Here is a 46,320-nt window from a genome sequence, read left to right on the forward strand (position 1 = left end):
TAAATACTTCTCGCAGTTATCGCGCTGTGCTGGATGCGATTATTGCTGAGCAGCACCCCTTTGATCTTATTGTTGCAACAGGTGATTTGGCTCAGGATCATTCCGTTGCCGCTTATCAAAATTTTGCAAAGGGTATCTCCCGTTTGCCAGCGCCCTGTGTCTGGCTTCCCGGTAATCATGATTTCCAACCTGCTATGGTGGATGCCTTAGCCAGTGCGGGTATTGCCCCTTCAAAGCATGTTCTGGTGGGTGATAACTGGCAGATTCTATTATTGGACAGCCAGGTCTTTGGTGTTCCTTATGGTGAATTGAGTGAGTATCAGTTGGAGTGGATGGAGCGCTGCCTGGCGGCACATCCAGCACGCTATACATTGGTATTATTACACCATCACCCAATGCCTTCGGGGTGCACCTGGCTTGATCAACACAGCCTGCGCAATGCGCATATGCTGGCGGCAGTGCTGACCCGCTATCCGCGCGTTACTACATTATTATGTGGGCATATCCATCAGGATTTGGATCTCGATTGGTATGGCAAGCGCCTGTTGGCTAGCCCTTCTACCTGTGTGCAGTTCAAACCGCACTGCACTAATTTCACACTTGATACCGTGGCACCGGGATGGCGCTACCTCGACTTACTGCCTGATGGAAGACTTGAAACTGAAGTTCGTCGGTTAGCCAGTGATGAGTTCTGCCCGGACATGGACGCGGATGGTTATTGATGAGTACGCTTCTATATATTCACGGCTTTAATAGCTCACCCAGCTCAGCCAAAGCAACGACATTCAAAAGTTGGTTGCAGCAACACCATCCTCATATTGAGATGCTGGTACCCCAATTACCGCCTTATCCGGCACAGGCCGCAGAAATGCTGGAAAGCATCGTAATGGATAAAGCCGGTCAATCCATGGGTATTGTTGGCTCTTCCCTCGGGGGGTATTTCGCGACCTGGCTTTCCCAACGCTTTAGTATTCCCGCCGTAGTGGTTAACCCAGCAGTGCGCCCATTCGAACTGCTCAGCGATTATCTGGGTGAAAATGAGAACCCCTACACCGGGCAACAATATGTGTTAGAGTCTCGACATATTTACGATTTGAAAGCCATGCAGATTGAAAAGTTGGGATCACCGGATTTACTCTGGTTATTGCAACAAACCGGGGATGAAGTCCTCGATTACCGTCAAGCGGTTGCCTATTACACCCCTTGTCGGCAAACAGTAGAATCAGGTGGGAATCATGCCTTTGTCGGCTTTGATCATTATTTCTCCCCGATTGTGACTTTTTTAGGGCTAGCGACCGTTTGATATCTGCGGTTTAAGCATCATCCGATACAGTAGGTTTTGTTACTGCCGTGGGTATCGCACCGCAGGCCGTTATGGCCTGCCGGGCATGTCACCGCTAGCCTTCCAACCATTAGCCGAATATTAATCAAACCATGACTGAATCCAGCTATAACGCTGATGCCATTGAAGTACTCAGCGGTTTAGAACCAGTGCGTCGTCGTCCGGGAATGTACACGGACACCACGCGGCCAAACCACCTTGGTCAAGAGGTGATTGATAACAGCGTTGATGAAGCACTGGCAGGCCATGCCCGTCGCATTGATGTCATTTTGCATGCCGATCAATCACTGGAAGTAATTGATGATGGCCGTGGGATGCCGGTTGATATCCATCCTGAAGAAGGCGTTCCTGCGGTTGAACTGATTTTGTGTCGTTTACATGCCGGCGGCAAATTCTCGAATAAAAACTATCAGTTTTCAGGTGGTTTGCATGGTGTAGGTATTTCAGTTGTGAATGCCTTATCGAAACGTGTTGAAGTAACAGTGCGTCGCGATAGCCAAATCTACAGCATTGCCTTTGAAAATGGCGATAAAGTGCAGGATTTACAGGTTATCGGTACATGCGGCAAGCGCAATACCGGTACCAGCGTACATTTCTGGCCAGATGTTTCTTTCTTCGATAGCCCGCGTTTCTCAGTATCTCGCTTATCTCATTTGCTTAAAGCGAAAGCGGTACTGTGCCCGGGTGTGGAAATCGTCTTTAAAGATCAGGTCAATAATACCGAGCAGCGCTGGTGTTATGCTGATGGTCTGACTGATTACCTGATGGAAGCGGTTAACGGCTTGATTACCTTGCCAGAAGTGCCGTTTGTCGGCTCTTTTGCCGGAGATACCGAAGCTATCGACTGGGCACTGTTATGGCTACCGGAGGGCGGCGAATTACTGACTGAAAGCTACGTCAACTTGATCCCGACCATGCAGGGCGGCACTCACGTTAACGGCTTGCGTCAGGGCTTGCTTGATGCGATGCGCGAATTTTGTGAATACCGCAATATTTTGCCACGTGGCGTCAAACTCTCGGCAGATGATATCTGGGAACGCTGCGCCTATGTGTTGTCAGTTAAAATGCAAGATCCACAATTTGCCGGCCAGACGAAAGAGCGACTTTCCTCACGTCAGTGCGCGGCCTTTGTTTCCGGCGTGGTAAAAGATGCATTCAGCTTATGGCTGAATCAGAACGTACAAGCAGCTGAACAGTTAGCGGAGTTGGCTATTTCCAGCGCTCAGCGCCGTATGCGTGCGGCCAAGAAAGTGGTGCGTAAGAAACTGACCAGCGGCCCGGCACTGCCCGGTAAACTGGCCGACTGTACTTCGCAAGATTTGAGCATGACTGAACTGTTTCTGGTGGAAGGGGATTCCGCGGGCGGTTCTGCCAAGCAAGCGCGTGACCGCGAATATCAGGCGATCATGCCGCTGAAAGGGAAGATCCTGAATACTTGGGAAGTGTCCTCAGATGAAGTCCTTGCCTCGCAGGAAGTTCATGATATCTCAGTGGCGATTGGTATTGATCCCGACAGCGAAGATCTGAGCCAACTGCGCTACGGTAAAGTCTGTATCCTCGCGGATGCGGATTCTGATGGTTTGCATATCGCCACCTTGCTGTGCGCACTGTTTGTACGTCACTTCCGTGCCTTGGTTCGCAATGGTCATGTGTATGTGGCAATGCCGCCGTTGTATCGCATTGATTTAGGTAAAGAAGTGTTCTATGCACTGGACGAAGAAGAGAAAGCTGGTGTGCTGGAGCAACTGAAACGCAAACGCGGCAAGCCGAATGTGCAGCGTTTTAAAGGGTTGGGTGAAATGAACCCGCTGCAGTTACGTGAAACCACTCTTGATCCCAACACCCGTCGCTTGGTGCAATTGACCATTGGTGATGACGATATTGATAAAACAATGGCGATGATGGATATGTTATTGGCGAAGAAGCGCTCCGAAGATCGCCGCAATTGGCTACAAGAGAAAGGGGATACCGCCGAGATCGAGGTTTGATCGATGACAGGGGTTAATCGATGAAAATAACCTTAGAAGAGTTGCAGGCGTTTACCTCGGTAGTCGACTGCGGCTCTATTACGGCGGCTGCGGAGCAACGCAGCCAGACCACATCAGGCATCAGTCGGGCATTAAGTCGGCTGGAGCAGAAGCTGGCGACTACTTTGCTGCGCCGCACCACTCGGCGGTTGGAATTGACGGAAGAGGGGGCGCTGTTCCTCACTCATGCGCGGCAGATCCTCGGTGCGGTTGATGATGCTGAAGAGCAGATTGCGCTGCGGCGGCTAAAACCGGCTGGGCGGTTGCGGGTGAATGCGGCAGCGCCTTTTATGCAACATGTGATTGTGCCGATGATCACCGGTTTTCGCGCACTATATCCGCAAATCATTCTTGAACTGAATACCGATGACCTGAATATCGATTTGCTGGAACAACGGACTGATATCGCGATCCGCATTGGCGCGTTGCGAGATTCGACAATTCATGCGCGTCTGCTGGGGGCTAGCAGGGTGCGCATCCTCGCCAGCCCAGAGTATCTACAACGTCACGGCACTCCCCATACAATTGATGACCTGGCAAATCACAGTCTGCTCGGCTTCACTCAGCCCGAATTCCTTAATCAGTGGTCATTACCTCATTTGCCGGGCGGGCGTTTGTCAATCATTCCCAATCTGGCTGCATCCAGTGGTGAAACATTGCGTTTGCTGGCTTTGCAGGGGGAAGGGATCGTCGAGCTCTCAGATTTTATGACTCGAGAAGATCAGCTGACGGGGCGTTTAGTTGAGGTAATGGCAGATCAAATTCTGGAAACCTGGCAGCCGATTAACGCGGTTTATTATCGCAATACTCAGCTTGCGGCACGGATTACCTGTTTTCTGGATTATGTGAGTGAGCAGATCAAGTTGCAGGGCATTAACTGGCTCAGGGATTAGTCGCTGACGCTACTGCAACATCAAGTCAGAAGGGTATTAGCCAAAGTAATTGGAGTTGCAGCAAGGCAGCAAACGAATGACTAATCGGTTGAAAACCGATTTGAACAGCATTTATGCTAGCCCGCAGGGTGAGCCTCTTTGAGGCTCATTAATCCCGATGAGCTTACTTAAGTAAGTGATTCGGGTGAGTGAGAGCCGCTAACACCGCTGCAACTTCAAGTAAGAAGGCTAAGTTAAAATATGAATATTCACATCCAGTACATCATCTTTAATCACTTCACGATGTTGATGCATGTGTTCCATCTGTAAATGTAACTCCAGATGATGAACACTTTGCCACTTTTCCAGCATGAAAATTGAGTCCGGCGAATTCTTTTGCCAATCAAGCTGGGTTGGTACGTCAATCATCGGCACGTAGCCGCCACAACCTTCTTCTGCCAGCACGGCAGGTATGAGTTTATCAATGGCGTTCAACACCGCCTGGCGACGGCCCGGTTTGACCTTTATTTCTGCAAAAACGGTAATCATAGCGACTCCAACTTAGGTGTGATGCTGTGATATCAAATAGCCTGACACTTAAAGTTTTCGGCCAAATGCTGACGATAACGGCTAATGTCACCTTCAATATCGGGTTGTTTAATCACATCGTTACATATAAATGTCGGCAATGGCTTCATGCCAAGGAACTGGTTTGCTTTATGGAAATGCAAGTAAACGCCATCAACACCCACCCCTTCGAAGAACTGATTTGGATCAGTAAACGCTTCAAGTGGTGCATTCCAGGTCACTGAAAGCATATAGGTTTTACCTTGAATTAAGCCACCAGAACCATAGCCCTTAGTGGCATCGGAGCGTGTACGGCCATCACTTTGGTACAGTTTGCCATGACCATAGGTAAAGACTTCATCAATGTATTTTTTCAAAATCCAAGGCTCGCCCATCCACCAACCCGGCATTTGATAAATGACAGTATCGGCCCACAGATAGTTTTCAATTTCACTTTCAATATCATAGCCTTGGTCAACCGTCGTGATTTTAACCTGATGACCATTTTCCTGAAGAAACTCGGCAGCGACATTAGTGAGAGTCAGATTGAGCGCCCCTTTGGAGTGCGCAAACTCTTTCATTGCGTTAATAATTAGTACGTTACTCATTGATATACCTTTTTAAAGCTATACCCGTCATACTTCAAACTGCATGTGCGTTAGCTGTACTCAATCACCCGAATCACTTACTTGAGTAAGCTCATCGGGATTCACTCGCTTGCCGCCTTCCTGCAATTCGAATTATTTTGGGTATATAACTCATTTAAATAATAGAGGCTTGATACTGCCTAACTCGTAATACTGAGTATGCTAATGGTTTCATTTCCAGAGAAAAATACACAATGATGCATAACACTATTGCTGAATAAGCAACAAAACCACCCAATGAAACTGTTTAGGCACGAACTTGCGAAGCCCCCCGCATTGAATTCTATTGCACCGAAACAACAGAACAACAGTTTTGAGGCAGCTCTCAGAACGCAGTTAATCCCTCGTCGCATATAGCTGCACACCCAGTTATAGCGGTACACTGCTTGCCTGTCAGCAGCGCTCGTTTACTCAGGTCAGCGCCATTATGTCCCCTCATACTTTGCTCGTAATTGATGATGACGAAGAGATCCGCAGCCTGTTGACGGAATACTTCACCAAAGCGAATTTTCGTGTGCTTTCGCTGCCAGATGGCGAACACTTGCTGGCAACATTGAAGCAGGAATCCGTGGATTTAGTCATTTTGGATGTCATGTTGCCCGGCGACGATGGCTTCACCCTTTGTCGTAAAGCACGGCAAGTCTCGGCGGTGCCGATCATTATGCTGACAGCTGCATCTGATGAAAGTGATAAAGTCATTGGGTTGGAGTTGGGTGCGGATGATTATCTGGCTAAGCCCTTCAGTGCCCGTGAGTTACTGGCGCGGGTTAAGGCGCTCTTGCGTCGTAACCAAATCGTACAAAGTCCCGGTACGGAGGCGCGTTTTTTGTGTTTTAACGGCTGGAAACTGGATTTAGTCCGGCGGGAGCTTATTGACCCACAAAAGCAGAGTGAACCACTATCGGGGATTGAGTTTACTTTGCTCTCACTATTTTTGCGCCATCCGAACCAGATCCTCGACCGAGACCAGATTTCTGAAATAACCCGCCGACGGGAAAATAACCCTCTGGAACGGGGGATTGATGTGCAAATTAGCCGTTTACGCCAACGCCTGCAAGATAGCCAGCGCCTGTTGTTGCGCACCCTACGTAATCAGGGCTACATGCTATGTTGCGATGTGACTCGTGAATATTGATTCGGGGCGTTACTTCCGCTGGTTACAGGATATGTTCCGGCCATTGTGGCCCCGCTCACTTCTGAGCCGCATGCTATGTATGCTGGTGATTGCACTGCTGCTGGCTGAAAGTATCTCGGGATCAATCTGGTATCGTCAATTCAGCTTGCGGAATCAGGCGAGCCTGGAAAGTACGATTAAAGGGCTGGTGCAGGGCATGCTGACCAGTTACAACTTTATGTCCTCTCTCCCTCATAATTATCGCCACTTGGTGTTGCAACAACAGCTTGCATTAGGGGGATCGCAGTTTTTTATTTCGATCAATAATCATGTATTGGACGAAGTGCAATTACTGAGCAGCCAAGCCGCCAAAACGGTTGTTTCACAAGCAAAACAGGAGTTGCGAACACAACTAGGGGAACGGCAGGCGGCAATCATTTCTTTGACTCCCGCGGATCAACTAAAGGTCTTTAATGCTGGAGTGCTGGTGGAGAATCTGCCCCCTGCATGGGCACGTTTTGGTATCACGACATCTCACAAAGATGCGCCAGTATTAGTCATCCAGTTACAACTCAATACCCATGAATGGCTGTTTCTCGCCGCACCACTGCCTCCCCCTTACGATCAGTTAGAAAGCCCACTGTTTAGTTTGCGCCAGGTCGGTTTTACCCTGTGTAGTTTGCTTTTGGTGCTGCTTTTTACCTGGTGGCTGATTCGCCGTGAACTGAAACCATTAGCGCGGTTAGCTCATGGTGCGCTTGAACTCAATAGCTCATTGGACAGTGAACCTTTACCGGAAGAAGGCAGCGCAGAACTGGTGACGGCGACTCGCTCCTTTAATCAAATGCAAAGCCGCCTGAGAGCTTACCTGCATAACCGGGAAATGCTCTTTACTGCTATCAGCCATGACTTGAAAACCCCGCTTACTCGCCTGCGATTACGGGTCGAAATGCTGGAAGATGAAAGATTGGGGAAAAAGTTTGAGCGGGATGTTGCGGACTTGGAAATGATGGTCAAAGGCGCACTGCAAAGCATGAAAGATACTGATTTACATGAAAATATGGAATCCATTGATATTATGAATTTACTAAGGAAAACAATGGATGCCTATCTTAATGTCAATGTTTCCGGCAAAGCCAACCCTATTTTTGGTCGCCCGTTGGCGATTAAACGTCTACTGAACAATATCGTGGAGAATGGGCTGAATTATGGTCAACGGGTAGAGATAACCCTGTCAGATCATCGGGATTATATCATGCTGTTTATCCGTGACTTTGGTCCTGGCATCCCAGAGGATCAGTGGGAGAAAGTGTTTAAACCTTACTACCGTTTGCAGCAGGATAATCGTGGCAGCGGATTAGGGCTCGCCATTGCGCGCAGTATTGCCAGAGCACACGGCGGTGAAGTGACATTACGTAATCACCCTGCCAACGGCCTGATAGTGGAAATCCGCTTACAACGCTATAACTGAGTCTATTGTCCATGCTGAAAACGCTATTTGCTATCCCTTTGCTGCTGGTTGCAGCCCATGCTTCAGCAGTAAATGTTGAAGTTTTACATTATTGGACCTCGTCTAGCGAGCAGGCGGCACTGCTGTCGGTAAAACAGGCGCTGGCTGAAAAAGGCGATAACTGGCAGGATTTTGCCGTTGCGGGTGGGGCGGGAGAGAGTGCTTACAGTGTCTTACAAACCCGTGCTATTGCCGGTAATCCACCGGGGGCGGCCCTGCTTGAAGGGAAAGCAATTGAAGAGTGGGCCAGGCTAGGATTTCTCTCTAGTCCTTATACGCCGGAACAAACTGTTGAATGGGATCAGGTTTTGCCTCCCGCCATCAAGGCTAATATTAAATACCGCGGTGAATATGTTGCAGTACCAGTAAATATACATCGTATCAATTGGATGTGGATTAACCCTAAACCTTTCACCCAATTGAAATTAGCCGTTCCCACCACCTGGGATGAGTTTTTTGCTGTAGCAGATAAGCTGCAAGCTGCAGGCTATATACCACTAGCACATGGCGGGCAGGCGTGGCAGGACGCCACCGTGTTTGAGAATCTGCTATTAGGTATGGAAGGGGGGGAGTTCTACCGTCAGGTGTTTATGGAACAGCGTAGCAGCGCAATCACCAGTGCGAAGATGGTGCAGGTGTTGGAAAAATTTCGCAAAATTAAAGGATACATCGATCCAGATGCTGCTAACCGTCCGTGGCATGAGTCGGTAGAAATGCTACGCAGTGGCAAAGCCGCGATGATGATTATGGGTGACTGGGCCAAAGGCGAAATGATGCAAGATGGTGATCGTCCCGGCAAAGAGTTTCTGTGTGTTTTGGCACCAGGAACTCAGGATTATTTTATTTATAACACTGACAGCTTTGCTATTTTGCAGCAAAATGGTAACCCGGTCATGGTCTCTGGTCAGCGTCATTTAGCTGATGTACTGATGGATAAGCAGTTTCAGGTAACTTTTAATCAATTAAAAGGCTCAATTCCCGCCCGAATGGATGTCTCTTTGCAGAATTTTGATTCTTGTGCTCAGCAGTCGAGTAAAGCATTCCGTCAGGCGGAAGTATCGGGGAAATTGCTGCCAAGTATGGCGCATTCGATGGCGACAGATGCGCAAACTAAAGAGATCTTTTTCCACGTCCTGAACTACTTTTTCACTCATCCAGAGCAGACCCCCCAGCAGGCTGTGCAACAGTTGAATACGGCATTAATCGCAGTGAGATCTTAACAGTGGTGAATCAAATCATCGGGTAGGGCCGACAGGGATATCTATTTTAGATTCCATTGAATAGAAGGGCGAGTGTGCCCTTCCATAACAGAGGGGAGCCGTATCAGAGCGTGCTAGATACCTTCGGACTCATCGTTTCCATGATGATTTGGGATATCACTTTCGAGTACAAAACGAACGATTCCCCGATTTCCAGCGGCCAGTGCCTGTTGGACAAATTCGCTGGCAGTAGGGATTTCATCTCTATCTAACACTGTCTCTGCCAGCATCTGCATATTGGTGCCAGCAATAACTTCAAATTGAGATTGTTGCACACTCAATTGGACCGCACTGCGAAAGGGGGAGCCCCCCAGCAAATCGGTGAAGAACACCACTCCCTGCTCCACAGGTAATGTATCCAGTGCCTGTTGTAATGACTGATCTAACTGCTGAGTGCTCATGCCGACCGGAAAATCGACAGCAACAATCTGTTGTTGTGGGCCAATGATTTGCTCCAGGGCGTTATGCAATCCACTGGCAAAACGCCCGTGGCCAGTGATGATAATGCTTACCATAAAAGGTCCTTGGGCGCTGGCAATGAGCCAGCGCAGTAAAAATTGAAACGAATCGTGGAGTTACAACACACCCAGCCATGACAGCGCGATAGACAAGACGAACGTCACCAGAATGAGAGTCACGGGGCTGACTTTCTTAGCGCGCAGCAAATAATACATCAGCAAGGTGTAGACCATCGGCAGCAGATTAGGGAAGACTTTGTCAAAGAAGGCCTCCTGAATGGAGACCTCATGTCCCGCTGTCACCGCTACTTTTGCCGCTACGGTAATATGGACATATGAAGCAATCAGCCCACCGACAACAGTCACACCGAGGATGGTCGCTGCTCTGGAAATAGCCCCCGAACTGGCCCGCAGTTTATCGATGGCTTTTACCCCTAAGGTGTAACCCAGGTGAGTCCACACCACACGCAGTAAAAATAACGCCAGATAAACCACAAAGAAAATGATTGGCCCTAATATGCTGCCCTGACTGGCGAAAGAGGCGCAAACCCCAGCAACAATCGGCAGTAAGGTGAACCAGAAAATTGCATCACCAATACCTGCAAGTGGCCCGAATAATGCCACTTTCAGCCCTTTTATCAGATCACGGCTTTCATGACGTTCCTCCAGTGAAATCAATAACCCCATCAAGAAACCAACGGCGTTGGTGTTGGTATTGATAAATTCCAGATTGTCTTTCATGGCCGCTGACAGCGCCGCTTTGTCATTACCATAAATCTTTTTCAATAATGGGGCTTGAGCGCTGGCAAAGCCGGTGGCCTGCATGCGCTCGTAGTTAAAACCTGACTGTAGCAGTGCCGAACGGAAACCTAACTTGGTGATATCTCGGCGCGTCAACTTGGTGGTTGGCTCTGCGCTGATATCAGTTGTTGTTGGCAAGGTATTAGATTCCATCATTCATCTCCTCAGGTGCGGCAGCGGCTTGGGCGGCTTTTTTCTGTTGGTTGTAATATTCGTAGATAGCGAAAGCCGTCCCCAGTAGCGCGACAGGCAACAGATTTTGTACCGGTATAAAAGTGACAAACAGGAAACCAATAATGAAGAAGGGGGTGAATGGCGTTTTCATCATAACCTTCAATAGCAAGCCAAAACCAACCGCAGGCAAGATACCGCCGGCCACTTCAAACCCGTGGGTTAGCCAGGCTGGCATCGAGCGCACCAGGCTTTGCATTGCACCTTGAGACACATACGCACACAGGAAAGTGACGGCGGCGTAAGTTATAGCAACAATAGCGGTTAACAATAGATTTAAGCGCCCGAGAGCTGCACCATCAGCTTCTTCGGCATAACGGTCCGCTTTCTGCATGAAGAACGAGAAAGCGGAGTAATAGAACAGAATGATGTACTGCATTAAGAAGCTAAAAGGCAAGCCGAGTCCGATGGCTGTTTTCGCATCAACCCCCGTGCTGTGAGCAATCACGGTGGTCATAATACCCGCGAGTACCGGATTGGGTGGCTGGGTACCGCCAATCGGGGTCAGGCCGGTAAAAGCCAGTTCAGTCAGTGCGCCGGTAATCAAACCGGTTTGGATATCACCGAGGATGGCACCGGTTAAGGTACACACGATAAGTGGGCGGAAGATATACAGTGCTTCCAACCAAAAATCGATCCCGACAATCAGGGCCATAATTGCCAGCCCAATACCTTGCATCATTGTTATTTCATGCATAAATAATTCCGTCACCAAAGGTGTTGTAGGGCAGAGTATTCTCGGTTTCCGCATTCTCGAATTAAGCTCTGGCGGATTGATATACCCTGATGCGGCGGCTATTTACTGGACTTTATCTTTGCCGTCACTCGGAGTGTCCTGAATAAAGACATTGACGTTATGCTGTTGAATTGCATGCAGGTTTGCCAGATCGTTATCATCGACATACACTTTTTTGGTCAGCGGATGTTTGCCTTCCGAAAAATGCATATTGCCAACATTCACATCACGAATAAGAACCCCTCCTTCTACCAAGCGGCGGGCCTCATCTGGAGTGCGGCACACGATGAAAATTTTCTGTTCAGCAGAGGCTTTGCCAATGACATCAATGGTTTTTTGGATGGAGAAAAAACGGATCCCCAACCCCATGGATTCAGCTGTCATCGACATGATTTGCTGTTGGAGTTTGTCCTGCGCGACGCCGTCGTCAGCAACCAATAACAGGTTTGCCCCAAGAGATGAGGACCATGCCACGCCAACCTGGCCGTGAACCAGCCGGTTGTCGATGCGTAACAGCAGAATGTTGGGTGATGCCATGGGTATTCTCCTACTTTTATTGCAAGCGAAACGACATTGACTCTGTGTATTGATTTGCACGCCGTCATCCCGGCAGCTGTTAGGGGAGTGAATAACAGCGGGAGGAATACCAGCGCATAGCCAGTATATGAAGGGAAGAGAAGCGGTAGGCTACATGATGATATCGTTTTGTTACCCCGCTGATAGAAAGTGCGGCCAATGTTGCAAAGCTGAAAGATTGAGATTATCTGTGGGTTGTGACAGTCACCCCGCAGATGAGGTACTATCGCGGGCAGAAATTGACAATGAACTTGCGGTGCCGATCTGCTGACTGACAGTGATCGCCTCCAGAGTCTGAGGATAATTGAGTAATGAGTGATTTGACTCATGACGGTGCAGAACGCTTACCGCTGCACACTTTTACTGAAAACGCCTATTTGAACTATTCCATGTACGTCATCATGGATCGGGCGTTGCCGTTTATCGGCGATGGTTTAAAGCCGGTGCAACGGCGCATCGTCTACGCAATGTCCGAACTGGGGCTGAACAATAGCGCTAAATTCAAAAAATCAGCCCGTACCGTGGGTGACGTGCTGGGTAAATACCACCCGCATGGTGACAGCGCGTGTTATGAAGCAATGGTGCTGATGGCACAGCCATTCTCTTACCGCTATCCATTAGTTGATGGTCAAGGGAACTGGGGGGCACCGGATGACCCTAAATCCTTTGCGGCAATGCGTTATACCGAATCTCGCTTATCCAAATATGCAGAAGTGTTGCTGGGTGAGTTGGGGCAGGGAACTGTTGATTGGGTGCCGAACTTTGACGGCACCATGCAGGAGCCGAAAATGCTACCTGCGCGCCTGCCCAATATTCTGCTGAATGGCACCACCGGTATTGCTGTGGGCATGGCAACGGATATCCCTCCGCACAATGTGCGAGAAATTGCACAGGCGGTGCTTGCGCTGATTGATAAGCCAACGTCTTCCCTGGAAGAGTTGTTGGAGTTTGTGCAAGGGCCCGATTTCCCGACGGAAGCAGAAATCATCACTCCGCGTGATGAAATTCGTAAAATTTACCAGAATGGCCGTGGTTCAGTGCGGATGCGGGCCTTATGGAAGAAAGAAGATGGTAGTGCAGTGATTACCGCACTGCCACATCAGGTTTCGGGTGCTAAAGTGCTGGAACAGATTGCCAGCCAGATGCGCGCCAAGAAATTGCCGATGGTTGAAGATTTGCGTGATGAATCTGACCATGAAAACCCTACTCGTTTGGTGATAGTTCCGCGTACCAATCGTGTCGATCTGGATCAAGTGATGAACCACTTGTTCGCCACTACGGATCTGGAAAGAAGCTATCGTATCAATATGAATATGATCGGCTTGGATCATCGTCCGACAGTGAAAGGGTTGTTGGAGATCCTGACCGAGTGGTTGGTATTCCGTCGTCAAACCGTGCGTAACCGACTGAATTATCGTCTGGAAAAGGTACTGAAGCGGCTGCATATTTTAGAAGGCTTATTGATTGCCTTCCTGAATATTGACGAAGTTATTCATATCATCCGTACTGAAGATGAGCCAAAACCGCTGTTGATGCAGCACTTCGCGATTTCTGAAACTCAGGCTGAAGCGATCCTCGAACTGAAACTCCGCCATTTAGCCAAATTGGAAGAGATGAAGATCCGGGGTGAGCAAGATGAATTAGCCAAAGAGCGCGATCAATTACAGGCATTGCTGGCATCCGAACGCAAACTTAATACCCTGATTAAGAAAGAAATTCAGGCTGATGCCGCCGCTTATGGCGATGATCGCCGTTCGCCGCTGACTGAACGTGGTGAAGCCAAAGCCATGAGTGAGCATGACATTGTGCCGTCTGAGCCGGTGACCATCGTACTGTCTGAAATGGGTTGGGTGCGCAGTGCCAAAGGCCATGATATTGATCCGAGTGGGCTAAGTTATAAAGCGGGGGATAGTTTCCGAGCTGCGGCCCGCGGTAAGAGTAACCAACCGGTCGTCTTTATGGATTCTACCGGCCGTAGCTACGCATTAGATCCACTGACACTGCCCTCTGCGCGTGGGCAAGGGGAGCCGTTGACCGGCAAGTTGACTCTACCGCCGGGTGCCAATATTGAACACGTATTGATGGCGTCAGATGACCAGAAGTTATTGATGGCGTCAGATGCTGGTTATGGGTTTGTTTGTACTTTCAATGACTTAGTCGCCAGAAACCGTGCGGGCAAGACCATGATCACCTTGCCGGAAAATGCCAAAGCACTGCCGCCATTAGAGATTTATGGGCCGGATGATATGTTGTTATCCATCACTGCGGCTGGCCGTATGTTGATGTTCCCGGTAGCAGATTTGCCTGAATTATCAAAAGGTAAGGGCAACAAGATAGTCTCTATCCCCGTTGCGGATGCGGCGGCGGGTAAAGATCGCCTGGTATGGCTATTCGTCTTACCGCCTCAAACATCCATTACCCTTCACTTCGGTAAACGTAAGCTAACCTTACGGCCAGAAGATTTACAGAAATTCCGTGCCGAACGTGGTCGGAAAGGCTCACCATTGCCTCGTGGATTGCAACGCATTGATCGCGTTGATGTTGATGCTCCTGAGCGGGCGATACCCATAGAGAATGAAGAGTCATAAGTCTGCAGCCAGTCAATGTAACAGGGAGCGCGCGATTTGCGCGCGCTGTCGCGTAACATCATTAGGGTAAGGAATCTGCGCGGTGTTTTGCCCGGAAGCCGTTATACTAGCGCCGATTACAAATCTAAGAGTGAGTGTTTAAGAGGTTGTTATGCTATTAATTTTGCGCACGGTATTGGCAGTTTTATATTGTTTTCTAGTGTGTGTGTTTGGTTCGATTTATTGCCTGTTTCGCCCAAGAAATCCGCGTAACCTTGCCACGTTCGCCCATCTATTTGGCCGAATGTCAGTGTTATTTGGGATTACCGTCGAACAGCGAATTCCTTCGGAAGCGGCGAACTACGGCACCTGCATTTATATCGCTAACCATCAAAATAACTACGATATGGTCACGATGTCTAATGTGGTTCAATCCGGCACTGTGACTGTAGGTAAAAAGAGCTTGCTGTGGGTGCCTTTGTTTGGACCATTATATTGGCTGACTGGCAACCTGCTAATTGACCGCGATAATCGCGCCAAAGCGCATGGCACTATTGCTCAAGTCGTTGAGCAAGTGAAAAAAAAGGACGTTTCTATCTGGATGTTCCCTGAAGGGACCCGTAGCCGTGGCCGGGGTTTATTGCCCTTTAAAACTGGTGCTTTCCATGCCGCTATCGCTGCTGGGGTGCCTATCGTGCCAATTTGTGTGTCCAGCACTAACAATATCAAGTTGAACCGTTGGTCAAATGGCAAAGTTATTGTAGAAATAATGCCACCGGTTGATACCACTGGTTATGGTAAAGAACGTGTGCGCGAGTTATCAGAACATTGCCGCAATTTGATGCTGGCTAAAATTGAGCAACTTGATGCAGAAATTGCCCAACAGGTAGCCACTGAAAAATAATCGATATAAAGAATACCCTAAATAATTCGAGTTGCAGGAACGCTGTTTGCAGCGGCCTCGCAGAGGCGAGGCCCATGGACGGGCCGAGTAACGAGCGTAGCTAACGCTCGTGCAGCCTGAAGTATGACGGGTATGATTGTTTTATTTAAACGACTCTGGTCGTGAGCGTTTTGCCGTCCTTCAGCGTTATTCGCAGTCAGGCAAAATTTTGCAGTAGGTTTGATTGTGGTTTTCACGGAGAAGATATGTCACTCAGTCGTCGCCAGTTCATTCAGGCTACGGGCTTAGCGCTTGGCGCGGGTTCGTTGCCATTGAGGGCACAGGCTAATAGTACCCAGCAACCCTCGTTACCCGTTCCACCTTTACTGGAATCACGCCGCGGCCAACCGCTGTTTTTGACTCTACAGCGGGCGCATTGGGCATTCAGTGGTAGGCAGAAAGCGGCGGTATGGGGTATCAACGGGATGTATCTGGGGCCGACGGTTCGGGTGTACAACGGTGATGATGTTAAGCTCATTTACAGCAACCGTTTGACTGAGCCGGTGTCTATGACTATCAGTGGGTTGCAAGTTCCTGGCACGTTAATGGGGGGGGCGGCACGCATGATTTCCCCTGGCGTCGACTGGTCACCGGTTTTGCCTGTACGCCAACCCGCTGCAACTTGTTGGTATCATGCCAATACGCCTAACCGCATGGCACCCCATGTTTATAATGGGCTCGCGGGTATGTGGTTGGTAGAAGATGAAGTCAGCAAAGCGATGCCGTTGCCAAGCCATTACGGCGTTGATGATTTTCCGATTATTATTCAGGATAAGCGGCTTGATAACTTTGGTGTGCCGGAATATGACCCGCCAGCCAAAGGCGGCTTTATCGGCGATACCTTGCTGGTTAATGGGGTGCAAAGCCCGTTTGTTGAAGTTTCCCGTGGTTGGGTACGCTTACGTTTACTCAATGCGTCCAATGCCCGCCGCTATATCTTGCAGTTGAGTGACGGCCGCCCACTGCATGTGGTGGCCAGTGATCAAGGTTTTCTGCCTGCGCCAGTTGCGGTACAACAGCTTTCACTGGCTCCTGGTGAGCGGCGTGAAGTGGTTATTGATATGTCGCAGGGGAGCGAAGTGTCCATTACGGCGGGGGAGTCTGCCGGGATTATGGACAGGCTGCGCGGGTTATTTGAGCCATCGAGTATTTTAATTTCTACTTTGGTGCTGACATTAAAACCGACTGGCTTGCTGCCGTTGGTCACTGATAACCTGCCAATGCGTTTGCTCTCTGATCAGATTCTGGATGGCAGTGTGGTGCGTACCCGCGACTTCCGCTTAGGGGATGACTTACCGGGAATCAATGGCGCTATCTGGGATATGAATCGGGTCGATGCTCAAGCACAGCAAGGGACTTGGGAGCGCTGGACCATACACGCCGACATGCCGCAAGCATTCCATATTCAGGGTGTGTCATTCTTGGTGAAAAATGTGAATGGCGCGCCAGCGATGGCTGAAGATCGCGGCTGGAAAGATACTGTTTGGGTCGATGGTGATGTGGAGTTGCTGGTGTATTTCAATCAGGTTTCTTCCGAACATTTCCCATTCCTGTTCTACAGCCAGAGCCTTGAGATGGCAGATCGTGGCTCCGCAGGTCAGTTGGTGACACAAGCGGCACCGACGCTCGGTTAAGAAGAATGGGATCATTGTTTCGGTGAATAATCGTCCGGTGATCCTGTTTTAACTGATTGCGTAAATCTCGTTATCAAAAGATATATCCTTCCTCTTTTCATGGATAAATGCGTATAATCGCCGCCCGGTGATGATTTCTTAACCCGAACCACCTCCATTTCCCCAATTCAAAGAGTGTTGCCATGAGTACCAGCCTGATCCAGCCAGAGCGTGACCTGTTTTCTTATCAGCCCTATTGGGCGGAATGCTATGGCACTGCGCCATTTTTACCGATGTCTCGCGCAGAAATGGACATCTTGGGCTGGGACAGCTGTGACATCATAGTCATCACCGGTGATGCTTATGTCGATCACCCCAGTTTCGGGATGGCTATCATTGGCCGCATGCTGGAGGCTCAGGGCTTCCGTGTAGGGATCATTGCTCAGCCAGATTGGACGAATAAAAATGATTTCATGCGCTTGGGGGAACCGAATCTGTTCTTCGGCGTCACCGCGGGCAATATGGACTCGATGATCAACCGCTATACCGCTGATCGTAAGTTGCGCCATGACGATGCCTATACACCGGATAATCAAAGTGGTAAACGGCCAGACCGCGCCACTTTGGTGTATAGCCAGCGCTGCAAAGAGGCCTATAGTCACGTGCCGGTATTGCTGGGCGGAATTGAAGCCAGCTTACGCCGTATCGCCCATTATGATTATTGGTCTGATACTGTGCGCCGCTCGGTGATTGTCGATGCCAAAGCCGATATGCTGGTGTACGGCAATGGTGAGCGGCCACTGGTTGAAGTGGCACACCGCTTGGCTGCCGGCGAGAAAATTGCTGATATACAGGATGTGCGTAACACCGTGGTGATGCGCAAAACCCCGTTACCAGGGTGGAGTGGCGTAGATTCTACCCGGCTGGATAAACCGGGCCGTATTGAAGCTATTCCGAACCCTTATGGCGAAGATTTGCCGTGTGCGACAGACAGTGTTCCTGAGCCGGAAGCCAAACCTATTACCGTGCGGGCCGCTAAACCCAAACCATGGGAGAAGACTTATGTCTTGCTGCCCTCCTATGACAAAGTGAAAGCAGACAAAGTCTTGTATGCCCACACTTCGCGGATTTTACATCATGAAACTAACCCCGGTTGTGCGCGGGCTTTGATGCAAAAACACGGTGACCGCTATATTTGGATTAACCCGCCGGCTATCCCACTCAGCACTGAAGAAATGGACAGCGTTTTTGCTCTGCCTTATCAGCGTGTGCCGCACCCGTCTTATGGGAAATCGCCTATTCCGGCTTACGATATGATTCGTTTCTCGATCAATATCATGCGCGGTTGCTATGGCGGTTGCTCGTTCTGTTCAATTACCGAACATGAAGGGCGCATTATCCAGAGCCGCTCTGAAGATTCCATTATTCGTGAAATAGAAGAAATTCGCGATAAAGTTCCTGGTTTTACTGGCATTATCTCTGATCTGGGTGGCCCGACAGCCAACATGTATATGCTGCGTTGCCAATCGCCGCGAGCGGAACAAACTTGCCGCCGCGCATCTTGTGTTTATCCTGAAATCTGCCAGCACATGGACACTAACCATGAGCCGACCATTTCTCTGTATCGGCGAGCGCGTGATTTGAAAGGGATTAAAAAAATCCTGATTGCCTCCGGTGTTCGTTATGACTTGGCAGTAGAAGATCCTCGTTATATCAAAGAATTAGCCAGCCACCATGTGGGCGGTTACTTGAAAATAGCCCCGGAGCACACTGAAGAAGGGCCTCTTTCAAAAATGATGAAACCGGGAATGGGCAGCTATCAGCGCTTTAAAGAGCTGTTTGATACCTATTCTAAGCAGGCCGGTAAAGAGCAATATTTGATTCCGTATTTCATCTCCGCCCATCCGGGAACGGAAGATAAAGATATGGTGAATTTGGCTCTTTGGCTGAAGAAAAACCGCTTCCGTTTGGATCAGGTGCAGAACTTCTACCCATCACCGCTGGCTAACTCAACCACCATGTATTACACCGGCAAGAACCCGCTGAGCAAAGTCGATTATAAGAGCGAGGATGTCGTTGTTCCGAAAGGAGATCGTCAGCGGCGGTTACATAAAGCATTGCTGCGTTATCATGATCCCGTTAACTGGCCGATGATTCGTTCGGCATTAGAAGAAATGGGGCTGCAACATTTAATTGGTAGCCGCCGTGAATGTTTGGTTCCGGCCCCCACTCTGGAAGAACAACGTGAAGCACGTCGGGCGTTTCGTCATCATACACCGGCGCTGACCAAGCACACGGCTATCACTCGTCAGCGTCAACCGGGTAACCGCACAAATGCTGCTTCAGCAGGTAAAGCTCCTAACAGTAAAGCGCCTTCGGGCAAAGTGGCGCTGACACCAACAGGCAGTTCCGCACCCAAGACGACAGGCAACAAAACCGGCGCAAACAGAGCGCCGGTGAATAAACCCTCCGGTGGTGCAGCCAGAGGGAAAGCCAGGCATTAAACTAGCGGTCAGATCCGAAGACATCCGGGTCTGGCCCCAGTCGTTTGCCGCTATCCAACTTCGAAATTGCCGTCAGTTCATCTTTGTGCAGTTTAAAATCAAATACTTCAAAGTTTTCCCTGATACGCGCAGGTGTCACCGATTTCGGAATCACAATCAACCCGCTGTCGAGATGCCAGCGGATCACTATCTGTGCGGGTGTTTTACTGTATTTCTGCGCTAACTGACGGATAATTGCCTGATCAAAAACACCATCGCCGCCTTGGGCCAGCGGGCTCCAGGATTCTGTCGCAATATGATGAGTGGCATTCCAGGCATGGAGTTGCCGTTGCTGTAGTAAGGGGTGAAGCTCAATCTGATTGACGCTAGGGGCAACGCCAGTTTCATCAATTAACCGCTGTAGATGCGGGATATTAAAGTTACAAACGCCGATACTACGGATCAACCCTTTTTCTTTCAATGCAATCAACTCGCGCCAGGCACTGACATAGTTATCTTGTGCTGGATCTGGCCAGTGGATCAGATAGAGATCCACATAATCGAGCTGAAGCTTTTTCAGACTCTCTTCCAGTGCTTGCTGCGGATTATCTTGGTCGCTATTCCACAGCTTAGTGGTAATAAATAGTTCATCACGGGCGACATGGGCTGATTTCAGCGCCTGACCCACACCCTCTTCATTTTTATAAATAGCCGCTGTATCGATTGATCGATAGCCGACTTCCAGCGCCTTGCTGACAGCAAGTTGTGTTTCTTCAATACTTGCTTGCCAAACGCCAAGGCCGAGTTGTGGCATCAGATTTCCATCGTGCAATTTGATAATGGGTTGTGTCGCCATATTTATCTCCTTAGCTTAAATCACGTTGGTTCCACTAAACTATATTGTTAGACCGCAGCTTCGTAGATACGTTTGCTATCGGCTAAAGTGATGTCGCTGTGCTCACCAAGCGCAGTCATACCATGCTCTTCTAGCTTTTTAATGAGATCAGGAATGGTACTGCCATCCAGTTTGTAAGCGGACAAACGCGTTGCCACCCCCATGCTCTCAAAGAAATCACGGGTCGCTTCAATGGCAGCATTAATACGTTGTTTTTCACTACCGCCATGCAGCCCCCAAACACGTTCTGCATATTGCAGTAGTTTGGCGCGTTTTTGTTGTTTCTTCGCCACTAACAAAGCTGGCAATACCACCGCTAATGTTTGTGCATGATCCAGCCCGTGACGTGCGGTCAATTCATGGCCTAGCATATGCGTTGCCCAGTCCTGCGGGACACCCGCGCCAATCAGGCCATTTAATGCCATGGTCGCGCTCCACATGATGTTGGCACGCACATTGTAATTTTTAGGGTCACTTAAGGCTTTCGGGCCGTCTTCAATCAGTGTTAGCAATAAGCCCTCAGCAAATCTGTCTTGCACCTTGGCATCGACCGGATAAGTCAGATATTGCTCGATAGTGTGAACAAACGCATCGACCACGCCATTGGCGACCTGGCGTGGTGGCAAGGTATAAGTCACTTCTGGGTCCAGCACGGCAAATAGCGGTTGTACATGAGCGGAGAAGAAATGTTGTTTATCACCGGTGCTACGGCGGCTGATAACTGCGCCGCTGTTAGCTTCAGAACCCGTAGCAGGCAAGGTCAACACGGAACCCATCGGCAGAGCTTCTTTGATATCGCTGCCAGTAGTTTCCAGAATATGCCATGGGTCTTGTGGATAATTGACGGCCGCAGCGATGAATTTAGTGCCGTCCAATACAGAACCGCCACCAACGGCCAACAGGAACGTAATTTTCTCTTTCCGGCAAACCTCAACTGCTTTCATTAATGTTTCATAGGTAGGGTTGGGTTCAATGCCGCTAAACTCCAGGAAATCAAAGCCTTTCAGCGCTTGGTGAACTTGGTCGAGCACACCATTTTGTTTAATGCTGCCCCCACCATAGGTAATCAAAATACGTGCATCAGCAGGGATTTCTTTATTCAGCTGCGCGATTTGACCCGTACCGAACAGCACTTTAGTGGGAGTGTGAAGAGTGAAATTTTGCATGATTTGTCTTCCAGTGAGGGGTAAGAGTTTATTGATGTACCCAAAATAATTCGAGTTGCAGGAAGGCGGCAAGGGAGAGAATCCCGATGAGCTTACTGTGTTGTAAGTGATTCGGGTGATTGAACGTAGCCAACGCACATGCAGCTTGAAGTATGACGGGTATAGTTATTGTCGGTAACCTGATGGCATACCGCAATGCACATTTCTGTCTTGCTCTTGCCTATTTCTCCAGATGACTGTAGAAAACATGATAAATAAGACTCAATTTATGTCAGATTGTTTTGTAAAGTAATGGTGCAAAACAGATGTTACCCGCTTTATCACTGTAGTCTCTGATGTCGTCGCGCATAAAAAAACGGACAGAAAATAAATTTATCTGTCCGTTTAACTGATTTTTAGCAAAGTTGATATCTTTTGCTTTTTCTGGCTAACAATTAATTGTTAATGCTGATATCTACTTTTGCCGATTGGCCGTTAACAGTATAGATTTTGTTTAAATGTGATGAACCAGAGGGGATCACCGATCCGCATTTAGAGATGTTATTTCCCTGGTCTGTGGATTCACCATACTGACCTGCACATAAGCCCGGTATATTGGCATTGATTTTATGTGCCAACTCGGTTGTCCAGCGGTGACCCGCCGTGCGGTACTCGTCATCAGGCGTATAAGTCACTTCCTTATGTGTTCCATCCTCGAACGTTACCGCTAATTTCACTGTTTGACCCAGTTGGATTTTTGAACCGGAAATATAGCCAACCTCAAGATATTTATCAATAATCTTGGTGGTGTAAGTGGCAACCCCACCTTCAGTGGTATAAATATTGTTTAAATAGCTTGACCCTTTTGGCGCCATAAATTTACAGCTATTGTCAGTCGTCACGTTGCTGGTCAGTACCCCGGCACAGGCCCCTTTTATTTTTTCATTAAACAAGGCAGTTAACTTTGCCGCCCAACGGTGGGTGGAGTAATTATCTTTTCTATCGGGTGCATAAACGACAAATTGAGATGGGTAGCCGTCAGCTTCAATATCTAATCTGACCAATTGGTTATCTTTCAGCTCTTTGCCACTGATATCGCCTATCTTTTTCCACAATGGAATCGGTTTTACTGCTAACAATGCTGCTTTGTCAGTAGGTAAGCGTTCTGTGGCGGTGGCAATATCTACTGATTTAAATCCTTGATTTTCTACTAGTGTTTTATCGGCATAACGATTATTGGCTTCCAAAAATTCGCCGTGAGTACTGCGAAAGGATCTATTAATACGTTTTTCGTTCTGCTTTTCAGCAATAAATAAATTGTCGAAGACCACAAAATTCTTCGCATTGATGTATTGGTCATCGGTATCGGTAAAATTCTGCCAATAACCGATCATGGACTCTTTAAATGTATTATTAAATATGAAAGTATTATCCATATTTAGCATTTTGTTATTGTTATCGTAAGGTCTGGCGTTAAATTCAGCAATGTTAAGATAGTTACCAACAAAATAAAGATGGGATGCATTACGGAATTTCAAATTACCCGCTGCATCACGTGGCCAGCCACTAAAATAATTATTAACCACGTCAACGTTATTGTATTGTTTTATATAGATAGCGTGGTCTCTGGTCATGGTACATTTCGCTTTTTCGGTCTCTCCACTAACATCTAAGCAATCCAGAGTATTCCCCGACACGATATTATTACGGAAAACAGAGTTTTTTAGTCCGTCAGTGGCATACCAACCGGCGACAAAGTAGCCTTGCTCATCCAAAACATTAAGCTGTTGGTTTTTTGCGGACTCTTTAATTTTATTAATGACATTAAAAGTTCCAACATCATAATAATTCATGGTTAGCAAGATATTTTCGTCAGAGATATCCCCTATGACATTGTTTTCAATTTTGGTTTTCGAGTTTTTGAAGGTGCTAATACCGTTCCCTGGGGAGTTTTTATCGCGTAAAAAAACATTACCATGAATTGTAAAGGGGTGATGCGAGACAGTAAGCTGCTCATCTGTAGAGTTTGTATTAATAAAAGCATTATTTATTATGGTTATATTTTTTTTGTTGCCGTAAAAATTAACCGTTGCATTATCGAAAATAATATTTTTTATTGTGATTTGGTTAACCTGGATGCCGTAAGTCTTATTACCAATAGATATGGCTTTCTCTGGTTTTACGCCACGAAGTATCGTCACACCAGCTTCAGAACCCACCAAATTGTTTTTTTCATTCAACACAATATCGCTGCCAATAAGATAGCTGCCAGCAGGGAAAAATATTGACTTACCATCAGCCAATGCTGCACTGACTTCAGTTGACAGATCGAACTCTTGATTAGGCTTAATGCCAAGCTCAGTGGCACAGGTGAGTACTGCCCCACTCAGCAAGGGCATTTCTTCGCCCGCACAACCTAAATCAGTAGCATTAGCGCCTAATGCTGTTAGAGACAATGTTCCTGCAATCATTAAACTTAATAGCGTCCGAGAATACTTCACTTTATTACTTCCTTATCAAATCAATATGCGTATTTTTTCTGGTGCCTCCCAATCCTAAAGTTATCGATGAGTGTAATCCCATGCTTGGGTATTAGGGCATGTTCATAAATACACGGAGACATTAAGATAAAAGCTTACTTATATGCGAAACCGATCCAGAAAAACCAGGGGTAGATATTAAATAAAAATTATTATTATTAATATCATAAAACGATTATTGATAATTTTAACATTGACTATCAAATTGATTAATATCATTTAATCCTGTGGTGGGTCAATGAGTTACGTTGAAACTGAATTGTCTCATCCTTTATTGACACATTCCTGCCTTGCTCTTGCCTATTTCTACAAATTACTGTAGCAAACTGGATAAATAAGGCACAATCCATGTCAGATTTTATGCAGAATAAATAATTTTGTAAGACAGATGTTTGTAAGATAGATGATAGGTCATGTCAGGCTAACAGGGCAGGTGAGGCATTATGGTTGAGGTTGATGATATTCAGGCACAGATGGCGGGGAAGATTACCCAGTTGGCTCAGGGCAATGGTTTAACCCCCAGCGCTGTACCAAAGGTGAAAATTCTGTATTCCACGGTGCATCAACCGCGCACGCCAGTGATGTACACCCCAAGTGTGGTCATTATTTTTCAGGGACACAAAGTGGGCTATCTGGGTAGCAAGGTATTTCAATACGATCCGAAGAACTACCTGATTCTGACTGTACCGTTGCCGTTTGAATGTGAAACCTTCGCTAGCCCGGAAGTGCCGTTAGCCGGTATCTCTATTCATATAGACAGCCAGATGTTGCAGGATTTGATTATAGATATTGGTGATGATGAGTTAGATAAACCTTTCGGTAATACCTCTGGCGTCAACTCATCGGTGCTGACTGAAGAGATGCTATGCGCCACTGAGCGGTTACTGGATGTGATGTCTAATCCTCGTGATGCCAGGGTACTCGGCCCACAAATCGTGCGAGAAATTATCTACTACGTGCTATGTGGTCAGTGTGGCGGAGCATTACAGGCATTAGTGAATCGCCACGGGCATTTCAATCAAATTACCAAAACATTGCGGCGTATCGAAAATCAGTTTGCCGATAACCTGAATGTTGAGCAATTAGCCGCAGATGTGAATATGAGCGTCTCAGCGTTTCATCATAATTTCAAAGCGGTGACGAATACCTCTCCGCTGCAATACCTGAAATCTTACCGGTTGCACCGTGCGCGAATGATGATGTTACACGATGGGCTAAAAGCCAGCACCGCTGCAAATAAGGTGGGGTACGAGAGCGCTTCACAATTTAGCCGCGAGTTTAAACGCTATTTCGGCCTGACGCCGAGCGAAGAAGTTGCCAAGTTACGCACTAATTGAGGTGATATCTACACAAAACGGCGCACTGAGCGCCGTTTTGCTGCTCGAGCGGAGAAGATTACTCCGTCACGCTTTTACGTTTACACCAGACCAACACCAACGTACCAACCAACCCCACCAGCAACAAAACGATCGGTAAAATCATCAGTGCAGTCATGACTTGATTTTCATAGTGCTTAACCAGAGGAATATGGCTAAGGGCAAAGCCCAGCCCCACGACACTCCCCACCCATAGCAGGCCGCTGAGCCAGTTAAAAAACTGAAAACGGGCGCTGTTTAGGCCGGAGATACCCGCCAAAGTGGGCAATAAAGTCCGAACAAAAGCCAAAAAACGGCCAATAATCAGGGCCGCCAGACCATGGCGAACAAACAGGTTATGGGCGCGTTGACGATAATAAACGGGCAGCTGCAACAGCCACCTTTTGACCACTTTGGTATCTCCCAGCCACAACCCTTGCAAGTAACTCAGCCAACAGCCCAGGCTGGCCGCGGCAGTCAGAATTATCATGGTAGGCAAGAACGCCATGACACCCTTGGCAATTAATGCACCCGCCAATAGCAATAAGCTATCACCCGGGAGGAAAGAGGCCGGTAGTAAACCATTTTCTAAAAAGAGGGTAGTAAAGAGTATGCCGTAAATAACCCAAATCACATTCGGGTCGGCAAGTTTACTAAAATCCTGCTGCCATAAGGCATGAAGGATTTCGCGTAATACATCCATTTCTGTTCCTGTTTGCCTATCGTGTGAGGATATTGTTATGAGGTCCTACGTAGTGTATCCGTAATGGCGCTGAACCACATTGATCTTATCCTCAATAACTGAATTTTTGAGGGGATATATACGTGCCGTTGACATTATTTGTGTAAGAGAGGATTAATGCGCGGTTATCGTTACCGCGCATAGACAAACCATATCGCTCAGAAATTCTACTGCGTAGCTTTGATGCGTTCAAACCCTGCAACTAAATCTTCCTGCAAATCTTGCACATTTTCCAGGCCAATATGCAGACGGAACAATGTGCCTTTGATTCCCTCGCCCTCGTATTTGCGGATTGCCCGGATATCCTTGGGCTGATAACCCAGAATCAATGACTCAAATCCGCCCCATGAGAAAGCCATACTGAAATGGGTAAAGTGGTCGAGATAGGCCTCTAGCTGCTGCTGAGTTAGCTCTTCTTTTAATTCAAAAGAAAACAAACCATTACAGCCCGTAAAGTCACGTTGGTAGAATTCATGCCCTTTACAGCCGGGTAGCGCAGGGTGGTAAACCACAGCAACTTCCGGCCGCTTTGCCAGCCAGTTGGCGATTTCGATACTGTTTTTTTCGTGCTGTTTTAAGCGAACACCCAGCGTACGTAGGCCTCGGCTGGCAAGATAAGCGGTATCGGCATCCACCATTTGCCCCATCAGGTATGAGTCTTCCCGCAGTTGCTCCCAACAACGGGAATTGGCAACCGCAATCCCCAGCATGGCATCGGAATGACCAATAATGTATTTAGTGCCTGATTGGATGGAGATATCAATATCAAAATCCAATGCTTTAAACAGCACCCCAGCCGCCCAAGTATTGTCCATCATGATAATCATTTCAGGAGCAACCGCACGGATAGCCTTCACTATGGCGGGGATATCTTGCACTTCCATGGTGATGGAGCCAGGTGACTCAAGGAAAACCACTTTGGTTTCCGGTGTGATTAATGAAGCTATCTCCGCGCCCATCATAGGATCAAAATAAGTGGTGGTGATATTCATGCGCGATAAGATTTTATCGCAAAAACTTTGCGCTGGTTCATAGGCCGAGCCGGTCATCAACAGGTGATCGCCTGTGGAAACAAATGACAAAATGGCATTACTGATAGCCGCAGCCCCGCAAGGGTAAAGCACACAACCCGCACCGCCTTCGAGTTCGGTCATTGCTTCTTGCAACGAGAAGTGGGTTAACGTGCCTCGACGGCCATAGAATAATTCGCCATTGCCGCGATTAATAGTGGCGTGTTTTTTTGCTTTCACTGACTCGAATACCAGAGACGATGCGCGCTGAATAACGGTATTGACCGAGCCTTGGGTAAATCTCTTACTCCTGCCCGCGCTAACTAAGGTTGTTTCCAGTTTTTCTGTCGTAGATTTATTTGCAGACATGTCGCGTTGCCACCTTCTTATCAGCGTGTCCATTATTCTATGGTCAGCATTCATTATAGGAATGTATTTATCCCTTACGTTAGCATGATGATTGTGGTGTGAGAGCAGCTTTCACCATGAAAATAACTCAAGAGGGTGACGCGCTGTTTTCGGAGAGTTTACGATGGAAAAATGCTGTTTAAGTGATGAAATAGGGAATTTATTAAGGTGTCGTCGTGAGGGAACACCCTATTTTAGATCGTCGAGCTTCATGGCGTTAACCCTCTCTGAACTTTACATGGTGTGTCACTCAATCTGTACAGCCAGGAACGCATATCTGTTTAATAAGCTGCGTAGTCCCTGATATCAGGGCAATTCTTATTTTTTCTCAAGAATAGGCGCAAATACTAATGATAATTACTATCAATCCCCGATTTGTTTGATATGATCGGCAACTGATTTCGTCCTTAAATTGATATGCATATTGGGTGGAGGCACAGCGTGAAAACAGCTGGCAAAAAGATTAAAGATAAATCATTCGCGCAAGGTCGAATGATGAAAGGTGCGATGGCATTATTGCTGGTGGCAGGTTTAGCCGGTCATGCATTCGCCGCGCCAGGCAACAGTAGCGCAGTCGCTGCATCTGTTGCTACACCAACAACGGCAACATCAACGCCGTTACCTGCACCGGAAATTACATCTGTAGCTGCCCCTGCTAATACAGACGCGGTGGCTCCTGCACCATCGGCTCCGATGGTTCAACCACTCAGCGCGCCCGCAGCACAAGGGTTGGCGATGGATCTCTCTGTTTGGGGCATGTATCAGCATGCCGATGTGGTCGTCAAAGGCGTAATGATTGGCCTGGTGCTGGCATCCATCGTAACCTGGACCATTTTGTTCTCCAAAGGAACTGAGTTATTCCGTGCACGTCGCCGTTTACAGCAAGAGCATGAGGTTATCGGTGCAGTCACTGATCTTGATACAGCATCCGAGCGGGTAGCGGCTTTTTCTCCAGAGAGTATCAGCGGTCTATTGTTGCGTGAGGCGCAAAATGAGCGCCTGCTATCGGCAGAATCGAACGACAACAACGGTATTAAAGAACGTACTGCTTTCCGTCTGGAGCGCCGTGTGGCTGCCATCAGTCGCCAAATGGGCAAAGGCAACGGTTTCCTGGCAACCATCGGTGCCATTTCTCCGTTTGTTGGGTTGTTTGGTACGGTTTGGGGCATCATGAACAGTTTTATCGGTATTGCCCACTCACAAACAACCAATCTGGCTGTTGTTGCTCCGGGTATTGCCGAGGCGCTGTTGGCGACGGCACTTGGCTTGGTTGCCGCAATTCCAGCGGTTGTTATCTATAATATCTTCGCTCGCTTGATTGGATCTTACCGCGCTCAGGTAGGGGATGTCGCCGCACAGGTATTATTGCTACTGAGCCGTGATCTTGATTTGAGCAGCAGCGCTGAAGCAAAGTCTCCTAAGCAACCTCATCAATTGCGTGCGGGGTGATTTATGGCCATGCGGATGAACGATAACCTTGATGAAAGCGGTGAACTGCACGAAATTAACGTGACACCTTTCATTGATGTCATGTTGGTATTGCTGATTATCTTTATGGTGGCAGCACCATTGGCAACGGTTGATATCAAAGTGGATTTACCAGCATCTTCAGCGGTACCACAGCCGCGGCCAGAGAAACCGGTCTTTCTGACTGTTAAGGCTGATAATCAGCTTTATGTCGGCGAGCAGCAGGTTGACCGTGAGACGCTGGCGGCAGCGCTGGATAAAGTGACCCAATCTAATAAAGAAACCACCATTTTCTTCCAGGCAGACAAAGTGGTGGATTATGAAACACTGATGAGTGTGATGGATGCATTACGTAAGTCAGGTTATCTCAAGGTTGGGTTAGTCGGCATGGAAGCGGGCGGCGCAAAATAATCAAAACAGGCGCGGTGAATATTACCGCGCCTAATATTAATCTTTCGGCGTATTACGGCCGACTTCACGAATTTCTATTGATCCTAACGCCTGGCGAAGGTCGACTTCTAATTCATGAGCATTTTTTGCCAGATAAAAATTGCCTTCCCCGACACACTTTTTCCAATCTATCCCACTGGGAATATATCCAATTCCAATAAAAATCATTCGAATATTATTTTCTTTGATTTTTTCACACATCCCTTTTTTGATAAGTTTATTTGTTATCCTATCGCCAGGACTGTCTGACGAAACATCATTGTCATTACCATCAGAAAGAATAATCATTAGCTTATTTTTATTATTACTTTCGTTCCTGAATATATCGTTTCCTGATAAGATACCTGAACTTATTAATGTGTGACCTTCGGTTTTTCCCGCTATAGTTTCCTCAATCATTTCATTAGTGATACCATCAGATCTTAAAGTATGAGCATCTGAATATCTTAAACAAAATACTTCAGAATTTATATCATCCATAGGTATATTAATAAAATCACGAGATTGAGTTATAGACTTGATGGTTTCATCATAGTCAATGTTGTTTTTTATAGCCAATGTGACTTCAAGATCTATATCATAATTATTTGAATTTTTCAGGTAATTTCCAGTTGGAATAGTTATCTTTGGTACAAAAGGAAAGTGGCAATACTGTTCGTTGTTAGCTCCATCTCCTATGATGATTTTAGTTCCCCATGTGAATGGAACAAAGCCAATGCTCTTAATATTATCATTTCTCAATATAGAGTTATTTAACCTTTTAAAAATCCTTCTTAATTCTTCTATTTTTGTCGTTGTATCCCCACTATTGAAATAACCATTCATTGAACTTGAATAGTCTGCAACAAAAACCACATCTGTTTTTTCTGTTGGAGCCGTAAATAGGCTTTTTCTGGCTATAGCATTATCAGTCATGCTGATATTCTTATCTGTATTGGTAATAGGACTTTTGGTTAAGAATTGAGGGAAGTAACTCATTGTCGCTGTCGCCCGGTATTCTAGATGAGTAAGATGAGTCATTATTTCGATCTCCGGTTTGGAAAATATTTCTGATGGCAGATAGGCATTAGCATAAGAAGTTACCAATTCAGTGTTTCTTGCTGTTTGGATTTCATTAGGGTTGTTACTGTCGTTTTCCACTGTCAGTGCTAATGTCGCTTGTTCTATAGCATCCGATAGTTTGGCTTTTTTTTGTATAAAACGAGATATTTCAAAAGACAGAAAAAGAAGCCCAATAATAAAAGGAATGAGAGTGATAAAGGGTAATAATATCGAGCCGTTTTCATTCTTTATAAAATAAATTCTTTTTTTAAACATAAATAACCTATACTGTGTAATAGCTATATCAATTTCATTTATAAATTAGCGTTCTATGGTCATGGATGATGACTTAATAGAAATAGCATTTCCTCTTTGGATAAATAACATGTTATACCAAGTGTCAGCAGGTAAACATAATGTCACTTGATAAAGAGGTATCCATCTCCCGACATTACTGAATGATGATAACTGGGTTAAGGCTTTAAGCGGCTTATCCGGTTCACAAGATCCACTGCTAAATGATAAACTTTTTGTATTATCGATGACTTTATCTTCGGCTACTGATGATTGAGTTGCATTAAAATGTACTGTTTCTATCTTTATCGCGAGGTTAGCTTCAGATAAACCTGAATCTGATAGCATATTATCCGCTATCTTTTTTAGTTGATTAACTTGTAACTGTGTTAACTCATTGTTTTTATATAATCGAGCTCTTTCACGTATTATTCCCGCTAATGAATACGAAATACGATCCAATTTTCCGATGGTAGAATAATATTCTGAAATTGATATTAGTCCCTTTATGAAAATAATCATGGTCAAGACAATAAAAGAAAACTCAACAATAACTGCGCCCTGAGTATCTGAAAGCAAATTTTTTGGGTTAATTTTCTTGTGCAAAAATGACCTCCCGTAATAGTAATGTATTCGCCCAATATGGTGATATGGGGAAAAAAAAGGGGCGATATAAATATCGGAAACTGTATCTGGCTAGAGATAATGTATCGTTATTTGAAGTATTATTATTAATAATATCAGAAATGTTTTCACTAAAAGCAATATTTATGTTTACCTTATTACCTTCAGTGATAAAGGGTCCTAAGATGCCATGGTGCGCAGCTAATTTTTGTTGTAACACTGATGCAGAACTGGAGTTATTACTCGGATCTTTATTCTTAGCCGACTTTGCTGCTTCAGAAACGGCAAAATCTAAACTGGCAGAAATATAACATAAGCGAGATATTTCGGCACTCAGTAGTAATATAAATAAAAATAGAATAAATACCATTGAAAATTCTATAGTAATAGAGCCTCTATTTGAGTGAAAAAAACGTAGTGGGACCTCACTCATTTTTCGCTCACTGAGATAACATTATCTTTGTCGAGGGTATTAATTTGACTAAGCGCCAATATGAGTTCATCTGGGTCTTTTGCCATTTTCTCCGCTAATATTATCTTTTTTGCATATTTATCATCATCAATTTTGATAAGAGAGAATACCAAGTTGTGTAACATGAAACTCCCTCGTTTCCCTGCTAAATAATCCGGAAGTAATATCCTTACTGCCTCTGTATAACGTTTGTCGAGCATCGCGACTACAGCAAGATTGTTCATGGCTATCTCATCAGAAATAAATAAATTTCTAGATTGATTAATAGATTTTTTAGCTTCATTAATTTTACCATTACTGGCTAAAATAATACCTTTCATATTATGTGCTTCTGCATTTTTTGGTGACATAGTGATTAACTTATTAATAACTATGCTGGCTGTGGCATCATCATTTTTATTAATAAGATTTTTGGCCTGTAGCAAATAAATCGATTCATTTTTTTTATGCGCTATGGGTTCTAAAAAATATAATGATGACTCGGTGTCTCCAGCAAGATAATAAGCATTAGCTAACTTTAACCGAAAAGTATCATCTTCTTTTATTTTCAATTTATTACGATACAAGGTAATAAGTCCGCCATAATTTTTTGCTTTGGTCAAAATGCTTTCCCGATAACTAACCTCTTTTCTGCTCATATCTCTATTCCAAGAGCAAGCATTTATTAGTAAGGTAAAAATAAAGATAATAAGGATGCGGCGGCTATTTTTGTACATAGGTGAGTATCTCCAACACACTAGGTGATATAACTAATATAATAAATGGGATAAGAATAAATATAAAAAGCGGAAATGTTAATTTAGTGGATAGCTTACTTATTTTTTCCTCCATAATTAATAACTGCATTTCTCGTATATCTTGAGATAATTTAATTAATTGTTCATATATGCTGGATCCAAAAATAATGCTGTATTGTAGCGCACTACAAAACATTCTTATCTCCATGGAGGAAGAGCATTGATGAAATTCTTTAATAGCAGATTCTAGCCCATTTATTTCTGCTCGCTTAGTTATTTTAATAATAGTCAGACTCAAATCTGAATTGATTATTTTAAATTTTTTGGCAGTATAACTGAGTGAGTTGTCTATTGTCATCCCAGATTGAACACATGCAGCAGTGATATCAATGAAAAAAGGCAGGGACTTAAGCATAGAATCCGTTCTTCTGGTGACAATTTGTTTAATGATTATTTTAGGTAAATATAAAACAATCATCATAGTTATCAATCCAAAAATCAGTAAATTTATAAAATTAACTTCTACCAAATTGCTCTCCGATAATATTACTATTGCCATCAAGCTTATGGTGATTATAAATATTTTAAAATAAATCGACTTGTCAAGAAAAAATGGGATTTTAATAAATATAGAAAGATCTTTATGTTGATTTTTTACGTCTCTTTTATCTTCTATTTTGTGTTTATACTCGTCAGCCTCATTTATTTTATTGTATACGGAGATTCTTTTAACTCTTGAGTTTGTTTTAAGTAAAAGCACTAATCCTAGTAATAATAACAATATATAAAAAAATGCATTCATATCGTTTTCCTGAGCATGTTTCTTATTATAGTAACCCCAATAAATTCACTGATTATAATATAGTAGAAAATAATGCTTCCAATGGGATGATTCCACATGGATTCTATGCTGGTAGAGTCAATAAAATAAAGTAAAAAAGAGAAGGCAAAAGGCATAATAGAAATAATATTGACTGACATTCTTGTTTGAGCTGTCATTACGGATTTTTTTTGTTCTGCTGTTTTATTTTTTGTTATTACTTGTGATAGGCGATTAGTCAACTCTCTTAATTGCCCCCCCTGCTGTAGATTAAGTAAGATAATAGTCATAAGGAAATAGAATTCAGGATAATTAAATCTCTTGTAAGCATCATAGAAAACGGTTTCAGGAGACTCTCCCAGATTAAGTCGTCGACAGATAAGGCTCATTTCATACCCTAGTGAGCCGTGTATTTCTTGCCCGCAGCGTTCTAATATTTGATTGATACTTGTACCGCTACTTGCTGCCATATTTATCATCAAGAGAACTTCGGGAAAGTCTTGTTTAAAAATCTCATGATGCATTTTTCGTGATTGTTTTATTTGTATATATATAATGCTTATGAAGGTAAAGATGAAAATGGAAAATAAATTAAAATGTAACCAAAGTGTGTTTGCATAGTAAATGCATACTGAGTAAATGACAGGTATTGCGATATGCAGTTTATTTTTTCTTTTAATAATGTCATGCAAATACTGTAACCATTCTACAAATAATCTTTTTAAAAAAATAGTCAGAAAAAAATCACTATTGAATGTTAATTCGTTTGAATTTATTATAGATTTTTTTATTTTTATCCATTTTAGATTATTCAATAATATTATTAATACTCCAGACAAAATAATTATGTAGTAAATCATTTTTCCACCGTAGAAAAAATACTCTTTAATTCATTGGATAGACTATACATTTCAGCATTTATTCTGATAGAAGATCGGCCAAACAGCCCATGGTTGATAAATTCCCCTTGAATTTTTCCATATTCATCACGTGTGTTGTCTGGTTTAAAAGAAAATATATTCTGTAGTACAACGTTATCACCCTCCATTCCCATAATTTCGCTGATGTACCTTACTTTTCTTGTGCCATCATTCATTCGTGAAACTTGAACAATAAGATTGATTGCAGATGCAATATTCCGTCGAATAGTAAATAGAGGCATGTTAACCGGCCCCATCATGATCATGCTTTCCAGGCGAGCAATAGCATCACGGGGCGAGTTAGCATGCAATGTTGACATAGATCCATTGTGGCCAGTGTTCATCGCTTGAAGCATTTCAAACGTTTCTTCACCTCTGCATTCGCCAATAATAATTCTGTCTGGGCGCATTCGCAGTGAGTTAATGACTAAGTCCCGCATAGTAATCTGCCCGGTATTCTCCAGACCCGCTAATCGCGTTTCCATTCTGACAACGTGTGGTTGTTCGAGATTCAACTCGGCTGCATCTTCAAGAGTAATCACTCTTTCGCTTTTAGAAATATATTTTGATAACGCATTTAATAACGTTGTTTTGCCTGAGCCAGTACCTCCTGAGATAACAATATTAACCCTGCAACTGGCAGCAATAATCAGAAGGTTGGCCATATCACTGCTCATAGCGCCCATATCAACTAAGTCTTCTAACTTCCGTTTATTATGACTAAATTTTCGGATAGACAGTGCAGTACCATCCAAAGCAATCGGGCTCATTGCAACATTAATACGACTTCCATCAATTAACCGAGCATCAGCTAAGGGGCGGCCTTCATCAATACGACGATTGACTTTTTGCATTAAGCGCTTGGCAATATCTGTCAGTTGAGTATTACTAATAAAACGGCGATCAGTTAACGTTATCAAGCCAGAACGTTCAATGAATATTTTATTCGGACCGTTAACCATAATGTCACTGATAGAATCATCCTCCATAAGTTCTCTTAATGGTCCAAATCCAGTGATTTCATCTGCTATCATTGAAATTATTTTTTTCTGGTCTTGAGTCGTAATTTGATATTCATTATCATTGAATAAATCATAAAATGTTTTGGACAGTAATCCATTAAGCCTACTGTAGTCATCGACAAGATGTTCAACTTTATCTATATCTATATTCGCTAACATTTTCTCTCTAATTAACTCTTGTACAGTTAATGATATTTTCATTATTTATCTTCTGCCTTTAATCCTTGCTATTACTTTGTTTACCCATTTTCCATTATCAATAATAGGTTTTACCTTTATGCCCATTGTATTTTTGGCTAATGCGATTATCTTGGTTTTTTTTCTGCCAAAATAGTACTGGTCATTTAATGAGACTTTTGTACTATTGATATAGGGTATGTGTACATCGATAGTTTTTTGCAATAATGACTGTATATCAGCGGTATCTAGCATCCCTTTAGTGACCGGTCTGCTTTCGTTTAAACAAATTATTAATCGAGTGGCTTGTCTGTTATCTCTTTTAAATCTGTCATATATCCCAATGAATTCTTTGGCAACTCTAACTGACATCATGCTATTATCGAATAATATAATGATGCAATTGGATTGTTCAATGTAATCTATTATTTTTTCTTTTGTCGCATTATGAATTGATTGGTCAAAAACTATAAAGTTATGTTTTTTATTCGTTTGACTATCTATCTCAGTTAATTGCTTCTCTTTACATAACATAAGATCTAAGTGTTTATGATATTCAGTGAATTCTGTGTTCATCTTTTTTTCTGTTACAAGGTCAAGATCTTGAGATCCTTGGTTACCTTGCAATAATAAAGTGGGCGATTTTTTTATTTGTGAGATTTCATACGCTAAATGATAACTGAGTAGCGTAGTGCCTATTCCACCTTTGCAACCCAGTACACTAGTAACAAAGGCCTTTCTTTCTGTTTCTATCTGAATGCCTTTCAGCAACAGTTGCGTCAGTTCAGTAGATTGTGACTGAATATTTAAATATAGTATTCCTCGTTCAGTAAATTGCTGTGCAACACTGATTGAGTCAATATCTCCGACTAATACACACCAACAATCTCGTGGTGTATGTTTTTTTATTAAATCTGCTATATTTTCTATATTGATGTCATTGCCGATATCAATAATTGCACCTATAGTTTGCTCTGGCAGATTAACTGATTGAGCAGTAAAGATATCTTTATTTATCTCTTTAATATTATTCATATCAGCAAGTCTGATTTTTTCAGATACTTTCTCTACCAGCCAGTTTCTGCTGGAGATAATTGCAATAGTGTTTTTTGTTTTACTGTCTTTTCTATTGATTAAATCCTTATTTAGTATCAGTTGCATATGTCACCATGAATAATAGTCATTACTTGACCTATAATGCTAAATGGACTTTCTTTACCTGGTACAAGTGACCTCATTTAATAAAACCGCCTTTGCGCAGAAATTCTCTGGCTATTTTTTCTCTTTTTACTTCCTTGATAGAGGCAAAATTAAAAAAACGCTCAAGCGTTGAGGTATGTATAAAATTAGGCAATTCAACATCTTTTTCGGCGACAGGGTTCACCAGGTTTACCGTCGCGATCACGATCAATTCAGTTTGGCTCTGTTCTGTTTGCGCGTTGCGGAAAAATGCGCCTAATATGGGAATATCACCAATCAGTGGGATTTTTTTCAGTGACTCTCTCTCCGTGTTGCTGATAAGCCCACCTAAAATGAAACTCTCACCGTCCCCCAGTTCTAATGTCGTGGCTGCTTTACGTGTTCTTAATGAAGGATATGAGTCTCCTCCTTTAATATTAAACGTCTTCCCTATACTGCTAACTTCTTCATTTAAAATAATACGAATACGTTTTTTGTCATTAACTTTTGCGCCAATATTTAATTTTATCCCAAATTCTTTATAGCTAATTTCTCTGCTATTCTGTGTTGTACTCACTATGGGTATTTCACCACCAACCAAAAAAGAGGCACTTTCACCTGATAATACGGAGAGGTTGGGCTCCGCTAAAACGCGAGCAATTGCATTATCGTTAATAGCATGAACTAATGTACTGATCCCTTTTGCATTGAATCTAAAAAATTGGAAGGAGCCTACAGAATCACCTATGGTGCTCCAGTTTATCCCAACATTTTCAGTAAAATCTTTTGTGACCTCGGCGATAGTGAGTTTTACATTCACCTGATTGGATTGCGGTAACTTTATTTTATTGATAATCCCATCATAATGACCATTGTCAGATGGTTGATCATCATTATATTTTATTCTTTTACTGCCTATGGCCTCACCAATAATGGTGCTAATAGTCTCTTTAGCGTCCTCCGAGTCTGCCATCCCTGTCAGAACATAACTATCACCTATTTTATTAATATCTATATTGCTTTCAGGATATTCAATCTTAATTCTTTTATCTACCATAGTAATGATGTTATTAACAAGAACTTCGGATTTTTTAATCGGTATATTGTTCTGATTGAACAATATAAATTCTGCGAGTCCCTCTTTCTTTGCATAAACAATCATACTGTTTTTACCAACGAGCTCATAGTCAGCTACAGTTGCCGCAGAAACAAAGACGGTATCTATTTCATCCTTTGTGTTAATAATATATGACTCACCAGTCGATAAATAAATCAATTTAGCATTTGCTTTATTTATCGCCACTTGCCATGTCATTACAATGGATATAAAAAGAAATATATTACAGATTTTATAGTTTAGCCTTAGTATTCTCATCCTCTGAGTTCTCTTGTTGTACGCAGTTTAGGGATAATGTCATATAAATTGGTAGATATGCGTTCACCATCAGCGGGCTTATAGCTCGGCACCAGCAATATATCACCAGATTTCTCTACTATATGTATCAAATTTAGCTCTTTAGTTTTTATTATGACAGTAATATTACCTACTAATATATCTTCAGTCTTTTGTTTATTGTTGTTTTTTTCTGATAATTCACTTGTAGAATACTTTTTCATCCTTATTATTCGCATGTCAGGAATTATTCTATTTAATGAGTAAGTCTGTCTTTTTCTATCATTTATGCTTTTGGTATTTATTGTGGTTCCGTACTCCATTCCTTTATTTCGATCTGTCTCAAGAGTTCTTAATTGGAATGAGAGTGTATCTCCAACATTTAAAGTGTTTAACAAATAATCATCTTGTTGTTTGATATCAAATTTATAAATAATTTGACCTTTCTGCAGGCTCAGATAACTAAATTCATCACTGTCTGGAGAGGCTAGCATGTCTTTGGTAATGTAGGAACCCTCCAGAATGTTGGTTTTTAATAAATAGCTATTAATGATGGCATTTTCAGACATGTCATTTTTTATTAATTCACTTGACGGAGGAACTGTTATTTTTTTTATGGTGTAATCAGTATGGGTTAATAGGGTACCCAAAGATAAATCAGTGGTGGCTTGCGCCAATATGATGGTAACGTCTTTTTCTTTATTTGGCGCAGTAAAGTTATTCGTTATTTTTTTATCATCTACCGTTCCCATTAATATACCAGTAACCCCTATGGCTATAATAAGAATAGAACATAGTAAAATAAACTTTCGATTCATAATAATAACCTTATATCATTGTATAATAGCGTTTTCTCTGTTTATGAAAAAAAGGACAATAAGAAGCCGCCAGAGATTGCCACAGCATAAGGTACACCTCTCTGTTGAATATCAGCACGGTTGATTAACATGCCTATTATCATCACGATTCCGCCCATAATTGCCGTATAAAGAATGAAGTTGAGTGATTGCTCCACATTCAATGTAAGCAGTAATACGGTTATTAATTTAACATCACCGCCGCCTATCAATTTAAAATAAAAAATAATATAGCCTATGACTAAAGCCAAGAGGGGAATGGCGAGACTGATGGTAGTATAGATAATAAAGCTTAACATTAACGTATTGATGGCAACTGTCATCACCCATTTATTGCTGATAACACGATGGCGAATGTCGCCATAACAGATAAACAGTAACTGCAACACTAAAAAGGTGGTTAACGATATTTGTAATATATTCAATACGCTTCCTGTGTTAGATGTGACTAATATGGCAGTCTGAGACTGCCATTTAACGGTGTTAAAATTTAAATTACTTAGGATTTCGCAGTGACAGACTCTTTAGCTGTTTGTACTAAATCAGTGACCAAAGTGGTTAGTGGCTCTTTAGCAGCAGTAATAAGGATACCGGCTAATGCAATAATCATGACATATTCAATAATAGAACCACGATTGTCTTTCAGAAATTCTTGTGCATTCACTTGTGCCGCTACATAGCCTTTAGTCATTAAATTTATCATGATTTTACTTTCCTTGTTAAATGTATTGGGACTATTCCCGATGTTTTAAAATAATAATTGAGTAGGTATATCGCTACTACCCGAATTGATATTTTTATAATCGCCTCGTTCGTAGTGGTAGCTATTAAACATTTTATTGGATAGAAAATCCTTTTTGTTACTACTATTTAGTCTTCATAAATTATATTTATTTAAGCGGAATTAGTAAGAATTCGGTTTGTCCCCACCGAGCAAGATAATAATGACTAAGACTGAGAGAAATGAGAGCCAGCAGAAAGAGAAAAAGGCGAGTAAAGAAATCAACTTTTTCCCGCGGTGGCTTTGAAAAAAGCTGGGTGTGCTGACCGTCTGAAGAGTCTGTGGAATGAGACCTTCCGGTCGTAAAGAAGGTATGGCTATCTGAGGAGGCGCAGGGAGAATAGCTATTTGCTGTATATTCTCATAGTCTTGCGGTTCTTCAGGGCCTTTGTTGGTCTTTATCAGGCTCACGGAACCAGTATAACGGACTCCTTTGCGCGGAATAGTATGGATAAGAGATTCTTTCAGCCCAACCTGAATAAATGCCTTACGTAGCATATAAAGTTGCCCATAATAACTGCTTTCGCTGACTGCCCCACGCTGTTCTTTCCATACTTGATTGATAATCTGCTCTTTTTCAGTAACTCCGTTCAACAACAACTGTAAAAATCTCAGATTATTTTCAGTTAACATGACGACTGAACCATTGGGGCCATTTAAACAGCGTTGTGCGGGAGAAAATAGCACTGTTCCTTCTAATTTAAACACAATCTCATTTGTCTCCATATTGACGGCTACCTATCCTGTATAAGGTGTATATTTATTTTGATTTCTTTAAGATCTCATCTTATTTTGCGTAAAGCAGATTTATGTTAAGTGAGTATTTTTCTTTGACGTTGTGTGCCTTAAAATTGTCGTTGTACGGTTTTAAAGGTTATTAATTCGCTGTTTGTCTGTCTTTATATTAATTCTTAAATGTCTTTAAGTAACAACCAGACGTATTCTTGCATGATGTAATTGTGATTAACAAGGAAATATTGAGTGTAGATATGCTATTTACTATCATTAATTATCACGATTTATTATTTGTTTATTATTTTCTATTTATCACTTGATTGTGATTTTTACGCAATTCTTCTGTATTATTGAGAAACTCTCTAATTTTTAGATCTCAATATATTAAATATAATATTTCCTCTCCCTATCATAACAGCGTTAGGAGATGAGGAATGAAATCGCGGTAAGTTAAGCCGAGAGTTGGAGTAGACTGTATCAGTTTTAGGGGGATAATTGCTTAAGGCAAAGTGAGGCCATAATGACCCTGGATCTGTTTTCCCTATTACCCAGTGAGCCGTGGGTTGAAGAGTTAGCGCCCGGTGCCTTGGTTCTGCATCATTTTGCCCAAGAGCAGGTGCCGTCGCTGCTAGCGGAAGTTGCCGCGATAACTAGCGTTTCGCCTTTTCGGCATCTGATTACGCCAGGAGGTTACCGGATGTCGGTTGCCATGAGTAATTGTGGTTCGCTGGGATGGGTCAGTGATGCTCGGGGTTACCGCTATAGCGCGATTGATCCGCTAACTGAAATGCGTTGGCCTTCTATGCCGCAACGTTTTATGTCACTGGCGGTTGCTGCTGCACGACAAGCTGGTTTTGTGCATTTTCAACCCGATGCCTGTTTGATCAATCGTTATGAGGTGGGGGCTAAGTTATCCTTGCATCAAGATAAAGATGAGTTGGATTTATGCCAACCTATAGTCTCTGTTTCATTGGGGCTGCCAGCGGTGTTTCAATTCGGTGGGGCATCTCGCGAAGCTAAATGTCAGAGAGTTTTATTGAGCGAAGGTGATGTGGTGGTGTGGGGTGGGCCGTCTCGTTTGAATTATCACGGTATATTGCCGATTAAAGCAGGGTCTTCTCCCGCAGCGGGAGCATATCGGATTAACTTAACCTTTCGTCATACTGGGCGCGCTGAGAAGTTATGAGGTATCAATAAGAAAGCCCTGCATCCTGCAAAGCTGAATGCAGGGCTATGATAATCCTTATTATACTTTAGTGTTGTTTGCTGTCTTTTTTATGCAGCAACATATACACCGCTGGAATAACCAGCATGGAAAGCAATGGTGCGCTCAGCATCCCACCGATCATCGGGGCGGCAATGCGCTGCATAACTTCCGAACCCGTGCCGCTACCCCACATAATTGGCAGCAAACCGGCCATAATCGTGGCGACGGTCATGGCTTTTGGTCGCACTCGCAATACCGCACCTTCGTGAATGGCTGCACTCATTTCATTGGCGGTCATTGGGAAACCGGGCCGTTGATGTTTTTTCACCGCCTGATTCAGATACAAAACCATGATCACGCCGAACTCGGCAGCAACCCCCGCCAGCGCGATAAAGCCGACGGCGGCGGCAACGGAAAAGTTATAGCCCAACCCATAGAGCAACCAGACCCCGCCAATCAGCGCGAAAGGTAGTGTCGCCATGATTAAGGCGGCATCACGGACACTGCTGAAAGTGACATACAACAACACGAAAATGATCATGAGAGTGACCGGCAGGACAATCTTCAGTTTCGCGGTTGCCCGCTCCAGATATTCAAATTGCCCAGACCAACTGAGCGAGACGCCCTCCGGCAGTTTGACTTGCTGAGCGACGGCCTGCTGCATCTCGGTGACGGCTGATTTTAAATCCCGACCCCGCAGATCGACATAAACCCAATCGGACAAGCGCGCGTTCTCACTTTTCAGCATCGGCGGGCCTTCTGTGACTTTAATATCCGCCAATTCAGATAATGCCACTTGCCCGCCATTGGCGGTGACGACCGGTAAATCGCGCAATTTTTGTAGCGAATCACGGATTTCTCGTGGATAACGCAGATTGATGGGATAGCGCTCACGGCCCTCAATGGTTTCACCGATGTTTTGCCCGCCAATCACGGTTTCCACCAACGATTGTAGTTCTTTGACCGAAACACCATAGCGGGCAGCCCGTTTGCGATCGATATCAATATCGACATAGCGGCCACCGGCCAGACGTTCGGATAGCGCCGAGGTCACGCCGGGTACTTTGCGCACCACTTGCTCAATTTGCTGTGCAACTTGCTCAATTTGTTGCACATTCTTACCATTTACTTTGATCCCCACCGGGCTTTTGATCCCGGTAGACAGCATATCCAGCCGGTTGCGGATCGGCGGCACCCACAAATTGGCAATGCCGGGAACATTGACTGTGGCGTCCAGTTCCTCGATCAATTTGTCCATGGTGAGGCCGGGCCGCCATTGATCTTTAGGTTTAAAGCGAATAGTGGTTTCGATCATGGTGAGCGGCGCGGGATCGGTGGCGGTTTCTGCACGTCCTGCTTTACCAAAGACGGTATCCACTTCGGGTACTGTTTTGATTAAGCGGTCTGTTTGTTGCAGTAAATGGCTGGCTTCCCGCACTGAAATCCCCGGTAAAGTCGAGGGCATATACAGCAAATCGCCCTCATCCAAAGCGGGCATAAACTCACTGCCCAAGCGGCTTAGCGGGTATAAGGTGACCAGCAATAACATCCCTGCGACGGCCAAGGTAGTTTTGGGCCGCGCCAGCACTGCGGTCAACACCGGGTGATAAAGGGCGATGAGCCAGCGGTTAATCGGATTCGCATTTTCGTCAGGAATTTTCCCGCGAATAAAATAGCCCATTAATACCGGCACCAATGTTATCGCTAAACCAGCCGAAACCGCCATAGCATAGGTTTTCGTAAAGGCCAGTGGGGAAAACATCCGCCCCTCCTGCGCCTGTAGGGTAAAGACCGGAATAAATGACAAAGTGATAATCAATAAACTGCAAAACAGAGCCGGGCCGACTTCAATCGCCGCCTGCTCTGAAATGCGCCAATAATCTTGGCTGACTGGTGTTTGGCCTGGGTGATCCCGCCGCCATTGTTCCAATACTTTGTGCATGTTTTCGATCATGACGATCGCCGCATCCACCATGGCACCAATGGCTATGGCGATGCCGCCCAGCGACATAATATTGGCATTAACCCCTTGATAGTGCATAACAATAAAGGCACCAAGGATGCCAAGGGGCAGGGTGATGATGGCTACCAGCGCCGAACGGAAGTGGAACAAAAACAGCGAGCAGATAACCGCGACCACTAAAAACTCTTCCAACAACTTAAATGACAAGCTGTCGATGGCCTGAGTAATCAGGTGTGAGCGGTCATAAACCGGCACAATTTCTACTCCGGCGGGTAAGCTGCGCTGAATCTGTTGTAGCTTCTCTTTCACGCCGTTGATGGTTTCCAGCGCATTTTTGCCGTAGCGCATCACAATGATGCTGCCAGCCACTTCGCCCTCGCCATTCAATTCGGCCACGCCGCGCCGCATTTCTGGCCCCATGCGCACGGTGGCAACATCAGACAGTAAAATAGGAATGCCATCACGGGCGGTAATCACAATATTTCTAAAATCATCCGGCGTTTTCAGGTAGCCGCTGGCGCGCACCATATATTCGGCAGCCCCCATTTCCAGCACTGAGCCGCCGCCTTCCTGATTACTGTCGGCAATGGCGCTGGCGATTTGCTGATGAGATAGATTCAGCGCACGCATCCTTTCTGGATCAAGAATCACCTGATATTGGCGCACCATGCCGCCGACACTGGCAACTTCCGACACATTGGGCACCGTTTTCAGCTCAAACTTCAGTGTCCAATCCTGCAACGCACGTAAATCGGCCAGACTGTGTTTGCCGGTTCTATCAATTAATGCATATTCATAAATCCAGCCGACGCCAGTGGCGTCTGGCCCCAGTGCCGCTTTGGCCTCGGCGGGCAGGGTAGATTGCACCTGGCTGAGGTACTCCAGCACCCTTGAGCGCGCCCAGTAAGGATCAGTGCCATCATCAAATAAAACATAGACATAAGCATCGCCGAACATGGAAAAACCGCGCACCGTTTTAGCGCCGGGCACCGACAGCATGGTGGTAGTCAGCGGATAAGTGACCTGATCCTCCACCACTTGCGGGGCTTTGCCGGGGTAACTGACACGAATGATCACTTGCGTGTCTGATAAATCCGGCAATGCATCCAGCGGGGTTTGTTGCAGTGACCAAATCCCCCAGGCAGCCATCATCACCGCACCCAGCAGCACCAACAGCCGGTTACGCAACGACCAGCGGATAATGGCGGCAATCATAAGTGGCTCCCATGAATATCCATATTGTTATTGGAGTTATTGGTTTTTACCGGCTGGATCTGGCGGATCTGTGCGCCTTGCTCAGTCAACGTAAAGGTGAAATTGACTTCACTACCAACGTGGATATCAGCTGATAGTTTGCCCGGTGGCAGCAGGAAATCCATGGTCATCGCGCCCCATTTCAATGCGGCTATCGGGCCATGCGAAAGCGTGATTGTTGAGCCATTAATCGCATTGACCTCCCCTTGTTCCGAGTAAATATCGACCGGCGCTGGTGCGCTGTTATCAACGGCCGGCACTCCGGTTTCTGGGGTGTCAGCCATTTGCGGCAGGGCACTTTGCAAGCTGGCTTCTGAATCAATCAGGAATTGCCCGGAGGTCACCACCAACTGGCCATGACTCAGCCCTGATTTGATTTCGACCCAACCATCCTGAGTTTGCCCGGCACTGACTTCAACCGGCTTAAAGTGACCATTTCCTTCGGCCAGCAACACGGTATTGCGATTGCCCGTCATCAATAAGGCTTCTTGTGGAATGGCCAGCACCGGTTCAAGCGTATCTGTTTGTGTCGATTGCACATTCAGGTACATACCCGGTTTGAGCTTTTGTTGTGGGTTTTCCAAGGTGATACGCGCTTTCAGAGTTCGGGTTGCGAGATCAATATTGGGCAATAATTCACTGACTTTGCCGTGGAAAGATTCACCTGGCCAACTGGCCGTACTGGCAGCAATCTGACTGCCGATCCGCACCAAACTGGCTTGCGATTGCGAATAATCCATCACGATCCACACCGGATCGAGACTGGCTAACTCAAACAGGGATTGCGTTGCTGCGACTTGCGAACCGGCACGGATATCCAGTTTATTGACATAACCATTGGCGGGGGAGCGCAGTGTCACCCGAGTTTGTGGCTGGCCACTTTTTTCGACACTGCGAATCACCTCTTCTGGCATAAATTGCAGCTGTAGCCGCTGGCGTGCCGCCGCAGTCAATGCACGGTCCCCCAATTTGCGGATAGCCAGATACTCTTGCTGAGCAGCACTCCAGTCGGGAACCCATAACTGCGCCAAGGGTTGATTTTTTGTCACTGGCTGCTGATTGGCGCGTACATATAATTGCTCGATA

At 44.9% G+C, this 46,320-nt stretch carries 41 protein-coding genes; 15 read left to right on the plus strand and 26 right to left on the minus strand.

Going from position 1 to position 46,320, the window contains the following annotated elements:
• The 4 genes from cpdA to ACNSO8_RS22735 form a co-directional block, all read left to right on the plus strand.
• Window positions 1–722: 3',5'-cyclic-AMP phosphodiesterase (cpdA, locus tag ACNSO8_RS22720; RefSeq protein WP_418395993.1), on the plus strand; the 722-nt coding region annotated here is incomplete at its 5' end.
• Complete coding sequence (gene yqiA, locus ACNSO8_RS22725; RefSeq protein WP_418395994.1) at window positions 722–1,303, plus strand: esterase YqiA; 582 nt, start codon at window positions 722–724, stop codon at window positions 1,301–1,303. The genes cpdA and yqiA, both read left to right, overlap by 1 nt.
• Before the next feature lie 131 nt (window positions 1,304–1,434).
• Window positions 1,435–3,330 (plus strand): DNA topoisomerase IV subunit B, encoded by a 1,896-nt coding sequence (gene parE, locus ACNSO8_RS22730; RefSeq protein ID WP_418395995.1) that lies wholly within the window; start codon window positions 1,435–1,437, stop codon window positions 3,328–3,330.
• Between the two features lie 20 nt (window positions 3,331–3,350).
• On the plus strand, window positions 3,351–4,262 hold the full coding sequence (locus ACNSO8_RS22735) for a LysR substrate-binding domain-containing protein (protein ID WP_418395996.1): 912 nt from the start codon (window positions 3,351–3,353) through the stop codon (window positions 4,260–4,262).
• 228 nt (window positions 4,263–4,490) lie between these two features.
• On the opposite strand, the gene ACNSO8_RS22740 is transcribed toward ACNSO8_RS22735, so the two are convergent.
• Window positions 4,491–4,790, minus strand: a complete 300-nt coding sequence (locus ACNSO8_RS22740) for a putative quinol monooxygenase (protein WP_418395997.1) — start codon at window positions 4,788–4,790, stop codon at window positions 4,491–4,493.
• A 32-nt stretch (window positions 4,791–4,822) separates the two neighbouring features.
• Window positions 4,823–5,416 carry an NAD(P)H-dependent oxidoreductase gene (locus tag ACNSO8_RS22745; RefSeq protein ID WP_418395998.1) on the minus strand — a complete coding sequence of 198 codons (594 nt, stop codon included), beginning with the start codon at window positions 5,414–5,416 and terminating at the stop codon, window positions 4,823–4,825.
• Window positions 5,417–5,882: 466 nt separating this feature from the next.
• Here ACNSO8_RS22745 and ACNSO8_RS22750 point away from each other — a divergent pair, with 466 nt between their 5' ends.
• Genes ACNSO8_RS22750 through ACNSO8_RS22760 form a run of 3 tightly spaced genes read left to right on the plus strand, consistent with a single transcriptional unit; the run spans window position 5,883 to window position 9,299 of the window.
• The gene (locus tag ACNSO8_RS22750; protein ID WP_050112279.1) at window positions 5,883–6,590 is read left to right on the plus strand and encodes a response regulator; all 708 of its coding nucleotides are present in this window, start codon (window positions 5,883–5,885) and stop codon (window positions 6,588–6,590) included.
• Complete coding sequence (locus ACNSO8_RS22755; protein WP_418395999.1) at window positions 6,580–8,040, plus strand: ATP-binding protein; 1,461 nt, start codon at window positions 6,580–6,582, stop codon at window positions 8,038–8,040. The genes ACNSO8_RS22750 and ACNSO8_RS22755 overlap by 11 nt, the downstream gene beginning before the upstream one ends.
• Window positions 8,041–8,051: 11 nt before the next feature.
• Complete coding sequence (locus ACNSO8_RS22760; RefSeq protein ID WP_418396000.1) at window positions 8,052–9,299, plus strand: ABC transporter substrate-binding protein; 1,248 nt, start codon at window positions 8,052–8,054, stop codon at window positions 9,297–9,299.
• Between the two features lie 113 nt (window positions 9,300–9,412).
• Here the strand turns inward: ACNSO8_RS22760 and agaF are convergent, their stop codons facing one another.
• The 4 genes from agaF to agaB form a co-directional block, all read right to left on the minus strand.
• Window positions 9,413–9,853, minus strand: coding sequence for a PTS galactosamine/N-acetylgalactosamine transporter subunit IIA (gene agaF, locus ACNSO8_RS22765; protein ID WP_418396001.1), 441 nt, complete (start codon window positions 9,851–9,853; stop codon window positions 9,413–9,415).
• Between the two features lie 60 nt (window positions 9,854–9,913).
• Window positions 9,914–10,750, minus strand: coding sequence for a PTS galactosamine transporter subunit IID (agaD, locus tag ACNSO8_RS22770; RefSeq protein ID WP_049559394.1), 837 nt, complete (start codon window positions 10,748–10,750; stop codon window positions 9,914–9,916).
• Entirely contained in the window at window positions 10,740–11,525 is a 786-nt protein-coding gene (agaC, locus tag ACNSO8_RS22775; RefSeq protein ID WP_418396002.1) for a PTS galactosamine transporter subunit IIC, read from the minus strand. The genes agaD and agaC overlap by 11 nt, the downstream gene beginning before the upstream one ends.
• A 102-nt stretch (window positions 11,526–11,627) precedes the next feature.
• A complete protein-coding gene (agaB, locus tag ACNSO8_RS22780) occupies window positions 11,628–12,101 on the minus strand; it encodes a PTS galactosamine transporter subunit IIB (RefSeq protein ID WP_418396003.1) in 474 nt (157 codons plus the stop codon).
• A gap of 350 nt (window positions 12,102–12,451) precedes the next feature.
• On the opposite strand from agaB, the gene parC reads away from it, so the two are divergent.
• The 4 genes from parC (at window position 12,452) to ACNSO8_RS22800 (ending at window position 19,767) form a co-directional block, all read left to right on the plus strand.
• Window positions 12,452–14,728 carry a DNA topoisomerase IV subunit A gene (parC, locus tag ACNSO8_RS22785; protein WP_418396004.1) on the plus strand — a complete coding sequence of 759 codons (2,277 nt, stop codon included), beginning with the start codon at window positions 12,452–12,454 and terminating at the stop codon, window positions 14,726–14,728.
• A 151-nt stretch (window positions 14,729–14,879) separates the two neighbouring features.
• Window positions 14,880–15,611: a 1-acylglycerol-3-phosphate O-acyltransferase gene (locus ACNSO8_RS22790; protein ID WP_418396005.1), complete on the plus strand. Its 732-nt coding sequence runs from the start codon at window positions 14,880–14,882 to the stop codon at window positions 15,609–15,611.
• A 245-nt stretch (window positions 15,612–15,856) separates the two neighbouring features.
• Window positions 15,857–17,284: a cell division protein FtsP gene (gene ftsP / locus ACNSO8_RS22795; protein WP_418396006.1), complete on the plus strand. Its 1,428-nt coding sequence runs from the start codon at window positions 15,857–15,859 to the stop codon at window positions 17,282–17,284.
• Window positions 17,285–17,466: 182 nt separating this feature from the next.
• Window positions 17,467–19,767, plus strand: coding sequence for a YgiQ family radical SAM protein (locus ACNSO8_RS22800; protein WP_418396007.1), 2,301 nt, complete (start codon window positions 17,467–17,469; stop codon window positions 19,765–19,767).
• 1 nt (window position 19,768) lies between these two features.
• On the opposite strand, the gene dkgA is transcribed toward ACNSO8_RS22800, so the two are convergent.
• From dkgA to ACNSO8_RS22815, 3 genes are all read right to left on the minus strand, one after another.
• Window positions 19,769–20,602, minus strand: coding sequence for a 2,5-didehydrogluconate reductase DkgA (gene dkgA / locus ACNSO8_RS22805; protein ID WP_418396008.1), 834 nt, complete (start codon window positions 20,600–20,602; stop codon window positions 19,769–19,771).
• Between the two features lie 47 nt (window positions 20,603–20,649).
• Window positions 20,650–21,807 (minus strand): alcohol dehydrogenase, encoded by a 1,158-nt coding sequence (gene yqhD / locus ACNSO8_RS22810; protein ID WP_418396009.1) that lies wholly within the window; start codon window positions 21,805–21,807, stop codon window positions 20,650–20,652.
• 434 nt (window positions 21,808–22,241) lie between these two features.
• Entirely contained in the window at window positions 22,242–24,287 is a 2,046-nt protein-coding gene (locus ACNSO8_RS22815) for a hypothetical protein (protein WP_418396010.1), read from the minus strand.
• Window positions 24,288–24,769: 482 nt separating this feature from the next.
• On the opposite strand from ACNSO8_RS22815, the gene ACNSO8_RS22820 reads away from it, so the two are divergent.
• Entirely contained in the window at window positions 24,770–25,663 is an 894-nt protein-coding gene (locus ACNSO8_RS22820) for an AraC family transcriptional regulator (RefSeq protein WP_418396011.1), read from the plus strand.
• Window positions 25,664–25,721: 58 nt separating this feature from the next.
• On the opposite strand, the gene ACNSO8_RS22825 is transcribed toward ACNSO8_RS22820, so the two are convergent.
• Both ACNSO8_RS22825 and metC read right to left on the minus strand, forming a co-directional pair.
• A complete protein-coding gene (locus tag ACNSO8_RS22825; RefSeq protein WP_418396012.1) occupies window positions 25,722–26,384 on the minus strand; it encodes a DedA family protein in 663 nt (220 codons plus the stop codon).
• A 206-nt stretch (window positions 26,385–26,590) separates the two neighbouring features.
• Window positions 26,591–27,802: a cystathionine beta-lyase gene (gene metC / locus ACNSO8_RS22830; protein ID WP_418396013.1), complete on the minus strand. Its 1,212-nt coding sequence runs from the start codon at window positions 27,800–27,802 to the stop codon at window positions 26,591–26,593.
• 480 nt (window positions 27,803–28,282) lie between these two features.
• Here metC and exbB point away from each other — a divergent pair, with 480 nt between their 5' ends.
• Window positions 28,283–29,290, plus strand: coding sequence for a tol-pal system-associated acyl-CoA thioesterase (gene exbB / locus ACNSO8_RS22835; protein WP_418396014.1), 1,008 nt, complete (start codon window positions 28,283–28,285; stop codon window positions 29,288–29,290).
• Between the two features lie 3 nt (window positions 29,291–29,293).
• Entirely contained in the window at window positions 29,294–29,719 is a 426-nt protein-coding gene (gene exbD, locus ACNSO8_RS22840) for a TonB system transport protein ExbD (protein ID WP_418396015.1), read from the plus strand.
• A 36-nt stretch (window positions 29,720–29,755) separates the two neighbouring features.
• On the opposite strand, the gene ACNSO8_RS22845 is transcribed toward exbD, so the two are convergent.
• From ACNSO8_RS22845 to ACNSO8_RS22905, 13 genes are all read right to left on the minus strand, one after another.
• Window positions 29,756–31,075, minus strand: a complete 1,320-nt coding sequence (locus ACNSO8_RS22845; RefSeq protein ID WP_418396016.1) for a TadE/TadG family protein — start codon at window positions 31,073–31,075, stop codon at window positions 29,756–29,758.
• Window positions 31,076–31,120: 45 nt separating this feature from the next.
• The gene (gene tadF, locus ACNSO8_RS22850; protein ID WP_418396017.1) at window positions 31,121–31,699 is read right to left on the minus strand and encodes a tight adherence pilus pseudopilin TadF; all 579 of its coding nucleotides are present in this window, start codon (window positions 31,697–31,699) and stop codon (window positions 31,121–31,123) included.
• Window positions 31,683–32,150 carry a TadE/TadG family type IV pilus assembly protein gene (locus ACNSO8_RS22855; RefSeq protein WP_418396018.1) on the minus strand — a complete coding sequence of 156 codons (468 nt, stop codon included), beginning with the start codon at window positions 32,148–32,150 and terminating at the stop codon, window positions 31,683–31,685. The genes tadF and ACNSO8_RS22855 overlap by 17 nt, the downstream gene beginning before the upstream one ends.
• Window positions 32,147–32,905, minus strand: coding sequence for a tetratricopeptide repeat protein (locus tag ACNSO8_RS22860; protein ID WP_418396019.1), 759 nt, complete (start codon window positions 32,903–32,905; stop codon window positions 32,147–32,149). Before ACNSO8_RS22860 ends, ACNSO8_RS22855 begins: the two co-directional genes overlap by 4 nt.
• Window positions 32,892–33,728, minus strand: coding sequence for a type II secretion system F family protein (locus ACNSO8_RS22865; RefSeq protein ID WP_418396020.1), 837 nt, complete (start codon window positions 33,726–33,728; stop codon window positions 32,892–32,894). Before ACNSO8_RS22865 ends, ACNSO8_RS22860 begins: the two co-directional genes overlap by 14 nt.
• The gene (locus ACNSO8_RS22870; protein ID WP_418396021.1) at window positions 33,725–34,606 is read right to left on the minus strand and encodes a type II secretion system F family protein; all 882 of its coding nucleotides are present in this window, start codon (window positions 34,604–34,606) and stop codon (window positions 33,725–33,727) included. The genes ACNSO8_RS22865 and ACNSO8_RS22870 overlap by 4 nt, the downstream gene beginning before the upstream one ends.
• On the minus strand, window positions 34,603–35,889 hold the full coding sequence (locus tag ACNSO8_RS22875) for a CpaF family protein (protein ID WP_418396022.1): 1,287 nt from the start codon (window positions 35,887–35,889) through the stop codon (window positions 34,603–34,605). Before ACNSO8_RS22875 ends, ACNSO8_RS22870 begins: the two co-directional genes overlap by 4 nt.
• Before the next feature lie 3 nt (window positions 35,890–35,892).
• Window positions 35,893–37,026, minus strand: a complete 1,134-nt coding sequence (locus tag ACNSO8_RS22880) for a pilus assembly protein CpaE (RefSeq protein ID WP_418396023.1) — start codon at window positions 37,024–37,026, stop codon at window positions 35,893–35,895.
• A gap of 73 nt (window positions 37,027–37,099) precedes the next feature.
• Window positions 37,100–38,359: a type II and III secretion system protein family protein gene (locus tag ACNSO8_RS22885; protein WP_418396024.1), complete on the minus strand. Its 1,260-nt coding sequence runs from the start codon at window positions 38,357–38,359 to the stop codon at window positions 37,100–37,102.
• A gap of 56 nt (window positions 38,360–38,415) precedes the next feature.
• A complete protein-coding gene (locus tag ACNSO8_RS22890) occupies window positions 38,416–39,255 on the minus strand; it encodes a tight adherance operon protein (protein ID WP_418396025.1) in 840 nt (279 codons plus the stop codon).
• 41 nt (window positions 39,256–39,296) lie between these two features.
• A complete protein-coding gene (locus tag ACNSO8_RS22895; RefSeq protein ID WP_418396026.1) occupies window positions 39,297–39,719 on the minus strand; it encodes an A24 family peptidase in 423 nt (140 codons plus the stop codon).
• A 74-nt stretch (window positions 39,720–39,793) separates the two neighbouring features.
• Entirely contained in the window at window positions 39,794–39,997 is a 204-nt protein-coding gene (locus tag ACNSO8_RS22900) for a pilus assembly protein (protein WP_418396027.1), read from the minus strand.
• Between the two features lie 201 nt (window positions 39,998–40,198).
• Window positions 40,199–40,801, minus strand: a complete 603-nt coding sequence (locus tag ACNSO8_RS22905; RefSeq protein ID WP_418396028.1) for a winged helix-turn-helix domain-containing protein — start codon at window positions 40,799–40,801, stop codon at window positions 40,199–40,201.
• Window positions 40,802–41,330: 529 nt separating this feature from the next.
• Between ACNSO8_RS22905 and alkB the strand changes: the two genes are divergently transcribed.
• Entirely contained in the window at window positions 41,331–41,996 is a 666-nt protein-coding gene (alkB, locus tag ACNSO8_RS22910) for a DNA oxidative demethylase AlkB (protein ID WP_418396029.1), read from the plus strand.
• A 67-nt stretch (window positions 41,997–42,063) separates the two neighbouring features.
• Here alkB and ACNSO8_RS22915 read toward each other — a convergent pair whose 3' ends face one another.
• The gene (locus ACNSO8_RS22915; protein ID WP_418396030.1) at window positions 42,064–45,195 is read right to left on the minus strand and encodes an efflux RND transporter permease subunit; all 3,132 of its coding nucleotides are present in this window, start codon (window positions 45,193–45,195) and stop codon (window positions 42,064–42,066) included.
• The coding region (locus ACNSO8_RS22920) for an efflux RND transporter periplasmic adaptor subunit (protein ID WP_418396031.1) at window positions 45,192–46,320 on the minus strand (1,129 nt) is incomplete at its 5' end. The genes ACNSO8_RS22920 and ACNSO8_RS22915, both read right to left, overlap by 4 nt.

The organism is Yersinia sp. LJYL362 (genome assembly GCF_048323875.1).

Bases quoted from the DNA above. Each gene is read 5' to 3' on its own strand.
- ACNSO8_RS22745 (WP_418395998.1), bottom strand. From the start codon at position 5,416: ATGAGTAACGTACTAATTATTAACGCAATGAAAGAGTTTGCGCACTCC.
- ACNSO8_RS22900 (WP_418396027.1), bottom strand. From the start codon at position 39,997: ATGATAAATTTAATGACTAAAGGCTATGTAGCGGCACAAGTGAATGCA.
- exbD (WP_418396015.1), top strand. From the start codon at position 29,294: ATGGCCATGCGGATGAACGATAACCTTGATGAAAGCGGTGAACTGCAC.
- ACNSO8_RS22915 (WP_418396030.1), bottom strand. From the start codon at position 45,195: ATGATTGCCGCCATTATCCGCTGGTCGTTGCGTAACCGGCTGTTGGTG.
- ACNSO8_RS22855 (WP_418396018.1), bottom strand. From the start codon at position 32,150: ATGAGTGAGGTCCCACTACGTTTTTTTCACTCAAATAGAGGCTCTATT.
- ACNSO8_RS22735 (WP_418395996.1), top strand. From the start codon at position 3,351: ATGAAAATAACCTTAGAAGAGTTGCAGGCGTTTACCTCGGTAGTCGAC.
- ACNSO8_RS22880 (WP_418396023.1), bottom strand. From the start codon at position 37,026: ATGCAACTGATACTAAATAAGGATTTAATCAATAGAAAAGACAGTAAA.
- agaF (WP_418396001.1), bottom strand. From the start codon at position 9,853: ATGGTAAGCATTATCATCACTGGCCACGGGCGTTTTGCCAGTGGATTG.
- yqhD (WP_418396009.1), bottom strand. From the start codon at position 21,807: ATGCAAAATTTCACTCTTCACACTCCCACTAAAGTGCTGTTCGGTACG.
- ftsP (WP_418396006.1), top strand. From the start codon at position 15,857: ATGTCACTCAGTCGTCGCCAGTTCATTCAGGCTACGGGCTTAGCGCTT.
- ACNSO8_RS22865 (WP_418396020.1), bottom strand. From the start codon at position 33,728: ATGAATGCATTTTTTTATATATTGTTATTATTACTAGGATTAGTGCTT.
- ACNSO8_RS22890 (WP_418396025.1), bottom strand. From the start codon at position 39,255: ATGAATCGAAAGTTTATTTTACTATGTTCTATTCTTATTATAGCCATA.
- agaC (WP_418396002.1), bottom strand. From the start codon at position 11,525: ATGCATGAAATAACAATGATGCAAGGTATTGGGCTGGCAATTATGGCC.
- yqiA (WP_418395994.1), top strand. From the start codon at position 722: ATGAGTACGCTTCTATATATTCACGGCTTTAATAGCTCACCCAGCTCA.
- ACNSO8_RS22820 (WP_418396011.1), top strand. From the start codon at position 24,770: ATGGTTGAGGTTGATGATATTCAGGCACAGATGGCGGGGAAGATTACC.
- dkgA (WP_418396008.1), bottom strand. From the start codon at position 20,602: ATGGCGACACAACCCATTATCAAATTGCACGATGGAAATCTGATGCCA.
- ACNSO8_RS22905 (WP_418396028.1), bottom strand. From the start codon at position 40,801: ATGGAGACAAATGAGATTGTGTTTAAATTAGAAGGAACAGTGCTATTT.
- agaD (WP_049559394.1), bottom strand. From the start codon at position 10,750: ATGGAATCTAATACCTTGCCAACAACAACTGATATCAGCGCAGAGCCA.
- ACNSO8_RS22825 (WP_418396012.1), bottom strand. From the start codon at position 26,384: ATGGATGTATTACGCGAAATCCTTCATGCCTTATGGCAGCAGGATTTT.
- alkB (WP_418396029.1), top strand. From the start codon at position 41,331: ATGACCCTGGATCTGTTTTCCCTATTACCCAGTGAGCCGTGGGTTGAA.
- ACNSO8_RS22760 (WP_418396000.1), top strand. From the start codon at position 8,052: ATGCTGAAAACGCTATTTGCTATCCCTTTGCTGCTGGTTGCAGCCCAT.
- ACNSO8_RS22750 (WP_050112279.1), top strand. From the start codon at position 5,883: ATGTCCCCTCATACTTTGCTCGTAATTGATGATGACGAAGAGATCCGC.
- ACNSO8_RS22845 (WP_418396016.1), bottom strand. From the start codon at position 31,075: ATGTTTAAAAAAAGAATTTATTTTATAAAGAATGAAAACGGCTCGATA.
- ACNSO8_RS22860 (WP_418396019.1), bottom strand. From the start codon at position 32,905: ATGTACAAAAATAGCCGCCGCATCCTTATTATCTTTATTTTTACCTTA.
- parE (WP_418395995.1), top strand. From the start codon at position 1,435: ATGACTGAATCCAGCTATAACGCTGATGCCATTGAAGTACTCAGCGGT.
- ACNSO8_RS22870 (WP_418396021.1), bottom strand. From the start codon at position 34,606: ATGATTTACTACATAATTATTTTGTCTGGAGTATTAATAATATTATTG.
- ACNSO8_RS22885 (WP_418396024.1), bottom strand. From the start codon at position 38,359: ATGACATGGCAAGTGGCGATAAATAAAGCAAATGCTAAATTGATTTAT.
- parC (WP_418396004.1), top strand. From the start codon at position 12,452: ATGAGTGATTTGACTCATGACGGTGCAGAACGCTTACCGCTGCACACT.
- metC (WP_418396013.1), bottom strand. From the start codon at position 27,802: ATGTCTGCAAATAAATCTACGACAGAAAAACTGGAAACAACCTTAGTT.
- ACNSO8_RS22740 (WP_418395997.1), bottom strand. From the start codon at position 4,790: ATGATTACCGTTTTTGCAGAAATAAAGGTCAAACCGGGCCGTCGCCAG.
- ACNSO8_RS22790 (WP_418396005.1), top strand. From the start codon at position 14,880: ATGCTATTAATTTTGCGCACGGTATTGGCAGTTTTATATTGTTTTCTA.
- ACNSO8_RS22800 (WP_418396007.1), top strand. From the start codon at position 17,467: ATGAGTACCAGCCTGATCCAGCCAGAGCGTGACCTGTTTTCTTATCAG.
- agaB (WP_418396003.1), bottom strand. From the start codon at position 12,101: ATGGCATCACCCAACATTCTGCTGTTACGCATCGACAACCGGCTGGTT.
- ACNSO8_RS22875 (WP_418396022.1), bottom strand. From the start codon at position 35,889: ATGAAAATATCATTAACTGTACAAGAGTTAATTAGAGAGAAAATGTTA.